Annotated in this window: 54 protein-coding genes and 2 tRNA genes (1 of these 56 only partly in view); 30 read left to right on the forward strand and 26 right to left on the reverse strand. The window is 68.9% G+C overall.

The window, feature by feature from the left end:
* Nucleotides 1-121 precede the first annotated feature (121 nt).
* The gene (locus tag DEU38_RS01030) at nt 122-1,687 is read left to right on the forward strand and encodes an HNH endonuclease signature motif containing protein (RefSeq protein ID WP_114718269.1); all 1,566 of its coding nucleotides are present in this window, start codon (nt 122-124) and stop codon (nt 1,685-1,687) included.
* Between the two features lie 21 nt (nt 1,688-1,708).
* On the opposite strand, the gene pth is transcribed toward DEU38_RS01030, so the two are convergent.
* From pth to DEU38_RS01055, 5 genes are all read right to left on the reverse strand, one after another.
* Nucleotides 1,709-2,287 carry an aminoacyl-tRNA hydrolase gene (gene pth, locus DEU38_RS01035; protein WP_114718270.1) on the reverse strand — a complete coding sequence of 193 codons (579 nt, stop codon included), beginning with the start codon at nt 2,285-2,287 and terminating at the stop codon, nt 1,709-1,711.
* 125 nt (nt 2,288-2,412) lie between these two features.
* Nucleotides 2,413-3,012, reverse strand: a complete 600-nt coding sequence (locus tag DEU38_RS01040; protein WP_114718271.1) for a 50S ribosomal protein L25/general stress protein Ctc — start codon at nt 3,010-3,012, stop codon at nt 2,413-2,415.
* Between the two features lie 272 nt (nt 3,013-3,284).
* Entirely contained in the window at nt 3,285-4,760 is a 1,476-nt protein-coding gene (locus tag DEU38_RS01045; protein WP_114718272.1) for an FAD-dependent oxidoreductase, read from the reverse strand.
* 160 nt (nt 4,761-4,920) lie between these two features.
* Nucleotides 4,921-5,478: a hypothetical protein gene (locus tag DEU38_RS29735; protein ID WP_114718273.1), complete on the reverse strand. Its 558-nt coding sequence runs from the start codon at nt 5,476-5,478 to the stop codon at nt 4,921-4,923.
* Nucleotides 5,479-5,640: 162 nt separating this feature from the next.
* Nucleotides 5,641-6,813, reverse strand: coding sequence for an aminotransferase class V-fold PLP-dependent enzyme (locus tag DEU38_RS01055; protein WP_114718274.1), 1,173 nt, complete (start codon nt 6,811-6,813; stop codon nt 5,641-5,643).
* A gap of 86 nt (nt 6,814-6,899) precedes the next feature.
* Between DEU38_RS01055 and egtA the strand changes: the two genes are divergently transcribed.
* Genes egtA through egtD form a run of 4 tightly spaced genes read left to right on the forward strand, consistent with a single transcriptional unit; the run spans nt 6,900 to nt 11,153 of the window.
* On the forward strand, nt 6,900-8,129 hold the full coding sequence (gene egtA, locus DEU38_RS01060; protein WP_114718275.1) for an ergothioneine biosynthesis glutamate--cysteine ligase EgtA: 1,230 nt from the start codon (nt 6,900-6,902) through the stop codon (nt 8,127-8,129).
* On the forward strand, nt 8,090-9,418 hold the full coding sequence (egtB, locus tag DEU38_RS01065; protein WP_114718276.1) for an ergothioneine biosynthesis protein EgtB: 1,329 nt from the start codon (nt 8,090-8,092) through the stop codon (nt 9,416-9,418). The genes egtA and egtB overlap by 40 nt, the downstream gene beginning before the upstream one ends.
* The gene (gene egtC, locus DEU38_RS01070; RefSeq protein ID WP_114718277.1) at nt 9,418-10,146 is read left to right on the forward strand and encodes an ergothioneine biosynthesis protein EgtC; all 729 of its coding nucleotides are present in this window, start codon (nt 9,418-9,420) and stop codon (nt 10,144-10,146) included. The genes egtB and egtC overlap by 1 nt, the downstream gene beginning before the upstream one ends.
* Nucleotides 10,147-10,181: 35 nt before the next feature.
* Nucleotides 10,182-11,153, forward strand: coding sequence for an L-histidine N(alpha)-methyltransferase (egtD, locus tag DEU38_RS01075; protein ID WP_114718278.1), 972 nt, complete (start codon nt 10,182-10,184; stop codon nt 11,151-11,153).
* Here egtD and DEU38_RS01080 read toward each other — a convergent pair whose 3' ends face one another.
* The 6 genes from DEU38_RS01080 to DEU38_RS01105 all read right to left on the reverse strand — a co-directional run bounded on the left by DEU38_RS01080 (nt 11,154) and on the right by DEU38_RS01105 (nt 16,030).
* Nucleotides 11,154-11,663 (reverse strand): GNAT family N-acetyltransferase, encoded by a 510-nt coding sequence (locus DEU38_RS01080; RefSeq protein WP_114718279.1) that lies wholly within the window; start codon nt 11,661-11,663, stop codon nt 11,154-11,156.
* Nucleotides 11,664-11,679: 16 nt separating this feature from the next.
* A complete protein-coding gene (locus DEU38_RS01085; protein ID WP_114718547.1) occupies nt 11,680-12,357 on the reverse strand; it encodes a hypothetical protein in 678 nt (225 codons plus the stop codon).
* 145 nt (nt 12,358-12,502) lie between these two features.
* Nucleotides 12,503-13,135: a DUF2461 domain-containing protein gene (locus tag DEU38_RS01090; RefSeq protein WP_114718280.1), complete on the reverse strand. Its 633-nt coding sequence runs from the start codon at nt 13,133-13,135 to the stop codon at nt 12,503-12,505.
* Between the two features lie 65 nt (nt 13,136-13,200).
* Nucleotides 13,201-14,181 carry a ribose-phosphate diphosphokinase gene (locus DEU38_RS01095; RefSeq protein ID WP_114718281.1) on the reverse strand — a complete coding sequence of 327 codons (981 nt, stop codon included), beginning with the start codon at nt 14,179-14,181 and terminating at the stop codon, nt 13,201-13,203.
* Entirely contained in the window at nt 14,178-15,656 is a 1,479-nt protein-coding gene (glmU, locus tag DEU38_RS01100; RefSeq protein ID WP_114718282.1) for a bifunctional UDP-N-acetylglucosamine diphosphorylase/glucosamine-1-phosphate N-acetyltransferase GlmU, read from the reverse strand. The genes DEU38_RS01095 and glmU overlap by 4 nt, the downstream gene beginning before the upstream one ends.
* A 303-nt stretch (nt 15,657-15,959) precedes the next feature.
* Nucleotides 15,960-16,030 (reverse strand) — tRNA-Gln (locus tag DEU38_RS01105).
* A 220-nt stretch (nt 16,031-16,250) separates the two neighbouring features.
* On the opposite strand from DEU38_RS01105, the gene DEU38_RS01110 reads away from it, so the two are divergent.
* The 3 genes from DEU38_RS01110 (at nt 16,251) to DEU38_RS01120 (ending at nt 21,344) form a co-directional block, all read left to right on the forward strand.
* Complete coding sequence (locus tag DEU38_RS01110) at nt 16,251-16,841, forward strand: TetR/AcrR family transcriptional regulator (RefSeq protein ID WP_114718283.1); 591 nt, start codon at nt 16,251-16,253, stop codon at nt 16,839-16,841.
* A gap of 166 nt (nt 16,842-17,007) precedes the next feature.
* The gene (mfd, locus tag DEU38_RS01115; RefSeq protein WP_114718284.1) at nt 17,008-20,655 is read left to right on the forward strand and encodes a transcription-repair coupling factor; all 3,648 of its coding nucleotides are present in this window, start codon (nt 17,008-17,010) and stop codon (nt 20,653-20,655) included.
* A 5-nt stretch (nt 20,656-20,660) separates the two neighbouring features.
* Nucleotides 20,661-21,344 (forward strand): MazG family protein, encoded by a 684-nt coding sequence (locus DEU38_RS01120; protein WP_114718285.1) that lies wholly within the window; start codon nt 20,661-20,663, stop codon nt 21,342-21,344.
* Between the two features lie 69 nt (nt 21,345-21,413).
* Here DEU38_RS01120 and DEU38_RS01125 read toward each other — a convergent pair whose 3' ends face one another.
* From DEU38_RS01125 to efeU, 4 genes are all read right to left on the reverse strand, one after another.
* Nucleotides 21,414-22,154 carry a class I SAM-dependent methyltransferase gene (locus DEU38_RS01125; RefSeq protein WP_114718286.1) on the reverse strand — a complete coding sequence of 247 codons (741 nt, stop codon included), beginning with the start codon at nt 22,152-22,154 and terminating at the stop codon, nt 21,414-21,416.
* A gap of 128 nt (nt 22,155-22,282) precedes the next feature.
* Nucleotides 22,283-23,605 carry an iron uptake transporter deferrochelatase/peroxidase subunit gene (efeB, locus tag DEU38_RS01130; RefSeq protein WP_114718287.1) on the reverse strand — a complete coding sequence of 441 codons (1,323 nt, stop codon included), beginning with the start codon at nt 23,603-23,605 and terminating at the stop codon, nt 22,283-22,285.
* Nucleotides 23,586-24,719 (reverse strand): iron uptake system protein EfeO, encoded by a 1,134-nt coding sequence (gene efeO / locus DEU38_RS01135; RefSeq protein ID WP_114718288.1) that lies wholly within the window; start codon nt 24,717-24,719, stop codon nt 23,586-23,588. The genes efeB and efeO overlap by 20 nt, the downstream gene beginning before the upstream one ends.
* A gap of 12 nt (nt 24,720-24,731) precedes the next feature.
* On the reverse strand, nt 24,732-25,628 hold the full coding sequence (gene efeU, locus DEU38_RS01140; RefSeq protein ID WP_114718289.1) for an iron uptake transporter permease EfeU: 897 nt from the start codon (nt 25,626-25,628) through the stop codon (nt 24,732-24,734).
* A gap of 195 nt (nt 25,629-25,823) precedes the next feature.
* On the opposite strand from efeU, the gene DEU38_RS01145 reads away from it, so the two are divergent.
* The 6 genes from DEU38_RS01145 to DEU38_RS01170 all read left to right on the forward strand — a co-directional run bounded on the left by DEU38_RS01145 (nt 25,824) and on the right by DEU38_RS01170 (nt 30,513).
* Entirely contained in the window at nt 25,824-26,654 is an 831-nt protein-coding gene (locus tag DEU38_RS01145; protein ID WP_114718548.1) for a lytic transglycosylase domain-containing protein, read from the forward strand.
* 207 nt (nt 26,655-26,861) lie between these two features.
* On the forward strand, nt 26,862-28,157 hold the full coding sequence (gene eno / locus DEU38_RS01150; RefSeq protein WP_114718290.1) for a phosphopyruvate hydratase: 1,296 nt from the start codon (nt 26,862-26,864) through the stop codon (nt 28,155-28,157).
* Nucleotides 28,157-28,876 (forward strand): septum formation initiator family protein, encoded by a 720-nt coding sequence (locus DEU38_RS28935; RefSeq protein ID WP_254622840.1) that lies wholly within the window; start codon nt 28,157-28,159, stop codon nt 28,874-28,876. Before eno ends, DEU38_RS28935 begins: the two co-directional genes overlap by 1 nt.
* On the forward strand, nt 28,873-29,409 hold the full coding sequence (locus tag DEU38_RS01160) for a DUF501 domain-containing protein (RefSeq protein WP_114718291.1): 537 nt from the start codon (nt 28,873-28,875) through the stop codon (nt 29,407-29,409). The genes DEU38_RS28935 and DEU38_RS01160 overlap by 4 nt, the downstream gene beginning before the upstream one ends.
* Nucleotides 29,406-30,362, forward strand: coding sequence for a Ppx/GppA phosphatase family protein (locus DEU38_RS01165; protein WP_114718292.1), 957 nt, complete (start codon nt 29,406-29,408; stop codon nt 30,360-30,362). The genes DEU38_RS01160 and DEU38_RS01165 overlap by 4 nt, the downstream gene beginning before the upstream one ends.
* 77 nt (nt 30,363-30,439) lie before the next feature.
* Nucleotides 30,440-30,513, forward strand: a tRNA-Leu gene (locus DEU38_RS01170).
* Between the two features lie 195 nt (nt 30,514-30,708).
* Here the strand turns inward: DEU38_RS01170 and DEU38_RS01175 are convergent.
* Nucleotides 30,709-30,954 carry a hypothetical protein gene (locus DEU38_RS01175; RefSeq protein ID WP_147283438.1) on the reverse strand — a complete coding sequence of 82 codons (246 nt, stop codon included), beginning with the start codon at nt 30,952-30,954 and terminating at the stop codon, nt 30,709-30,711.
* Nucleotides 30,955-31,357: 403 nt separating this feature from the next.
* On the opposite strand from DEU38_RS01175, the gene DEU38_RS01180 reads away from it, so the two are divergent.
* Nucleotides 31,358-31,810 carry a hypothetical protein gene (locus DEU38_RS01180; protein ID WP_114718294.1) on the forward strand — a complete coding sequence of 151 codons (453 nt, stop codon included), beginning with the start codon at nt 31,358-31,360 and terminating at the stop codon, nt 31,808-31,810.
* Between the two features lie 163 nt (nt 31,811-31,973).
* Nucleotides 31,974-32,177 (forward strand): cold-shock protein, encoded by a 204-nt coding sequence (locus tag DEU38_RS01185; RefSeq protein WP_114718550.1) that lies wholly within the window; start codon nt 31,974-31,976, stop codon nt 32,175-32,177.
* A gap of 81 nt (nt 32,178-32,258) precedes the next feature.
* Here the strand turns inward: DEU38_RS01185 and DEU38_RS01190 are convergent, their stop codons facing one another.
* From DEU38_RS01190 to DEU38_RS01200, 3 genes are all read right to left on the reverse strand, one after another.
* Nucleotides 32,259-32,516, reverse strand: coding sequence for a hypothetical protein (locus tag DEU38_RS01190; protein ID WP_114718295.1), 258 nt, complete (start codon nt 32,514-32,516; stop codon nt 32,259-32,261).
* A gap of 28 nt (nt 32,517-32,544) precedes the next feature.
* On the reverse strand, nt 32,545-32,886 hold the full coding sequence (locus tag DEU38_RS01195) for a GNAT family N-acetyltransferase (protein WP_114718296.1): 342 nt from the start codon (nt 32,884-32,886) through the stop codon (nt 32,545-32,547).
* A gap of 653 nt (nt 32,887-33,539) precedes the next feature.
* Nucleotides 33,540-35,177, reverse strand: a complete 1,638-nt coding sequence (locus DEU38_RS01200; RefSeq protein WP_114718297.1) for an acyl-CoA dehydrogenase family protein — start codon at nt 35,175-35,177, stop codon at nt 33,540-33,542.
* 145 nt (nt 35,178-35,322) lie between these two features.
* On the opposite strand from DEU38_RS01200, the gene DEU38_RS01205 reads away from it, so the two are divergent.
* The 3 genes from DEU38_RS01205 (at nt 35,323) to DEU38_RS01215 (ending at nt 38,152) form a co-directional block, all read left to right on the forward strand.
* Nucleotides 35,323-36,411 carry an LLM class flavin-dependent oxidoreductase gene (locus tag DEU38_RS01205; RefSeq protein WP_114718298.1) on the forward strand — a complete coding sequence of 363 codons (1,089 nt, stop codon included), beginning with the start codon at nt 35,323-35,325 and terminating at the stop codon, nt 36,409-36,411.
* Nucleotides 36,408-37,034, forward strand: a complete 627-nt coding sequence (locus tag DEU38_RS01210) for an FMN reductase (RefSeq protein ID WP_114718299.1) — start codon at nt 36,408-36,410, stop codon at nt 37,032-37,034. Before DEU38_RS01205 ends, DEU38_RS01210 begins: the two co-directional genes overlap by 4 nt.
* Nucleotides 37,035-37,096: 62 nt before the next feature.
* Nucleotides 37,097-38,152 carry an alpha/beta fold hydrolase gene (locus tag DEU38_RS01215; protein WP_114718300.1) on the forward strand — a complete coding sequence of 352 codons (1,056 nt, stop codon included), beginning with the start codon at nt 37,097-37,099 and terminating at the stop codon, nt 38,150-38,152.
* Nucleotides 38,153-38,155: 3 nt separating this feature from the next.
* On the opposite strand, the gene DEU38_RS27975 is transcribed toward DEU38_RS01215, so the two are convergent.
* Nucleotides 38,156-38,350, reverse strand: coding sequence for a hypothetical protein (locus tag DEU38_RS27975; RefSeq protein ID WP_147283439.1), 195 nt, complete (start codon nt 38,348-38,350; stop codon nt 38,156-38,158).
* 240 nt (nt 38,351-38,590) lie between these two features.
* On the opposite strand from DEU38_RS27975, the gene DEU38_RS01220 reads away from it, so the two are divergent.
* Entirely contained in the window at nt 38,591-39,727 is a 1,137-nt protein-coding gene (locus tag DEU38_RS01220) for a class I SAM-dependent methyltransferase (protein ID WP_114718301.1), read from the forward strand.
* An 8-nt stretch (nt 39,728-39,735) separates the two neighbouring features.
* Here the strand turns inward: DEU38_RS01220 and DEU38_RS01225 are convergent, their stop codons facing one another.
* Complete coding sequence (locus DEU38_RS01225) at nt 39,736-40,074, reverse strand: hypothetical protein (RefSeq protein WP_114718302.1); 339 nt, start codon at nt 40,072-40,074, stop codon at nt 39,736-39,738.
* Nucleotides 40,075-40,318: 244 nt separating this feature from the next.
* Here DEU38_RS01225 and DEU38_RS01230 point away from each other — a divergent pair, with 244 nt between their 5' ends.
* Nucleotides 40,319-41,158, forward strand: a complete 840-nt coding sequence (locus DEU38_RS01230) for a Bax inhibitor-1/YccA family protein (protein ID WP_181818642.1) — start codon at nt 40,319-40,321, stop codon at nt 41,156-41,158.
* A gap of 481 nt (nt 41,159-41,639) precedes the next feature.
* The gene (locus DEU38_RS29645; protein WP_309473060.1) at nt 41,640-42,161 is read left to right on the forward strand and encodes an endonuclease domain-containing protein; all 522 of its coding nucleotides are present in this window, start codon (nt 41,640-41,642) and stop codon (nt 42,159-42,161) included.
* 76 nt (nt 42,162-42,237) lie between these two features.
* Here DEU38_RS29645 and DEU38_RS01240 read toward each other — a convergent pair whose 3' ends face one another.
* Nucleotides 42,238-43,455 carry an acetyl-CoA C-acetyltransferase gene (locus tag DEU38_RS01240; protein ID WP_114718304.1) on the reverse strand — a complete coding sequence of 406 codons (1,218 nt, stop codon included), beginning with the start codon at nt 43,453-43,455 and terminating at the stop codon, nt 42,238-42,240.
* Between the two features lie 284 nt (nt 43,456-43,739).
* Between DEU38_RS01240 and DEU38_RS01245 the strand changes: the two genes are divergently transcribed.
* From DEU38_RS01245 to DEU38_RS01265, 5 genes are all read left to right on the forward strand, one after another.
* Complete coding sequence (locus DEU38_RS01245; RefSeq protein WP_114718305.1) at nt 43,740-45,125, forward strand: cystathionine beta-synthase; 1,386 nt, start codon at nt 43,740-43,742, stop codon at nt 45,123-45,125.
* Between the two features lie 78 nt (nt 45,126-45,203).
* Entirely contained in the window at nt 45,204-45,812 is a 609-nt protein-coding gene (locus DEU38_RS01250; RefSeq protein WP_147283440.1) for a hypothetical protein, read from the forward strand.
* A 60-nt stretch (nt 45,813-45,872) separates the two neighbouring features.
* A complete protein-coding gene (locus tag DEU38_RS01255; protein WP_114718307.1) occupies nt 45,873-47,027 on the forward strand; it encodes a cystathionine gamma-synthase in 1,155 nt (384 codons plus the stop codon).
* A 162-nt stretch (nt 47,028-47,189) separates the two neighbouring features.
* Nucleotides 47,190-48,551 (forward strand): bifunctional lytic transglycosylase/C40 family peptidase, encoded by a 1,362-nt coding sequence (locus DEU38_RS01260; protein ID WP_114718308.1) that lies wholly within the window; start codon nt 47,190-47,192, stop codon nt 48,549-48,551.
* A gap of 56 nt (nt 48,552-48,607) precedes the next feature.
* Nucleotides 48,608-50,515, forward strand: coding sequence for an SEC-C domain-containing protein (locus tag DEU38_RS01265; RefSeq protein ID WP_258557590.1), 1,908 nt, complete (start codon nt 48,608-48,610; stop codon nt 50,513-50,515).
* Nucleotides 50,516-50,573: 58 nt separating this feature from the next.
* Here DEU38_RS01265 and greA read toward each other — a convergent pair whose 3' ends face one another.
* Entirely contained in the window at nt 50,574-51,068 is a 495-nt protein-coding gene (gene greA, locus DEU38_RS01270) for a transcription elongation factor GreA (RefSeq protein ID WP_114718309.1), read from the reverse strand.
* A gap of 259 nt (nt 51,069-51,327) precedes the next feature.
* Complete coding sequence (locus DEU38_RS01275) at nt 51,328-51,753, reverse strand: DUF4307 domain-containing protein (RefSeq protein ID WP_114718552.1); 426 nt, start codon at nt 51,751-51,753, stop codon at nt 51,328-51,330.
* A gap of 200 nt (nt 51,754-51,953) precedes the next feature.
* Here DEU38_RS01275 and mca point away from each other — a divergent pair, with 200 nt between their 5' ends.
* The 3 genes from mca to DEU38_RS01290 are packed head-to-tail and all read left to right on the forward strand — an operon-like array spanning nt 51,954 to nt 55,187.
* Nucleotides 51,954-52,829: a mycothiol conjugate amidase Mca gene (gene mca / locus DEU38_RS01280; RefSeq protein WP_114718553.1), complete on the forward strand. Its 876-nt coding sequence runs from the start codon at nt 51,954-51,956 to the stop codon at nt 52,827-52,829.
* A gap of 2 nt (nt 52,830-52,831) precedes the next feature.
* On the forward strand, nt 52,832-53,152 hold the full coding sequence (locus DEU38_RS01285; RefSeq protein ID WP_114718554.1) for a hypothetical protein: 321 nt from the start codon (nt 52,832-52,834) through the stop codon (nt 53,150-53,152).
* 7 nt (nt 53,153-53,159) lie between these two features.
* Nucleotides 53,160-55,187 (forward strand): thioredoxin domain-containing protein, encoded by a 2,028-nt coding sequence (locus tag DEU38_RS01290; protein ID WP_114718310.1) that lies wholly within the window; start codon nt 53,160-53,162, stop codon nt 55,185-55,187.
* Between the two features lie 67 nt (nt 55,188-55,254).
* Here the strand turns inward: DEU38_RS01290 and DEU38_RS28235 are convergent, their stop codons facing one another.
* Together DEU38_RS28235 and DEU38_RS01295 are read right to left on the reverse strand one after the other, a co-directional pair.
* Complete coding sequence (locus DEU38_RS28235; RefSeq protein ID WP_174908946.1) at nt 55,255-55,407, reverse strand: hypothetical protein; 153 nt, start codon at nt 55,405-55,407, stop codon at nt 55,255-55,257.
* Between the two features lie 1,023 nt (nt 55,408-56,430).
* Nucleotides 56,431-56,829, reverse strand: the 3' portion of a protein-coding gene (locus DEU38_RS01295) for an alpha/beta hydrolase family protein (RefSeq protein ID WP_258557591.1). The gene runs 552 nt beyond the window's last position; 399 of the gene's 951 nt are visible here — the last part of the coding sequence; the start codon falls outside the window, past its right edge; it ends in the stop codon at nt 56,431-56,433.

Below are 56,829 nucleotides of genomic sequence, written 5' to 3' on the forward strand. Positions count from 1 at the left end.
TGCGGCGTCGTTCTTGTGTACCTCCAAGTGTCGTAGCCGCTCGACAACGACTGCAGGGGCACCCGGGTGAGATTTCTGCAAACACCTGAGGTTGTCGCGGGGGACGGCTATCATCGAACTTATGTTCGAAATGGGGGTGTTGAGTGAGGCGGACGCAGATGTCGCCGCCGTGCTCGTCGAGCGGCACGTTCGCATTGCGCGTGAGCAGTTTTGTGAGATCGATGCGTTCACAACGCTGTTCGTCACCCGCTGCGAAGAAGATGCACGTCTCGGCAGAAACGAGGCGCACCATGGCGAGTTCGCGCACGTCGAGGTGGCCGGCATCCTCGGGCTCACCGAGACGTCCGCACGCCGAATGATCGGGCTCGGCTGCGATCTGCGATGGCGCCTGCATCAGGTTCGTGCCCAGTTCCAGGCCGGCCGGATCGACCTCGCGAAAGCGCACGCCCTGTCGGAGGCGTTGGCGAACGTCTCCGACGACAAACTGGAGGAGATCGAGCGCTGTCTGCTCGACGGTGCGGCCCACGCGAGCACTACGCGACTCAAGGAACGCGCCCGACGTCTGATTGCGCGACTTGACCCCGACGGCGCACGTGAGCGGCGTCGACGCGCTGCCGAGGACCGCGACGTGCGCGTGATCGCCGGCGACCACGCGATGTCGCACCTCGACGGGCTGCTGCCCGCCGAGGGTGGTCGAATCGTCGCAACCCGGCTCCGGGCAATGACCTTCGACGTCTGCGGACTCGACCCTCGGACCCATGCGCAGCGCCGTGCAGATGCGCTCGTCGCACTCGCCGCCGGTCACACCCACCTCGAATGTCGTTGTGGTCGTGCGGACTGCGCCGCCCGCGCCGACATCACCGCCAACCATCGCGCCGGCGTCCAGGTGCAGGTGCTCGTGGGAGTCGACGCGTCGACCCTGCTGGGTTTCGACGATGCGCCGGGCTACCTGGCCGGCCACGGCGCGATAGACGCCGACCTTGCTCGCGAGCTCGCTGCGGACGCCACCTGGAAGCAGGTCCTCACGCTCTCCACCAGCGATCGCGACAGGCTCGCCGGCGACTGTCACACCGGGCCGGTCCTCGGAATCGGCCCCGCCCTTCCGTCCCCGGATCACTGCCCGCAGTCGGTCGCAGCTAGAACGCGAGAGCGATTGCGGGCGACAACCTATCGGCCGACTTCGCAATTGGCTGACATCATTCGGACGCGGGACGGCGTGTGCCGCTTCCCGAATTGCTCAGCGCCCGCTGGCGATTGCGACGTCGACCACACGATCCCGTTCGATCACGACAACCCCGATCGCGGCGGACTCACCGTCGAATCGAACCTCGCGTGCCTGTGTCGAACACACCATCGGCTCAAGACGCTCGGCTACTGGACCGTCCGGCAGGTCGGGCGAGGGCGCCTCGAGTGGACCGATCCCACCGGACGGGTCACCGTGACATATCCGCAAGGGCCGTTCTCGGGGTCGGCCACGCCGCCGAGTCTCCGAGACGGGCTCGACCACCGACTTGCCCATCGGCTCACCGACACTCGAACGATAGTGCGGCTCCGATACTCGAAGGCCGAACTCGACCTCGACTATCTCCTCGAAAGCTGGGTCCCCACGCGCCTCCGAGGGCGTAGAGCGTCGTTGCCGCCGGAACCGGCAGCGGCGGTCGATGATGAAGACACCCCGCCGTTCTGATTGTGGACCGGCTGCGCGCCCTCAGTGCAGCCGGTTCTGTGCGGCCTCCAGGCCGAGCTGGAGGACCAGTTCGGCAGCGTCGGCGGCTTCCTCGCAGACCAGGTCGAGTTCCTTGCGTTCGACGCTCGAGAACGGCTTGAGCACGTAGTCGGCGGGATCCTGACGTCCCGGGGGCCGGCCGATGCCGACGCGGGTGCGCAGGTAGTCCTTGGTGCCGAGGGAGTTCGAGATCGAGCGCAGCCCGTTGTGGCCGCCCTCGCCGCCGCCGAGCTTGAGGCGGATGGTGCCGAAGTCGAGGTCCAGTTCGTCGTGCACGACGACGATGTTCTCCGGCTCGACGGAGAAGAACCGGGCCAGACCGGATACCGCACCGCCCGACAGGTTCATGTACGACCGGGGCTTCGCGAGGATCACCTGCCGCCCAGCGATCCGGGTCTGGACGATCTCGGCGCCGCTGCGCTTGTGGGCGCTGAACTTTCCGCTCACTCGCCCGGCGAGCAGGTCGGCCACCATGAATCCGATGTTGTGGCGGGTCTTCTCGTACTGGGGCCCGGGGTTGCCCAGGCCGACCACCAACGCGGTGCCGTTCTCGTCGCTCACCGAGGTGTCCTTTCACGATCCGTGTCGTACGACGGCGGCGTCATACGACTGCAGCGCTACAAAGCAACGGCGCGCCGAACCCGAATCGGGTTCGGCGCGCCGCACGACGTTCAGCGTGGAGCTGCTCAGGCCTCTTCGGCCGGAGCCTCGGCAGCGGCCTCGGCCTCGGTGGGCTCGGCGGCCTGAGCGGCAACGATGTTGACGAGCAGCAGATCCGCATCGTCAGCCAGGGTTGCACCCTTCGGCAGCGTGACGCCACCGGCGAGGAACTGGGTGCCGATCTCGGCGCCCTCGATGGAGATCTCGACGTTCTCGGGGATGTGCAGCGCCTCGACCTCGAGCTTGATGGTGTTGGCCTCTTCGGTGACGAGCGCGCCGGGAGCAGCAACACCGGTGAGGACGACGGGAACCTCGACCGAGACCTTCTCGCCCTTCTGGACGATCAGCAGGTCGGTGTGCTCGATGTAGCGGCGGATCGGGTGGACGACGACCGACTTGGTCAGCGCCAGCTGCTCCTTGCCGTCGACCTCGAGCGTCATGACGACGTTGGTGCCGTGTGCGCGCAGGATGGCGGCGAACTCACGAGCCGGGAGGTTCAGGTGCTGCGGGTCGGTGCCGTGGCCGTACAGGACGGCGGGAACCTGGCCATCGCGACGAGCACGACGGGCGGCACCCTTACCGAACTCGGTACGCGCGGAGGCTACGAGGCGATTGGCGTCAGACATTTTGAACGGCTCCTACAACTCACGTGAGATTTCGCTGGCGGTCGGTCGTCGTCGCGGGAGAGGCGGACGGACACGGACGGCCGGGGAGCAGTGCAGACTGCTCGAGCGGAGCCGTAGCCGCGTCGATCACGGTGATTCAGCGTGAAAAAGTTCTTCGCGAATCGCCCTCGCCGAGACAACTTGAAACACTCTACCGGACGGCCTGCGGAAACGGGAATCGGCCCGGTCGACGGCGATGCGTCGACCGGGCCGATTCGGCGAGGGGTGGAGCGTCAGGCCTTCGCGGCGCTCTGTCCGGCGCGACGGCCGAAGAAGCTGCCGTCACCGAGGGACGCGCCGCTGGCGTAGCCGCCGGCCGAGACGCCGGAGGTGCAGCGACCCGCGGCGAACAGGCCCGGAATCGGCTCGCCGGAGACGTGCAGGACCTCGGAGTCGACGCTGGTGCGCAGGCCGCCGAGCGTGAAGCCGCCGGTCATGCCGCGCAGGTCGATGGCCGCGACGGGCGAACCGATCGGCTTGACCCACTCGGCCTTCTTGCCGAACAGCGGATCCTCGCCGTTCGCGGCGTGGCGGTTGTAGACGTCGACGGTGGCCTGCAGCGCGCCGGCGGGCAGACCCATCTCGGCCTCGAGTTCCTCGACGGTCTCGGCCACCCACTTGGGCTGGTGGCGCAGCTGCGGGCTCGACGTCGGACGGGTCATGCCCTCCTCGTACGCCTCCTCGTCGATGACCAGGAACGACTGGTTCTGGTTCTCGATCAGCGTGGCCTGGCCGACGCGGCCCGGGTAGGTGTCCTCGTTGATGTAGCGCTGACCGCGGCCGTTGACCAGGATGCCGCGGATGAACAGCTGCGGATCGCAGAAGAACGCGACCTCGGTGGCGTCCATGTGCGCCAGGTCGGCGCCGAGCGCCTGGGCCATGCGGATCGCGCGACCGTCGTGCTCCTCGATGGAGGCGGCCGGGCGGCCGATCAGACGCGGGGCGTACGCCGCCAGCATGTCGTCGTTGTACGCGAAGCTGCCGGTCGCGAGCACGACACCCTTGCGGGCGCGGACGGCGACGTCCTTGCCGTACTGCTTGGCCTGCAGGCCGACGACGCGGCCGTCGGCGTCGACGATCAGGGCCTGCACGCGCATGTCGTACTCGGCCTTGACGCCCAGTTCGGCGGCCTTGTCGGTGAGCGGCTTCATGAGCATGTAGCCGCCGCCCTTCTCGCTGCTCACGTGCTTGTCCTGCATCTGCGGGACGTGGCCGCGCGGCGCCGGCGGGATGGTCGCGTTGAACGGGGCGGAGTTCTCGCCGCCGGTGTACTGCAGGCCGTCGTCGCCCGGCGGCTCCCAGCCCGGCTCGCCCCAGAAGCTCATCTTGAACGGGACGCCACACTCGTCCGCCAGCCAGTGGTAGTGGTCGACGCTGCCCTCGCAGTAGGCGTCGATCTTGGCCTCGTCGACGCCCGGGCCGAGCGCGGCCGTCATGAACGCCTTCATGTTGTCGACGGTGTCCTCGAAACCGCACGCCTTCTGCAGGGGGGTTCCGCCGCCCATGTAGATGAACCCGCCGGCCATCGCCGCGGCGCCGCCCCAGCCGCCGGTGCGCTCGAGCACCAGGACCTCGGCGCCCTCCGTGGCGGCAGCGACCGCAGCGGAGGCACCGGCGACACCGAATCCGGCGACGACGACATCGGCCTCGTAGGCCCATTCGGTGACTTGATCAGCCTGGATCGGTCGGATCGGTGTGGCGTCAGCCATGTGGTCGTCCTCTCACGAATGAATGTGTGACACAGATCATTTACACGCGCAATAGGTTCGACGGCACACACATCCCGCCCAGCGGGAACCTAACTCCGGTACGCCGACGGGCCGGCCGCGACGCACCACCCTCGAGGGGGAGTGCGGCGCGGCCGTTCGGTCAGCCGTTCGGCTGATCGTTCTTCGGGGGATCCCCCTCGCCCTTGTCGCCGCCGTCCCCCTTGTCTCCTCCGGTATCGGTGTCGCCCGTGCCCGGATCCTTGGTGCCGTCCGGGTCCGTCCCCTCTCCGGTTGCGCCGCCGTCCCCGCCGGGGGCGGAACCGGGATCCGTCTTCTCCTCGTCCACGGGATTGCCGGAGTTCGGATCGGCCGGCGGTTGCTGCTGATCGCCGACCGGTGCGGGTGACGGCGGCGGGGGCGGGGTTCCCGGCCCGGCGTTCTGGCCGCCGCCGGAGCCGCCGGTACCGGTTCCGGCGGCCGGTTGGTTCGCGCCACCTCCGGCACTACCGGCGGACCCACCGGACCCACCGGCGCCCGCTTCGCCTGCCCCCGTAGGCGTTGCCTCCGCGCTCGTCGTCGGCGGCGCCGAGGTCGTGGTGCTGGGCGCGGTGGACGTGGTTTCGGGCACCGGCGTCCCGTCGTCGTCGTTGCACGCGGCGAGCAGGAGACCCGCCGCGAGGATGCCCGCCGACAGAACGGCGGCCTTGGTGCGCTGCATAACTCAATTCCTCCCCAGTGATCGGTTGATGCCAGTCATGTGACTACCGGCGCGTCGGGGGAGTTATATGAGCATTGCGAAACAGTTGTCCGAAATGTTACTCGAGGGTCAGATGTGGCCGAAGTGGCCGAAGTGGCCGAAGTGGCCGAAGTGGCCGATGCGCTATCGGAGCGTCGACAGCGTCCTGAGGACCCACTCGATGTCGCCGTCGGAGACGAAGTAGTGCGGCGACGCGCGGACGACGGCGTCGAGACCGCGTGCGCTCATGTCCAGCAGGGTCGACGAGCGACCGCTCACCGTGACGGTGATCCGGTTGTTCGCGAGGTGTTCCCGGACCAGCGCGGGATCGACGCCGTCGACGGTGAAGGTCACGATGCCGCTCCGGTCGACGCCCAGGTCCCGGACCTCGACGCCGGGCATCGCGCCCAGTCCCTCGCGGAGGGAATCGGCGCGATCGGTGATCGCCCTTGCGGCGTAGTCGATTCCGATGCCCAGGAGGTAGTCGACCGCGGCGCCGAGGCCGAGCCTCGCCGCGACGTCGCACTCCCACAGTTCGAAGCGGGTCGCATCCGGCGCGGGCCGGTAGTCGTCCACCGAAATCCATTCCGCACCATGAAGATCGAGGGCCGACGGCGTCAGTGATCCGGCAAGTTCGGCCCGCAGGTACAGGAATCCGGTTCCGCGTGGGCCCCGCAACCACTTTCGCCCTGTCGCCGACAGTGCATCCACCCCGAGGTCGTCGACGTCGATCGGAACCTGCCCGATCGACTGGCACGCGTCGAGCAGTACCAGCGCGCCGTGCCGGTGCGCGAGTTCGACGACCTCACGGACCGGGTTGATCAGCCCGCCGTTGGTGGGCACGTGGACGAGCGAGACCAGTCGTACCCGGTCGTCGAGCATCCGGTCGAGGGCGTCGAGATCGATCCGGCCACTGGGATCGCTCGGCACCACCTCCACCGTCGCCCCCGCCGCGCGGGCGCGGTGCAGCGCGGTGATCGCGTTGCTCGCGTACTCCACCCGTGAGACCAGGATTCGGTCGCCGGCGCGCAACGGGACGGCCCCGAAGAACTCGCACCACGCCCGCGTTGCGCTGTCGACCAGGGCGATGGCGGCCGGTGTCGCGCCGATCAATCGGGCGATCGAGCCGCGGACGGCGGCGAGGTCGTCGGCGCGCTCGTCGGCCGCGGCGTACCCGCCGACCTCGGCCTCGCGGCGCAGGTGCCCGATGACGGTCGAGAGGACCGGCTGCGGCGGTAGCGACGATCCGGCGCTGTCGAGGAACACCCGCTCGAGGCATCCCGGGGTGTCCTGCCTGAGCCGTTCGAGATCGAGCACGGCAATTCCTCCTCATCGGTAGCCACATCGGGGAGCGGGCTCTACCCTCGAGAAGGACGCTCGACCGCCCCCGAGGGGAGGATGGCATGGTTGTCGCTGTCGAGTCCACCAGTCTGACGTCGCGCCCCGCAGCGGAGTCGTACGTCGGCGGTGTCTGTTTCAAACTGGGTCCGCCGAGGCTGATCGGCGCGGAGCTCGAGTGGCTCACCGCGCACCACAGTCCTGCTCCCACGCGCCCCGGGCTGGCTGCCATCGCCGCAGCTCTCGGACCCCACGCACCCCGATCGCTCGTTCCCGATTCCCCCGCTCTACCACTGCCGGCAGGCAGTCTCGTCACCGTCGAACCCGGCGGTCAGATCGAACTCTCCAGCGCTCCCCGTGACAGCGCCCTCGCGCTCTGCGAAGCCCTCGCCTCCGACGAACGGGTTCTGCGCCATCTCCTCGCCCGCCGCTCCATCGCCGCCCATTCGGATGCCGCCGATGCGCGCCGCGCGGCTCACCGACTCCTCCAGCTGCCCCGATACCGGGCGATGGAGGAGCGCTTCGAGGACATCGGCCCGTTCGGCAAGCTCATGATGTGCAACACCGCCGCCGTGCAGGTCAGCGTCGACGCGGGTGCCGATGTCGACGAGGTGGCCCGTCGGTGGAACCTCCTGCACGCCGTCGGGCCCGCGCTGCTCGCCGCGTTCGCGTGCTCGCCGCGGCTGTGTGGCATTCCGCCGGGGGACTGGGCGTCGCAGCGGATGCGCACGTGGCTCGAGTTGGACCCGCCGCGCACCACCGGAACGGCCGACGTGACGCTCGATCCGGTCGGTGACTACGCGCGCTGGGTCCTCGACGTCCCGCTGCTGTGCGTGATCCGGGACGGGCCGTGCTGGACGGCGCCACCCGGCGCGACGTTCGCGGACTGGATCGACGGCGTGCTCGACGACGAACTGGACCGCCGGCCCACCCGCGCCGACCTGGACTACCACCTCACCACCGTGTTTCCGCCGGTGCGCGCGGTGGGTCACCTCGAGGTGCGGTATTTCGACGCCCAGCCGGGGGACCAGTGGCGGTTCCCGATCGCGGCGATCGAGGCGCTGTCGACCTCGCCTGACGCGGCGCTCGCGGCCGTGGGTGTGGGAACCACGACGCGCGGCCGGTGGTCCGACGCTGCCCGCTTCGGGCTCGGGGACGGTGAACTGCGCACCGCTGCGGGCGATCTGCTCGAGCTCGCGGCCGAGTACGCACCCGACCGGGGGTTGGCGTCGGGCCTCGGTGCCGCCGCCAGGCGATGTCGCCGCGGGCAGTGCCCGACGGGGGAGCGGTCGTGACGGGGGTGCGCGAGCAGTTGGAGGCGGCGCTGCTGCGGGCCCGGGAACGCAGCAACTCCCTGATCGAGTGCGTCGACGATGCCGATCTGGTGGCCCAGCACTCGCCGCTGATGAGCCCGCTGGTGTGGGACCTGGCGCACATCGGCAATCAGGAGGAGCTGTGGCTGGTCCGCGACGTGGGCGGCCGCGAGCCGGTGCGCCGCGACATCGACGAGCTGTACGACGCGTTCAAGCACGCGCGATCCGCGCGTCCGACGCTGCCGCTGCTCGGGCCCGCCGAGGCGCGGCACTACGTCGGTCAGGTTCGCCGCAAGGTATGGGATGTTCTGGACGCGAGCAGTTTTCGTGGCCGTCGGCTCGAGCAGGACGGTTTCGCGTTCGCGATGATCGCGCAACACGAGCAGCAGCACGACGAGACGATGCTCGCGACCCACCAGTTGCGGAAGGGACCCGCGGTGCTCACCGCGCCGCCGGTCCGGGCCGCCCGCCGGCCGGTGACCGAGCGCGAGGCGGTGATCCCCGCGGGGGAGTTCACGATGGGGACCTCGGACGATCCGTGGGCGCTGGACAACGAGCGTCCCGCGCACCGGGTGCATGTCGAGGAGTTCGCGATCGACACCGTCCCGGTCACCAACGCCGACTACGCGCACTTCATCGAGGACGGCGGCTACCGGCGGCGGGAACTCTGGAGCGAGCGTGGGTGGCGGCATCGACGCGAGTCCGGGCTCGAGGCGCCGATGTTCTGGACCGGTGATGGCGGCGGGAACTGGTGGCGGCACCGTTTCGGGATCCTCGAGCCCGTTCCCCCGGACGAGCCGGTCGTGCACGTCTGCTGGTTCGAGGCCCAGGCGTACGCGCGATGGGCGGGCAAGCGGCTGCCGACCGAGGCCGAATGGGAGAAGGCCGCACGGTGGCACCCGGTGAGCGGGCGCTCGCGCCGCTTCCCGTGGGGCGACGACGAACCCGACCGGACCCGGGCGAATCTCGGGCAGCGCCATCTGGGCCCTGCGCCGATCGGCTCCTACCCCGCGGGCGCGTCCGCGCTCGGGGTGCAGCAGTTGATGGGCGACGTGTGGGAGTGGACGTCGTCGTCGTTCACCGGCTACCCGGGGTTCGCGGCGTTTCCGTATCGCGAGTACTCGGAGGTGTTCCTCGACGGCGACTACCGGGTGCTGCGCGGCGGCTCGTTCGGCACCGACCCGATCGCGTGCCGGGGCACCTTCCGGAACTGGGATCATCCGATCCGGCGTCAGATCTTCGCCGGTTTCCGTTGTGCCCGGGACGTGTGATGTGCCGGCACCTGGGCTACATCGGACCGACACGATCCGTTCGTGAGGTGGTCTCGGCGGGGGAGTTCTCGCTGCTACGGCAGTCGTGGTCGCCGCGGGACATGCGCGGCGGCGGCACCATCAATGCGGACGGGTTCGGCGCGGCGTGGTGGGGGCCGACGCTGTCGCGGTACCGCAGCGCGATGCCGATCTGGTCGGATCCGGCGTTACCCGAGATGCTTTCGCGCGTCCGCTCGCATGCGGTGCTGGCCGCGATCCGCTCGGCGACCGTCGGGATGCCCGTCGAGCGCAGCGCGTGTGCCCCGTTCGTATCCGGGCATTGGGCGTTCAGCCTCAACGGCCGTATCTCGAACTGGCCCGAGTCGATGACCGGTCCCGCGGCCGGGCTTCCCACCGTGGATCTCCTGGGGCTCGAGGCGCCCACCGATTCGGCGCTGCTGTGGTTGCTCGTGCGCCACGCCCTGCGCGACAACAGCCCCGAGGTGGCGCTGATGCAGGTGACGACGGCGGTCACCGAGGCGGCGCCCGGGTCGCGGCTGAACATGCTCCTCGGTGACGGCCGGCAGCTGTGGGCGACCACGTGGGACCACTCGCTCTCGGCCCTCGTCGACGACGACCGCGCGGTCGTCAGCTCCGAGCCCTACGACCGCAACCACAACTGGAAGGAGATTCCGGACGCGCACATCGTCACCGCGCGTCCCGGCCACCTGATCACGACTCCGCTGTGAGCGTCATCCGAGAAGGTTCTGGAGATCGGAGAGGTATGAGAGCACCGACCCTGGAAGTCCACATCACACCCGACGAACTGGCGGCCGCGCTGCGCGGCGACGCGGCCCGGGGGCTGACGGCGACCCCCAAATGGTTGCCGCCCAAGTGGTTCTACGACGCGCGGGGCAGCGAGCTGTTCGAGCGGATAACGCGGCTGCCGGAGTACTACCCGACGCGGACCGAACGGGCGCTGCTCGAGGAGCATGCCCGCGAGATCGCGGCCCTCGCGGCTCCGCAGGTCCTGGTGGAACTGGGGTCGGGTTCGTCCGAGAAGACGCGGCTGTTGCTCGACGCACTGGGCGCCCGGGGCTCGCTGGAGAAGTACGTCCCGCAGGACGTGTCCGAGAGCGCCCTCCGCGATGCGACGCACCGGATCGCGGCGGAGTTCCCGGAGATCGACGTCCACGGGGTGGTGGGGGACTTCACCGACTCGCTGCACCACCTGCCGGGCGGCGGACACCGGATGATCGCGTTCCTCGGTGGAACGCTCGGGAACCTCGTGCCGGACGAGCGCCGCGTCTTCCTGGCCGGTATCGCCGACGTCCTCGACCCGGGCGAGCATCTGCTGCTCGGCGTCGCACTGGTGACGGATCCCGCGGTGCTGGTGCCGGCGTACGACGATGCCGCCGGGGTCACCGCCCAGTTCGACCTCAACGTGCTGTCGGTGTTGAACAAACAATTGGGGGCGGACTTCGACCTGGACCGGTTCCGGCACATCGCGCTGTGGGACCCGGTCGAGGAGTGGATCGAGATGCGACTCGAAGCCGACACCGCGATGAGCGTCCGCGTGGCCGACCTCGGTCTGACGGTGCCGTTCGCGGCGGGCGAGCAGATCCGTACCGAGATCTCGGCGAAGTTCCGCAAGAACGGCATCCGCGCGGAACTCACCGCGGTCGGCTTCGACGACGTCCAGACCTGGACCGACGCGGACGAGCGGTTCGCGCTGGTGTGTGCCCGCCGGGGCTGACTACTCAGCGGCGTACGGATCGGGCAGCGTCAGCTGCATGTAGGTCATGTCCAGCCAACGGTCGAACTTTCGCCCCACCTCGGGCATCTGCGCGACGATCCGGAACCCGAAGCGCTCGTGCAGGGCGATGGATGTGGTGTTCGACGACTCGATGCTCGCCACGATCACGTGGATGCGCGCGGCGCGGGCCCGGTCGATCAGCTCCGCCATCAGCGCAGTGGCGATACCCCGCCGGTGATAGTCGACGTGCACGTACACCGAGTTCTCGACGGTGTGGCGGTACCCGCTCTTGGGCCGCCACACCCCATACGACGCGTAGCCCGCGACCGTGCCGTCGATGTCCGCGACGAGGATCGGGAAGCCGAGTCGGCGGCGGTCGTCGAGCCACCGCCGCCGCTCGTCCAGATCGGCCGGCGCGTCGTCCCAGTTCGCCGTCGTGTTGGCGATCGCCTCGTTGTGGACCTCGAGGATCCCCGGCAGATCGCCCTCGACCGCGTCGCGAATCAGCATGCCGACCGATCCCTGTCTACTCGCCCGCGCTGCGGCGCGCCTTCTCGAGCGCCGCCAGCGTGCGGAGGATGGTGGCCTTCTGGCTGTTGAGGTCGTTGAGGCGGGCACGTGCCGCCAGACCCTGGGCGGCCTCGGCCAGTCCGATCTGTGTGTCCACCTTGGTGAGCTGGTCGAGCAGGCCCGTCACCCGCTCCTCGAGCGCGGCGACGTCGAGCTTCTTCGCCGGTGCAACGGCAGCGGTCGGGGCGGGGGCCGGCGCGGACGATGCGGTGCGGGGACGCGCGGGTGCCTTGCGGGCCGGAGCCGACTCGGCCTCGAACGCGGTCACGATGCGAGCGGCCTTGGGGCGCATCGACTTGCGGATGAGCGCCGGGTCCGGCGGCTCGGGCAGACGGATCTGGTTCAGGGCCGCGCGGGCGTCGCGGGCGTTGACTCGCCATTCGCGCTCTTCGTCGTCGTCGGACTGCAGCGTGCCGCCGATCGGGCGCAGGCCGTACATGCCCATGAACTTGCGGGCCTCGTCGATGACGGTCTCGTGCTCACGGCAAACCTCACAGCGCGGTTCGTTGCGGAACACTTCGATCGATTCGGCGCTTCCACACCACACACAAGACCCGGGAGTCCATCGGCGAACCGGTTGCGGATTCGGAACAGAGGCGGCGGCGGGGTTTTCCAGGGTCTGCGCGTCGATCACGACGAGCCACAATAAGGCACCGCTCCGACCCCGGCTACACCGAGGTCCACTTTTCTCGTCGCGCGTGACCAAACTCATGTTCGGGAGCACTGGATCTCGGCAAAGTCTTGTGGCACATCAACTCTCCGCGTCGGCCGAGTCCGGCTCACACCACCCCGAAAGCGTCGGCGAACCAGTCCACGAGGGGGCGCATCGCCCGCCAGGCATGCCGGACCTCGTCGGCCGTATCGGCGGTGCCGAGCCAGTCCGGGCACCCGTAGTTGCGACCGGCCGTGAGCGATCGATGACGCAGCAGGTCGAGGCGGGGATGGTCGGCCGCGACACCACGGGGCCGGGTCGCGAGACGGTCCCCGCCGATGTCGTAGCCGGCGGACTCGAGCTTGCGCACGATGCGTTGCAGGGAGCGGCCGCGGCGCTCGTCGTCGACCGTCTCTCGGTAGCGCGCGAGTTGCTCGGGGGTGTGGGCGTAGTGGCCGCCGGCGAGGAACAGTCCGGACGCGTCGATCTGCACGTAGAAACCCACGCCCGAGCAGACCTCGACGAAGCCGCCCTGGTGAGTCTTGTACGGCGACTTGTCCTTCGAGAACCGGACGTCCCGGTACGGCCGAAAGACCTTGCCGGAGCCGAACTCGGGCTCGAGGTCGGTGAGCAACTCGACCATCGGCGCGCGGACGTCGGTGTCGTAGACGGACTTGTGCGCCGTCCACCAACTCTTGCTGTTGTCGGCCTCGAGGTCCTCGTAGAAGTCCAGTGCGGCCGTCGGGAATCCGGAGAACACACTGGAAAGGCTACGCCCGTGCCCGGCTCGCGACGCGCGAATCGGGCACGGGCGCAGTAGACCGCCTAGGCGATGCCGTTGAAGAGGGAAGTCACCGAGCCGTTCTCGAAGACCTCCTGGATGGTGCGGGCCAGCAGCGGCGCGATGGACAGCACCGTCAGCGTCGGGAACCGCTTCTCCTCGGGGATCGGCAGCGTGTCGGTCGCGATGACCTCCTTGGCGCCGCAGTTCGCGAGGCGCTCCGCGGCCGGATCCGAGAACACACCGTGCGTGGTCGCGATGATCACGTCACCGGCACCGGCGTTCTTGAGGACCTCGACGGCGCCGGCGATGGTGCCGCCGGTGTCGATCATGTCGTCGATCAGCACGCACGTGCGGCCGCTGACGTCACCGACGACGCGGTTGGACTTGACCTGGTTGGGCACCAGTGGATCGCGGGTCTTGTGCACGAACGCCAGCGGCGCGCCGTCGAGGGCGTCGGCCCACTTCTCGGCGACCTTCACGCGGCCCGCGTCGGGGGAGACGACGCAGATGTTGTCGGTGCCGTAGTTCTCGCGCACGTACTGGGCGAGCTGGCCCTGCGCGTGCATGTGATCGACCGGACCGTCGAAGAAGCCCTGGATCTGGTCGGTGTGCAGATCGACCGTGATGATCCGGTCGGCGCCCGCGGTCTTGAGCAGATCCGCGATCAGGCGGGCCGAGATGGGCTCGCGTCCGCGGTGCTTCTTGTCCTGGCGGGCGTACGGGTAGAACGGCAGCACCGCCGTGATCCGCTTGGCGGATCCGCGCTTGAGAGCGTCGATCATGATCAACTGCTCCATGATCCACTGGTTCAGCGGTGCCGGGTGGCTCTGCAGCACGAACGCGTCGCTGCCTCGCACCGACTCTTCGAACCGGACGAAGATCTCGCCGTTGGCGAAGTCACGAGCCGTCTGCGGCGTGACCTTGATGTCCAATTCCTTGGCCACCTGCTCCGCCAGTTCGGGGTGTGCGCGGCCCGAGAAGAGCATCAAGTTCTTCTGCACGTCGCTGGATATCGCGCTCACTGGTCTTCGCCATCCTTTGGTTCTAGCTGATCGGTTTGTTGCTGGGCTGCTAGTGCCGCTGCCTCGGCAGCGGGAGTGCCGGGTCGATTCCGCTCGACCCAACCCTCGATGTTGCGTTGTTTGCCACCCGAGACGGCGAGCGCCCCCGGCGGCACGTCGTTGCGCAGGACCGTGCCTGCACCCGTGTAGGCGCCGTCACCGACACGGACGGGTGCGACGAACATGGTGTCGGATCCGGTGCGCACATGCGAACCGACGACGGTGCGGCTCTTGTTCACGCCGTCGTAGTTCACGAAAACACTGGATGCTCCGATGTTGCTGTGCTCGCCGACCGTCGCATCGCCGACGTAGGTCAGGTGCGGCACCTTCGAGTGTGCGCCGATATCGGCGTTCTTGGTCTCGACGAACGCCCCGAGCTTGCCGGACGCGCCCAGGGCGGTGCCGGGCCGCAGGTAGGTGTACGGGCCGACGGTCGCGGACGGGCCGATCTCGGCGCCCTCGCCGTGCGTGCGGATCACCGATGCGCCCTCCCCGACGGTGACGTCGGTGAGCGTGGTGTCGGGGCCGATGACGGCGTCCTCGCCGATCGTGGTGGCGCCGCGGAGCTGGACGCCGGGACGCAGCGTGACGTCGCGGTCCATCGTGACGTCCACGTCGATCCACGTGCTCGACGGATCCTCCACGGTCACCCCGGCCCGCATGTGCCGCTCGAGGATGCGGCGGTTGAGCTCGCCGGCGAGCTGGGCCAGCTGGACCCGGTCGTTCGCCCCGGCGACGAGGAGGTTGTCGGTGATGTGCTGGGCCCGAACGGTTTTCCCCGCCTGTCGGGCGATCGCGATGACGTCGGTGAGGTACAGCTCGCCCTGCGCGTTGTCCGCGCTCAGCGACGACAGCGCGGCGCGGAGCGTGGCGGCGTCGAAGGCGTAGACGCCCGAGTTGACCTCGGTGATCGCGCGCTGGGACTCGGTGGCGTCGGCCTGCTCGACGATCGCGGCGACCTCGCCGTCGGTGGTGCGCAGGATCCGCCCGTACCCGGTGGGGTCCGGCGCCGTCGAGGTCAGGACGGTCACCGCGGCCGCAGGCTCGGCGGTGTGGGTTCCGACCAGCGCGCGCAGCGTCCCGGCGTCGAGCAGTGGGACGTCGGCGGCGGTCACCAGCACGGTGCCGTCGAAGTCGTCCGGCAGTGCGGTCAACCCGCATCCGACGGCGTGCCCGGTGCCGTTCTGCTCGTGCTGGACGGCCGTCGCGACGGCGCGCCCCAGGTCCTTGGCGACCTCGTCGACCGCGGCACCGACCGCGTCACGATCGTGTCCGATCACCGTTACCAGTTCGGTGGGCTCGACGGCCGCCGCGGCGTGCAGGGAGTGCGCGAGCATCGAGCGCCCGGCCAGAGTGTGCAGCACCTTGGGGGTCTTCGACCGCATTCGCGTCCCGGCACCGGCGGCGAGGACGATGACGGCGGTCTTCGGTGGCATGAAGCTCCCTCGAGTTTCGATCTACGCTTGGCCGCTTGCGCGGGCGGACTCGTCGCGCACGTTCCGACAAAGAATATCGCGACGAGTTCTCGTGATGGCAACGCGCCCGACACTAGCCGCGGGGGAGCACGGTCGTCCGGAGAACCGGGCGGCCCGGGATCGGGCAACCGTGCAAACCCCCGCTCTCGCGCGGGAGCGAAAGTTAACGGGACGGTAGCAACATCGAACTTACCGGTCGGTAGGTGGTGTCGGGAATCACATTCGATCGGGTGAATGTGAGGGAGGGAAGAGAGCTCGGGAGAGCTCCGCCGCCAGGACTCGAACCTGAACTATCTGAACCAAAATCAGAGGTGCTGCCATTACACTACGGCGGATTACCGCGACCACGAGCTGTCGCTCGTAATGCGGGAACGATCCTCGCATGTCGACGCGCCGCGCGTCGAACCGTAGGCGAAATTCGTTCGCCGGGGAGCTATAAGCTGGCCTCTACCAGCGCCGTCGGTGTTCCGCGCGGCGTGTCGGAAAGGACGGTTACCTCGAGTGTCGCGACCATCACGAGAATCCCAGGGTGCCGAACGCGCGCCGCGCACACGGATGACGGGCACCCAGCGTCGGGAGCAGTTGATCGAGATCGGACGCGCGCTCTTCGCCGAACGCGGGTACGAGGCCGCCTCGATCGAGGAGATCGCCGCGCGGGCCCAGGTGTCCAAGCCGGTCGTCTACGAACACTTCGGCGGCAAGGAAGGCCTCTACGCCGTCGTCGTCGACCGTGAGATGTCCAAGCTGCTCGAGATGATCACGTCGTCGCTGACCCAGAACCGCTCGCGCATCCGCGTCGAGCGGGTGGCACTCGCGCTGCTCACGTACATCGACGAGCGGACGGACGGCTTCCGGATCCTGGTTCGGGACTCGCCGGTCGCCGCCGACGAGGGCACCTACTCGAGCCTGCTCAACGAAGCGGTCCGGCAGGTCGGGCACATCCTCGCCGGCGACTTCGCCAAACGCGGATTCGATCCGGAACTCGCGCCGCTTTACGCGCAGGCCCTCGTCGGCATGGTCGCCACCACCGCCACGTGGTGGCTCGACGAGCGCACCCCGTCGAAGGAGGTCGTCGCGGCGCACCTGGTGAACCTCTGCTGGAACGGGCTGACGAACCTCGAGGCCGACCCGCAGCTCGGGCAGTGATCCGGCGCCCGGGCGCGGGCGCGGATCGGGCGGTCGGCCCCCGTGTCGGCACACGCGCATAGAATCGAACGGTCTGCATTTCACGACATCAGGAGCGCCGTCGTTGTCTTCCGTGTCCTCTTCAGCTCCGTCCTCGGCTGCCTCGGCCCGCGCGGTCTCGGCCGGAGTGGCCACTCCGCTCGCCGGGCTTGCGAGGACCGCCCTCGCGGACAGCGCCATCGGTCGCGTGCGCGAGTACATCGGCCGGTCGGCCGTCGACATCGTCGCCCCCAACCCCGTGCGGCCGTTCGTCGCCGCGGCCCTGGCCGAGCAGACGCAGCTGTTGCTGGTGACCGCGACCGGTCGTGAGGCCGACGACCTCACCGTCGAGTTGCGCGAGATCATCGGTGACGCGGTGGCCCAGTTCCCGTCGTGGGAAACGCTGCCGCACGAGCGGCTGTCGCCGGGCGCCGACACGGTCGGTCGCCGGCTCCAGGTGCTCCGCCGGCTCGCGCGGCCCGAGGATCCCGACTACGGCCCGCCGCTGCAGGTGATCGTGACCACCGTCCGCTCGCTGGTGCAGCCCATGGCGCCGGGCCTGGGCGAGATCGAGCCCGTCATTCTGCGGGTCGGGGCCGAGCACGAGTTCGAGGGCCTGATCTCGAGGCTCGTCGAGCTGGCCTACACGCGTGTCGACATGGTCGGCAAGCGGGGCGAGTTCGCGGTGCGCGGAGGCATTCTCGACATCTTCCCGCCCACCGCGGACCACCCCGTGCGCGTCGAGTTCTGGGGCGACGAGGTCACCGAGCTGCGCGCCTTCTCGGTCGCCGATCAGCGGTCGCTGCCCGAGCTCGAGCTCGAGGTCGCCACCGTCATCGCGCCGCCGTGCCGCGAACTGCTGCTCACCGAGCAGGTGCGCGACCGGGCCGCACAGCTCGCGGCCGACAACCCGGCCGACGCGGCGCTGGTCGAGATGCTGGACAAGCTCTCCGCCGGCATCCCGGTCGAGGGCATGGAGGCGCTGCTGCCGCTGCTGCAGCCCGGCGAACTGCAACTGCTGTCGGACGTGCTTCCCCGCGACGCGCACGTGCTGCTGTGCGATCCGGAGAAGATTCGCACGCGCGCAACCGATCTCGTGCGCACCGGGCAGGAGTTCCTCGAGGCGTCGTGGACGGCGGCCTCGATCGGCGGTGCCGCACCGATCGACACGTCCGTACTCGGGGGCGGCATCGATCTGGGCGCCTCCGCGTACCGGTCGCTGCGCCAGGTGCGGGAGAGCGCCGAGGCGCAGGGCCGGCCGTGGTGGACCATCAGCCCGCTGGCTTCCGGCAGCGACGACGAGACGGTGCTGCCGGTGCAGCCGGCGCCCGAGGTGCGCGGTTCCGACGAGTTGCTCTCGATGCTGTTCGTGAACCTGCGTGCGCATGTCACCACCGGTGGACGCGCGGTGGTCGTGGTGGCGGGTTCCGGTACCGCACACCGGGTCCTGGAGCGGCTGCGTGACGCCGACGTCCCGGCGGGCGAGCTGGCGCCGGGCGCCGAGCCGGCCCGCGGGCTGGTCGGTGTCCTGTGCGGATCGCTGCACGAGGGGCTGGTGCTGCCCGGCGACGACGCCGACGGTGTCCCCGGACTGGTGATCGTCACCGAGGCCGACCTCACCGGCAATCGAGTCGCGGCGGCGGGCGACGGGAAGAAGATGCCCGCCAAGCGCCGGAACCAGGTCGATCCGCTCGCGCTGCACGCCGGCGACATGGTGGTGCACGACCAGCACGGCATCGGTCGCTTCGTGGAAATGGTCGAGCGCACCATCGGAGGCGCCCGCCGCGAGTACCTCGTCATCGAGTACGCCGCGAGCAAGCGAGGTCACCCCGGAGACCGGTTGTTCGTGCCGATGGAGGCGCTCGATCAGCTCTCGCGCTACGTCGGCGGCGAGTTGCCCGCCCTGAGCAAGCTTGGCGGCTCCGACTGGGCCAACACGAAGCGCAAGGCGCGCAAGGCTGTTCGTGAGATCGCGGGCGAGTTGGTCCAGCTGTACGCGGCCCGACAGGCGGCACCCGGTCACGCCTTCGGCGCGGACACGCCGTGGCAGAAGGAGATGGAAGACGCCTTCGCCTTCACCGAGACCCACGACCAGTTGACGGTGATCGACGAGGTCAAGGCCGACATGGAGAAGCCGGTCCCGATGGACCGGGTCGTGATCGGTGACGTCGGCTACGGCAAGACCGAGGTGGCGGTCCGAGCCGCGTTCAAGGCCGTCCAGGACGGCAAGCAGGTCGCGGTGCTCGTGCCGACGACGCTGCTGGCTCAGCAGCACCTGCAGACGTTCACCGAGCGGATGGCGGCGTTCCCGGTGAAGGTGCGCGGGCTGTCCCGGTTCACCGACGCCGGCGAATCCAAGGAGATCATCGCGCAGTTGGCGGAGGGGGAGATCGACATCGTCGTCGGAACCCACCGGCTGCTGCAGACCGGCGTCCGATGGAAGGATCTGGGCCTGGTGATCGTCGACGAGGAGCAGCGCTTCGGCGTCGAGCACAAGGAACACATCAAGGCGCTGCGCACGCACGTCGACGTGCTGACCATGTCGGCGACGCCGATCCCGCGAACCCTCGAGATGAGCATGGCCGGGATCCGGGAGATGTCGACCATTCTCACCCCGCCCGAGGAGCGCCACCCGGTGCTCACGTATGTCGGTGCGTACGCCGACAAGCAGGTTGCGGCCGCGATCCGCCGCGAACTGCTGCGCGACGGCCAGGTGTTCTACGTGCACAACCGGGTGAGCTCGATCGACAAGGCCGCCAAGCGGATTCGTGACCTGGTCCCCGAGGCTCGGGTGGTGGTGGCACACGGACAGATGAACGAGGACACGCTCGAGAAGACCGTGCAGGGCTTCTGGCAGCGTGAGTTCGACGTGCTGGTGTGCACCACGATCATCGAGACCGGCCTCGACATCTCCAACGCCAACACGCTCATCGTCGAGCGGGCCGACTCGCTCGGTCTGTCGCAGCTGCACCAGCTGCGTGGCCGCGTCGGCCGCAGCCGGGAACGCGGCTACGCGTACTTCCTGTACCCGCCGGAGAAGCCGCTCACCGAGACCGCGTACGACCGGCTCGCGACCATCTCGCAGAACTCCGACCTCGGCGCCGGTATGGCCGTCGCGATGAAGGACCTCGAGATCCGCGGCGCCGGAAACGTTCTCGGCGCCGAGCAGTCCGGGCACGTCGCGGGTGTCGGCTTCGACCTGTACGTGCGGCTCGTCGGCGAGGCCGTGGAGGCGTACCGCGCGGTCGCCGACGGACGCCCGGTCGTCACCGAGCAGGAGACCAAGGAGGTGCGGATCGACCTGCCGGTCGACGCGCACATTCCGCCCGACTACGTCACCAGCGACCGGCTCCGTCTCGAGGGATACCGCAAGCTCGCCGCGGCCACCGACGCCGAGGCGATCGCCGCCGTGGTCGAGGAGTTGGTCGACCGGTACGGACCGCTCCCCGAGGAGGTGGGGCGCCTGGTCTCGGTCGCGAAGCTGCGGCTGCTGTGCCGTGAGTACGAGATCGAGGAAGTGGCCGTCACCGGCACCCAGCTCAAGATCTCGCCGATGAGTCTGCCCGACTCGAAGCAGTTGCGCCTCAAGCGGATCTACCCCAGCGCGCAGTACCGTGCCACCACCGGACTGGTGCAGATGCCCCTGCCGCGTGCCGGCTCCGGTGGCATCGGATCGGATCGGGTGCGCGACGTCGAGCTGCTGCAGTACATCGCCGACTTCCTGCTCGCGATGGACGGCAAGGCGGCGGGTTCGGTCGACGTAAGCACCCCCAGCGGTGTGCAGGCGGGGGTCTGAGCCCGATGAGTGCCGGGGGCGAGCGCGGCGACCAGTGGCGCGCCGGCGACGCGCTGATCGAGGCCGTCGAGGTGATGGATCGGCTGTGGGGATTCGGCGGCTGGGAGGTGACCCAGACGCACGACTCGCTGCGGCCGTACCTGCTCGAGGAGGCGTACGAGCTGCTCGACGCCGTACAGGTCGGTGACCCTGTCGGTGTTCGCGAGGAACTGGGGGATCTGCTGTTGCAGGTGCTCTTCCACTCCCGGATCGCGGAGGCGGCAGGTCAGTTCACCGTCGACGACGTCGCCGCGACCCTGGTCGCCAAGCTCGCCCACCGCAGCCCACACCTGACCGACGGTGTCACCGGGCCCATCGACGTCGCGGAGCAGGAACGCGCGTGGGAAGTGCGCAAGGCCGCCGAGAAGGCCCGGCAGTCGTGCATCGACGGCATCGCGTTGATGCAGCCCGCGCTCGCGCTGGCCGAGAAGGTGATCTCCCGCGCCCGCAAGGCCGGGCTGCCCGACGAGTTGGTACCCGACGAACTGCGCGTGATCCGACTCGGCGGTCCGGGGAGCGCCGAGGACGAACTACGCAAGGCGACATTGCGATTCGTCGAACGGATCCGGGCCGCCGAGTCCGCCGCGCACGCGGCCGGCGTGCCGTGGGGCGGACTCGACGCCGAGGCGTGGCGAACCTACTGGGTGTAGAACGGCGGGCGGTGTGCATGGCACGGCCGCCACGTCGCTCTCGTTCGGCACGGGTGGTCCCGGTTGGCGTCAGCCCTTGCGGCAGTTCAGTATCGCCGCATGGGGCTTCTCCCAGTAGCCGCGCAGGAGAGACGCCGCAGCGTCCGCTTCCGGGGAACGTACCTGCGCATGATCGACCCACTGTGCCAGTTGGAACCCCGAGATGTGCATTGCGTCGTCGATGCTCTGCCTCGTCCAGACGTAGGCAGTGACGGTGTCCTCGTTTTCGGGGGCGGCAGGGTCGAAGAGATCGAGCTGCACCTGCCCGCCGTCCACATCGGGTCCGATCGGAGTGAGCCGGAAGCCGAACCGTTCGTAGTACGACGGATCGCGCTCGTAGTCCGGATGGATCGGAAGGGTGACCAGACGGCCACCGGGCCGAAGCGGTCGCGCCATCTGCGCGCACATGTCGTGGAGTTCTTCTCGTGTCGTGGCATAGGGCAGCACGTAGACGGCCAATACCAGGTCGAATTGGCCTTCGAGGTCGGGTGTCAGTTCGGAAGTGAACGTGATTCCGCGAGGGCTGTTCTGTTCCCACGTGCGCGCATAGTCGAGCATGCCGTCCGAGACGTCGTAGCCGACTACCCGGCGTGCGCCCTGTTCCTTGAGCCATCGCGAGTACATCCCGTTGCCGCAGCCGAAGTCGAGGACGTCGCGTCCCGTCAGATCTCCGAGTGTTGCGAGCACGTTCGGAATCTCCAGATGCCTTCTGAACGGCCAGGCGGCCATGTCCTCGTAGAGATCGGCAAGCTCGTCGAATTGGCTCTGCATACGCACCTCTCCTGTTCAGCGTGGTGTGATGCCTCGAGCCCTCCGGATATGAGGGGGAGACCACACGCTCGTCACGCTAGGCCGAACAGGAGCTACCCGCAGGTACGTTCTGCGCGTCGGGGCGTGCGTTACCGCTGCGCCTCGAACAGCGTCGACCCCCAGTAGCCGCCGTCGCCGACGCCCGGCGGTACCGCGAACACCGCGGAGCCGACGTGCTTGATGTACTCGTTGAGCGCGTCGTTGCGGGCGAGGTTCTGCTGCATCGGGACGAACTGCTTCTGCGGATCGCGGCAGTAGGCGATGAAGAACAGCCCCGCATCGAGGTGGCCGAAACCGTCTGTGCCGTCGGTGAAGTTGTAGCCGCGGCGCAGGATCTGGATGCCGCCCAGTTCCTCGGCCGACGCCAGGCGCACGTGGGCGTCCCGGTCGATCACCGGCTTGCCACCGGCACCCTTGGCCTCGAGGTTGAGGGGATCGAACTCGTCCTTCTCGCCGAGCGGTGCGCCGCTGCCCTTGGTGCGTCCGAACACCCGCTCCTGCTCGTGCAACGTGGTGCGGTCCCACGGCTCGATCAGCATCCGGATGCGCCTGGCCACGAGGTACGAGCCGCCCGCCATCCACGCCTGATCGTCCTGCGGGTCCACCCACACGAACTCCGAGACGGCCGACGGATCCTCGGCCTTGATGTTGCGGGTTCCGTCCTTGAATCCGAACAGGTTTCGTGGCGTCGTCTGGCTCGTGGACGTCGACGACGTGCGACCGAACCCCAGCTGAGACCAGCGCACCGCGACCACACCGAAGCCGACGCGGGCGAGGTTGCGCACCGCGTGGACCGCGACCTGCGGGTCGTCGGCGCACGCCTGGATGGCGATGTCGCCACCGGAGCGGGCCGGTTCGAGGGCGTCGCCGGTGAACTTCGGCAGGTCCACCAGCGCGGCCGGCTTGCGGCCGGCGATACCGAATCGGTCCTTGCCGTTCACCTCGAACAGCGACGGCCCGAACCCGATCGTCAGCGTGAGCTTGGACGCGTGCAGGTCGAGCGCCTCGCCGGTATCGCTGGGCGGGTTGTACTCGCCGGCACCGACGGCACCGTTCTCGGTGGCATCGTCGCCGGCGGTCATCCGCTCGGCCATCTCGGTCCACTTCTTCAGCATCGTCACCAGCTCGTCGCGCGAATCGGTGATGACGTCGAACGCGACGAAGTGCATGCGATCCTGTGTGGGCGTGACGATTCCGGACTGGTTCGCGCCCCGGAAGGCCACCGTCTGCGTGGTCGACTCGGCCGCCTCGGGTGCGGTCAGTCGGCCCACCGCGACACCGGCGCCGGCCAGCACCGCGCCCGCCCCGACGGCGCCGAAGAGGCGCCGCCGGGACAGGCCCGGACGAGGCTCGGGCCGGGAGTTCCCGTCCTGCGGGTTGCTGTCCTGCTGATTACTGTCCTGCGACGACACCCTGCACCTGGCTCACTTCTGCGGACAACGCATCGATCTTCTGCGACAGGGCCTGTCGCTGCGGTTCGGTCACCGTGTCGTACGAGACGAAGCCGTCGCCCCGGCGGTACTGCGCGAGTGCCTGGTCGAGCTCCGCGAACCGCTGGTCGATGCGTCCGGCCAGCTCGGGGTTGCGCGCGTCGAGGATGGGGCGCAGCGATGCGATCGCGGCCTGCGAACCGTCCGCGTTGGCCTGGAAGTCGTACAGGTCGGTGTGCGAGAAGATGTCCTCCTCGCCGGTGATCTTGGTGCGCGCGATCTCGTCGAGCAGGGTCTGCGCGCCGCCGGCGACCTGGATCGGGTCGATCTGGAAGTCGGGTGCGGCCACACCGTCCGCGAGTTCCTGGATGTCGGTGAGGAGCTGGTCGGCCATCGCGTTGGTGTCGGGCTGCAGGCCCTGCACCCACAGGTCCTTCTCGAGTCGGTGGAAGCCGGTCCAGTTCCAGCCCGGTTCGACGTCCACCTCGCGCAGGTCGATGCGCGGATCGAGATCGTCGGGGAAGCTCTCGGCGATCGGTTCGATGCGCTCGTAGTAGGTGCGGGTGAGCGGGTACTGGGCCTTCGCGCCGGCGACGTCGCCGGCCTTGATCGCGGCGACGAACGAGCCCGCGGTCTCCTGCAGCGCGGTGAGCTGGCTGTCGACGTAGCGCTTGTATCCGGCGGCGGCCTCCTCGAGGCGGCCGTCCTGGTCGGTTGCGGCCACCGAGTCGCCGGTGACGGTGAACTCGGTCCGGATGCCGTCGCCGACCATGCCCGGCTTGCACGCGGTGTGGTAGGTCCCGGCCTCGGCGAGGTTGACGATGAGCTGACGCGTGAGGCCGGGGCCGACGTTCTCGACCTCGCCCATCACCCGGTCCCCCTCACCGAAGACGTAGAACTCGGTGACCTTGGCGCCGTTGTTGGTGATCGAGAACGTGGTGTTCCCGGTCTCGGCGGTGTTGCCCGAGATCTCGCACGAGGTATCGGTGGCGGTCACCGTGATCGCCTCGTCGCCCGCAGCCGACTTGGATGTGCACGCCGCGAGGGCGAGGGGAGCGATCGCGAGCAGGGCGAGCGCGGAGGTGGAACGACGCACGGGCGGAACCTTTCAGGAAACGGTGATCGAGGGGTCTTGTTCGGCGGCAACCGACTTCGGTCGTGCGGCCACCGGGCGCAGGAACAGCGGCAGCACGATCACGAGGTACGCCACCCACGCGACGAGCTGGAACACTGTCGGGTCCGGCCGGAAGTTGAAGATGCCCGAGAGGACGGTGCCGTACCAGCTGGAGCTGTCGAACACCGACGAGATGTCGAACGCGACGGTGGAGCCGCCGGGAAGCCAACCGGCGATCTGCAGCGCGCGGACGCCGTAGGCGAGGATGCCCGCCGCGACGACCACGAGGAACGCGCCGGTGTAGCGGAAGAACCGGGCGAAGTCGATGTGCACGGCGCCGACGTACATCAGCACGGTGAGCACGGCCGCGACGGCGATTCCGAGCAGCAGGCCGATCAGCGGCCACGCACTGCCGGCGGTGTTCTCGGCGTAGCCGACGAGCAGCAGGGCGGTCTCGACGCCTTCGCGGCCGACGGCGAAGAACGCCATCGCGGCGACGGCCACCGGGCCAACGGTGAGGGCCCGGTCCATGCCGGCCTTCAGGTGCCCGGAGATCGATGCGGCTGCGGTGCGCATCCACAGCACCATCGCGGTCACGATGCCGACCGCGACGAGCGACGCGAGGCCACTGATCAGTTCGGCGGCGGTGCCGGTGACGGTGGAGGTGCCGAAGTGGATCGCGACGAAGATGCCGACCACCATCGCGACGGCCGCACCGACGCCGGCCCACACCCACTTGAGTGCGTCACGGCGCTCGGACTTGACCAGGAACGCGACCAGGATCATCACCACGATCCCGGTCTCGAGTCCCTCTCGGACGCCGATCAGACCGCTGCCGAACAGCTGTGTCGCGATGGACGGTGCATCGGCGCCGGCGGCGAGGACTGACACTTCATGTCTCCTGATCAGAGTCGGAACGGCCGCCGTGAGATAGGCAAGGCAAACCTGGAGTGGCCACGCCGAAAGTAGCATCCCCTAAGCCCGTCGGGAAACCGCCCCCTACCAGGTCTTTTTTGTCCGAAATGGGGCGTTGGTCCCGATTCCGGCAAGCGTCACAACCGTGCGGTCTGGATGATGGACGACGTGATGAGAGATGCCGCGACGCGCACCGGGGTGCCGCGAACGCCAGCGACGGGACTGCCGCCGGCCCCACCGCCGAAACGGCGGCGTCCGTTCCGCACGTTCCTGATCGTGACGTCCTCGCTCCTCGTCGGGACCGCGGTCGTGACGCTCGCGGTGGGACTCGACGAGCTGGACCAGAGGAAGCCGCGGATCGAGATCCCCGAGGGAATTCCCCCCGGGCCCGGTGCGCCGCTCCCGCCGATCGACGTCGACGCGCCCGGACGAACCGCGAACCTGCTGGGGGACTGGGCGGCGCCACTGGCGGACGCCCTGGCGATTTCCCCGACCGCACTCGAGGCGTACGGCTACGCCGCCGCGGTCATGGCCGCGACACGCCCCGAATGCGGCATCGGGTGGACCACCCTCGCGGGCATCGCCGCTGTCGAGAGCAAGCACGGCACGCACGGCGGCTCCCGCGTCGACGACGGCGGGAAGGTGACTCCACCCATCCGCGGCATCCCGCTCGACGGGTCGCCCGGAGTCGCGGAGATCCCCGACACCGACGGGGGAGCGATGGACGGCGACGCCACCCACGATCGCGCCATGGGGCCGCTGCAGTTCATCCCCGAGACGTGGAGCCGCTGGGGCGTCGACGCCAACGGGGACGGGGCGGCCGATCCGGACAACATCGACGACGCCGCGCTCACCGCGGCGCGCTACCTGTGCGCGCGTGGCGGCGACCTCACCACCGCAGACGGTTGGACCGCGGCGCTCATGGCCTACAACCTGTCCGGCGAGTACCTGCTGGATGTCCGGGATCGTGCCGCGGCCTACTCGGTGGGCGTGCGCCGGTGACCGCCGCCGGGACCGCGGTGACGAGGGCCACGCCGCGCGCGCCGCGGGACGGGAGTCGGTTACTCCGGTTAGGCTCAGACCTGGCACTATGCATCCGGCGGCTCACCGTGGTCGCCTGCCCGTAGACAACCCAGACGCTGCCTGTCCGGACCGGCATTTCACTGTCGTCCCCAGCAGCCGTACGAAGCCGCCGAAGGAGAACCATTCGTGGCCATCATTGAGCAGGTAGGAGCTCGCGAGATCCTCGATTCCCGTGGCAACCCCACGGTGGAGGTCGAGGTGCTGCTCGAGGACGGCAGCTTCGCCCGCGCCGCCGTTCCCTCCGGTGCCTCCACCGGTGAGCACGAGGCCGTCGAGCTGCGTGACGGTGGCGACCGCTACCTGGGCAAGGGTGTCGAGAAGGCCGTCGAGGCCGTCCTCGGTGAGATCGCGCCGGCCATCATCGGCCTGGACGCCACCGAGCAGCGCACCGTCGATCAGGCGCTGCTCGACGCCGACGGCACCCCGGACAAGTCCCGGCTCGGCGCGAACGCCCTGCTCGGTGCGTCGCTGGCCGTGGCCCGCGCCGGTGCCGAGTCGTCCGGTCTGGAGCTGTTCCGTTACGTCGGTGGCCCCAACGCCCACGTGCTGCCCGTCCCGATGATGAACATCCTCAACGGTGGCGCGCACGCCGACACCGGTGTCGACGTCCAGGAGTTCATGGTCGCCCCCATCGGCGCACCGACCTTCAAGGAGTCCCTGCGCTGGGGCGCCGAGGTGTACCACTCGCTCAAGTCGGTGCTCAAGGCCAAGGGCCTGTCCACCGGTCTCGGTGACGAGGGCGGCTTCGCCCCGGATGTCGCCGGCACCAAGGAAGCGCTGGACCTGATCATCGAGGCCATCGCCAAGACGGGCCTCAAGCTCGGCACCGATGTCGCGCTGGCGCTCGACGTCGCGGCCACCGAGTTCTACACCGAGGGCACCGGCTACAAGTTCGAGGGCAAGATCCGCACCGCCGAGGAGATGGGCGCGTTCTACGCGGAGCTGCTGGGCCAGTACCCGCTCGTCTCGATCGAGGATCCGCTCAGCGAGGACGACTGGGAGGGCTGGGTCGCGCTCACCGAGCAGATCGGCAACAAGATCCAGCTCGTCGGCGACGACCTGTTCGTCACCAACCCGGAGCGCCTCGAAGAGGGCATCGCCAAGGGTGCGGCCAACGCACTGCTGGTGAAGGTCAACCAGATCGGCACCCTGACCGAGACCCTGGACGCCGTCGACCTGGCCCACCGCAGCGGCTACAAGACGATGATGAGCCACCGTTCGGGTGAGACCGAGGACACCACGATCGCCGACCTGGCCGTCGCGGTCGGCAGCGGCCAGATCAAGACCGGCGCCCCCGCTCGCAGCGAGCGCGTCGCGAAGTACAACCAGCTGCTGCGCATCGAGGAGAGCCTCGGCGACGCCGCCCGCTACGCCGGCGAGGTGGCGTTCCCGCGCTTCGTCTTCGAGGGTTCCGCCAGCTGATGAATCAGCGCGGTAGGTCGCGGTCGGGTCGCCCCTCTCCGGGTGGGCGTCCCGGTCGCCGCGGTGCCGGGTCGGATCAGGGGCCACGTCGGCCCCGCCGGGTCCGCTCCGGCGCCACTGCCGCGCCCACCGGCCGCGTCGAGCCGGCGGCACCCGGTGAAGCCGGTGCCGCCGCCGCGGCCGATGTTCCCGCCCCGTCCCGGGCCCGCTCCAAGCGAGCCGGCCCGGGACGCAGGACGTCCCCGGAACGACCCGAGCGCACGTTCTTCGGGCTCTCGACGGGACGTGCCGTGATCCTCGGCGTCGTGATCTGCGCGTTGGCGCTCACCCTCGCGATGCCGCTGCGCACCTACCTGACGCAACGCTCCGAAGCGGACCGCCTCGCGTCCGAGCAGCGCGATCTCGAACAGCAACTCGACGATCTGCAGCGGCAGAAGGAGCAGATCGAGGATCCCGCGTGGGTCGCCACGCAGGGCAGGGAACGCCTCGGCCTGGTCCGGCCGGGGGAGACCCCGTACAAGGTGCAACTGCCCGGCGACTACAAGCCGCCGGAGAAGGATGCGCCGCCCCCACCGCCGTCCACCGGGGCGTGGCACAGCGACCTGTGGCAGCGGCTCACCGAACCGCCGCCGTCCGTCGAGCCCGAACCAGAGTCACCGCCGGCGGCCCCCGTGGTGCCGGCTCCCGCACCAGAAGAACCAGGAGTACCCACCGGGTGAGCGAATCGTCCGTCCCCCAGGAAGACCTCGATGCCGTAGAGGCCCAGCTGGGTCGTGCCCCGCGGGGCGTCCTCGAGATCGCCTACCGCTGCCCGGACGGGCAGCCCGGCGTCGTGAAGACGGCCCCCCGGCTGCCCGACGGCACGCCGTTCCCCACCCTCTACTACCTCACCGACCCCCGGCTCACCGCCGAGGCCAGCCGGCAGGAGTCCGCCGGAGTGATGCGGGAGATGACGGAGCGACTCGGAACCGATCCGGAGCTGGCCGCGGCGTACCGCCGTGCCCACGAGTCCTACCTCGCCGAGCGTAATGAGATCGATTCCCTGGGAACCGATTTCACGGGTGGCGGCATGCCCGATCGGGTCAAGTGCCTGCACGTGTTGATGGCGCACTCCCTCGCGAAGGGGCCGGGTGTCAACCCGTTCGGCGACGAGTCGGTCGCCCTCGCCGCGCGAGGCAAGTTGCGGGGCACCGCGATTCCCGCGGACTGGCCCGAGTACCGCGGACCCGGCGAGGCGGGAGACGGAGAGTGACCAGGGTCGCCGCGATCGACTGCGGCACCAACTCGATCCGACTGCTCGTCGCGGACGCCGACGAGCACGGCCGGCTCACCGACGTCGCCCGGCTGATGCGGATCGTGCGTCTCGGCCAGGGCGTCGACGCCACCGGGGCGTTCGCGCCCGAGGCGATCGAGCGGACCCGCGTCGCGCTCGTCGAGTACGCCGACATCATCCGCGAGACCGGGGCGACGGCCGTGCGGATGGTCGCCACGTCGGCTACCCGCGACGCCTCGAACCGCGAGGACTTCTTCGCGATGACCCGTGAGGTGCTCGGTGCCGTGATCCCCGGCGCCGAGGCCGAGGTCATCACCGGCGACGAGGAGGCGCGGCTGTCCTTCTCGGGTGCCGTCGGTGAACTCGATCCGGCCGCGGGGCCGTTCGTCGTGGTCGATCTGGGCGGCGGGTCCACCGAGGTCGTGCTCGGCGACGCCGCCGGCGTCCACGCCGCGTATTCCACCGACGTCGGCTGTGTGCGAGTGACGGAACGCTGCCTGCACGACGATCCGCCCACCGCGGAGCAGATCGAGTCCGCGCGCTCGTTCGCGTCGGACCGGCTCGAGCAGGCGTTCGCGAAGGTGCCGGTCGAGCAGGCCCGCACGTGGGTCGGTGTCGCCGGCACCATGACGACGCTGTCCGCCGTCGCGCAGGATCTGCCGGAGTACGACGCCGAGCGGGTGCACCTGTCGCGGCTCGGCATCGACCAACTGCACGAGGTCGCGCACCGCCTCGTGACCATGACGCACGACCAGCGGGCCGCCCTCGGCCCGATGCATCCCGGTCGGGTCGATGTGATCGGTGGCGGGGCGATTGTCACCGCCGTTCTGGCCGACGAGCTTTCCAGGCGTGCCGGAATCGATGAGCTCGTCGTCAGCGAACACGACATCCTGGACGGGATTGCAATGTCAGTCTCGCTGGGCGGGTCGTGAATTAGCTCACTGTTTCTTCCGCCTACACTGTTCCTTGGTTTCCACTGTCGTGGCCACCGGAGTCGGGCCGGTGGTGGGCCCCCATAGCCCAATTGGCAGAGGCAGCAGACTTAAAATCTGCAAAGTGTGGGTTCGAGTCCCACTGGGGGCACCTCCGTCCCGCCGCCCGCCGGCACATGGCATCGCAGGTCCCGCCCATCGCAATCCGGTGGGTGGGACCTCCGCCGTTGAGCACATCACGAACCGTCGGGCCATTCGCGGTATCCGCCGCTGACGTCACTGCGCTGCAACCCATTGCGATGACTCCTTATCGGAGTGGCTCGCCTGAGCGTGCTCGACGGTCGGGCTAGCGGCAGTGCCAGTGTCCGTACGCCTGTGGGTTCTGCCAGCGTCGGCACGGGGCGGTGTGGTCGACGCCTGCCTGTGTCGCCGCGACCGCAGTCGGTCGATCTGCGGTGTATGCCGTCTCGGCCGCTGCCGGAGCCGTGGAGATGCTCAGCGGAATTGCCGCGAGTGCGGCCGCCGCCAGGATGTTCGCGAGCATTCGCCCTCCGTGCGTGGCGCTGTGGTGTGGGTCGTTCTCCTGTGTCATCGGTCGATCCTTTCCACGCGGACCAGTGGGCGCCGTCACCGCGAGACGCGGGTTCGAAAGGCGCATCGCTCCTGTTCCACTACCCATGTTAGGGCGGGCCACCGCCGGGACGGGAGGTCTGGCGAGGATCGGGGGAGCGCCGGGCGCGGGGGTGACGGTCGCCTTTCCCTGCGCATGCCGTACAGTGGGTCTGTCAGGTGCGCCATCGAGGCTGCATGCCGGCTCGGACACTGGTCCTGAGCCGCCGGACGACGACACCGTCGAATCCCTGACCTCCTCACGAACTCACAGGTCGAGCGCTCGCGAGTCGGGCCCATCGTCGACCGAAAGATCACAGTCAGGCGCGAAGGCGCCGATACGTGTTGTCGCCGAGGCGAACTCGCGACGACCACGAAGGAAATTCATGCACTACAGCACTGTCCATTCGCCGGTCGGGATCCGTCCGGCCTCCTCGGGAGCGCGTCGAGAGCACGCACGCGGCCGGTCCGCGGCGCTCCGGGCGCGCGCCCTGGAGATCGTCGGCATCCTCTATCGGTGTGAACCCGACGCCGCCGCGCAACTGCTGATGCGGCACTCGCAGGAGAACAACCTCAAGGTTGCTGCTCTCTCGGAGGCGTTGGTCGCCGTCGTCGACGGCGCGTCGGATGAGCCGGACGCCTGTGCGCAGACGACGCTCGCGGCGCACTTCTGGCTCCGCGAGATCCGTCGGCTGGGCCGCACGCACCGCCGCAGCGATCGCTGGGTGCGCCACGTCGCGGCGTCCGGCGGCTGCGTTTCCGGGTCGCGGACCGAGGCCCGGAAATCTTCTGTCCGGCAAAGTGATCCGAATCGCGTCGACTTCTTGACTCAAGTGTGATTGACTGAAAGTGGTCATAGTGTTTTGTGGTTGCATGTTTGTGCGCTCGCAATTCCTTTAGTTGTGGGGGATAGATCTCCTCTTCGGGTATCGCTTTCGGCAGTACCGGCCCGGGTCGCTCGAACATCGGCGATTCGTGATCGGCAAGCATGAGGAGTACAAAATGGCAACCGGCACCGTGAAGTGGTTCAACGCTGAAAAGGGCTTCGGCTTCATCGCTCCCGAGGACGGCAGCGCTGACGTGTTCGCGCACTACTCGGAGATCCAGGGCGGCGGCTTCCGCAGCCTCGACGAGAACCAGCGCGTTTCCTACGATCTGGGCCAGGGCGCCAAGGGCCCCCAGGCCACGAACATCAACGCGATCTGATCGCGCGTCGCCCGAATCGGGTGACGACTGACGACAGGCCCCGCTCCGGAAACGGAGCGGGGCCTGTCGTGTTGTCTGGGGTCAGATAACCAGCGCGGCGACACCGACGGGTAGCGCGGCCAGCGATCCCACTGCGACTCCGGTGGCCGCGGTGCCGGTGACGGCCCAGTCGACCACGCCGGTCGGGACGCCGGCCGCGGCCACGAGCGAGGGGCGCCCCGGACGCCGTCGGACCTCGACGGGGTCCTCGGATGCGACGGTGCACAACTGGTGTCCGGGCCTGCTCGACGGCGGCAGGGACGAGGTCAGGAAATCGGGACCGGTACGGTCCGGACTCACTTCGGTGCGGACGCGGGGTGGTCACCGGTCAGAGTTGTGAGTCGATGACCGCCTGCTGGGCGGCGGGCGTGACGGCGTCGACGTAGCCCTTGAAGTCGTCGTGCTTCTCCAGGAATCCCGCCACGAACGGGCAGATCGGCACGATCCGCTTGTCGTGCGCCACGGTGTCCTCGAGTGCCGCGCGGATCAGCGTGCTCGCCAGACCCCGACCGGCGAAACGCTCGCCGATCTCGGTGTGGAAGAAGATGCGCTGGTCACCGCTGTCGACGAATTGGGTGAATCCGGCGGTGGCATCTCCGACGCGTACCTCGTAGCGGCGGAGGTCCGGTGCGGCATTCACTTCGGGCTGTGCGTCCAGTTCGTCGGCCATGACTCCACTATGACAACGCGGACGCCTCGGTGCGAGCGTTCCGGCGTCCTCATCGTCGGCGGACATGGGGTCGTGGGCGCCGATCTGCAGCCGACGCGGACGGCCACGACGGTCCGCAAGTCCGACGGCGGTGCGGCTTCGGTGACCGCCTCGGCATGCTTCGTGCCGAAAGCCACTCTTGCCCAGCGGATAACGCGGGCCGAACGGAAGATCCGTCTGGAGTGGTGCGCTACGCCCGGCGCTCGTGCGTGACGGCCGTCCCCGAGTCGGTCCAGCGTCGTCGCCATGCCCTGTCGCAGATGCTCGGCGCGATCGGTCACCCCGGTCCAGCGCTGGATCATCCGGACGGGCAGCGGCGACGGCACACCCTGTTGCATTGCCTCGGTTACCAGCGTGCCGCCCTCGGTGGCTTCGAAGGTGTACGTCCACAACGCGCCCGATCGCCCCGGCACCCGGAACGCGAAACGGTGTCCCGGCTCTGCGGTCACGACCTGCGGTTTCGTCGACCACCGTGCGCGGCCGACACGGTTTCCGGACTGTAGTCACCCATTCGAGTGATGTCGCTGATCAGGGCGTACAGCGTGCTCGGCCGTGCCTCGATCATCTTGCTGACGGATACACACACGGGTGAGGGACGGGACATGAGTCGCCTCTCAGGAACCTACTTTGGGGGTCGCACGGTCGATGATCGGGGCCAGATCCAGGCCGGTCGGCAGGGTGCCGAACACGGTGCCCCAGTCGCCGTCCAGGCGGGTCGCGCAGAAGGCGTCTGCCACCGCGGGGTGCCCTTGCCGCACAAGGAGGGCGCCCTGCAGCGCCAGCGCCATGTCGCCGACCACCCGCCGCGCACGGTGCTGCAGCGTGTCGAAATCCGTGAACGCGTCCTTCAGATTCGCGACAGCGGCGTCGAGGCGGGCGTCGGCACCGGCACTGTCGTCGAGTTCCTCGAAGAACGCCTCCACGGACTCGGGCTGGCGGCCCATCGCGCGCAGGACATCGAGGGCAGCGACGTTGCCGGAGCCCTCCCACACCGACAGCAGCGGCGCCTCCCGGTACAGCCGGGGCATCCGCGACTCCTCGACGTAGCCGTTGCCGCCCAGGCATTCCAGGGCCTCGGCTGCGTGCGCGGGGCCGCGCTTGCACACGTAGTACTTGCTCACCGCGAGGGCGACGCGGCGCAGGGTCGACGCCTGCGGATCGCCGTTGTCGGCGCGGTCGGTGAGCGCAGCGAGCCACAGCGCGACGGTGGTGGACGCCTCCGACTCGACGGCGAGATCGGCGAGCACGTTGCGCATGAGGGGCTGATCGATGAGGTGCGCGCCGAAGGCGCTGCGGTGCACGGCGTGGTGGGTGGCCTGCGCGACGCCGACGCGCATCCCGGTCGCGGTCCCGATCGTGCAGTCGAGCCGCGTCATGTTGACCATCTCGACGATGGTGCGGACGCCGCGGCCCTCGTCGCCGACCCGCCACGCGACGGCCTCGTCGTACTCCACCTCGCTGCTCGCGTTCGAGTGATTGCCGAGCTTGTCCTTGAGCCGCTGCAGGTGCATCGCGTTGCGGGTGCCGTCGGGCAGGATCCGGGGGAGCAGGAAGCACGTGAGTCCGCCGGGCGCCTGCGCGAGGACGAGAAAGACGTCCGACATCGGCGCCGACGTGAACCACTTGTGCCCGGTGAGCAGGTAGGACCCGTCCGATTGCGGGACGGCGCGGGTGGTGCCGGCGCGGACGTCGGAGCCGCCCTGCTTCTCGGTCATCGACATACCCGCGATCAGCCCGGGCTTGGTGAGCGGGGCGCGCAGCTCCGGGTCGTACACGCGGGCGGTGAGCAGCGGCTCGTACTGCAGCGCGAGTTCGGGATTGTGGCGCAGTGCCGGCACCGCGGCGTACGTCATCGAGATCGGGCATCCGTGGCCGGCGTCGACCTGCCCCCACACCGCCATCTTCGCGGCGCGCACGAGATGCGCGTGCGGTCGGGGATCCCCCCACGGGGCGCCGTGCAGCCCCAACTCGACGGCGGTGTCCATCAGCTGGTGGTAGGCCGGGTCGTAGGTGACCTCGTCGATGCGGTGGCCGTACCGGTCGTGGGTCCGCAGGACGGGCGGATGAGCCTCCGCGAGATCACCGAGCGCCTGCGCGTCGGCGCCGCCGGCGAGCCGTCCGACGTGGTGCACCTCGTCGAGCGCGTGGTGGGCGCCCTCGCGCTGCAGGGCTTCGAGGATCGGCGGGTAGTCGGCGGCGTCGTAGTCGATCAGCGGCGGAGCCTGGTTGGTGACGTCGTGCGTGACCCTCATACGACCCCCTGGTCGGTGGTGACGGCGATCCTTGTCAGCAGTCAATGACGGTTGGGGGCGATCGTCAAGCAGATCGGTGGAATATCGGGGAGGCGCCCGCGGTTGGTGGCATATAGTTGAAACTTGAAATACTTTGGAGGTAGGCATGCACTTCGGAATCTTCACCGTCGGTGACGTGACCACGGACCCCACGACCGGCCGGACACCGACCGAGGCCGAGCGCATCAAGGCGATGGTCGCGATCGCGGAGAAAGCCGAGGAGGTCGGGCTCGACGTATTCGCCACCGGCGAGCACCACAACCCGCCGTTCGTGCCGTCGTCGCCGACGACGATGCTCGGCTACATCGCCGCCCGCACCGAGCGGATCATGCTGTCGACGTCCACGACGCTGATCACCACCAACGACCCGGTGAAGATCGCCGAGGACTTCGCGATGCTCCAGCACCTCGCGGGCGGTCGCGTCGACCTCATGCTCGGCCGTGGCAATACCGGTCCCGTGTACCCGTGGTTCGGCAAGGACATCCGCGAGGGCATCCCTCTGGCGGTCGAGAACTACGCGCTGCTGCACAAGCTGTGGCGTGAGGACGTCGTGAACTGGCAGGGCCGCTTCCGCACGCCGCTGCAATCGTTCACCTCGACGCCGCGTCCGCTCGACGACGTCCCGCCGTTCGTGTGGCACGGGTCGATCCGCAGCCCGGAGATCGCCGAGCAGGCCGCGTACTACGGCGACGGCTTCTTCGCCAACAACATCTTCTGGCCCCGCGATCACTTCGTCCGACTGATCGACCTCTACCGTCGTCGCTTCGAACACTACGGTCACGGCTCGGCCGATCAGGCGATCGTCGGCCTCGGTGGCCAGGTGTTCATGCGCAAGAACTCCCAGGACGCGGTCCGCGAGTTCCGGCCGTACTTCGACAACGCCCCGGTCTACGGGCACGGGCCGTCGCTCGAGGAGTTCACCGATCAGACGCCTCTCACCGTCGGCAGCCCGCAGGAAGTCATCGACAAGACCCTCTCGTTCCGGGAGAGCTTCGGCGACTACCAGCGTCAGCTGTTCCTGATGGACCACGCCGGACTCCCGCTGAAGACCGTCCTCGAGCAACTCGACCTGCTGGGCGAGGAGGTCGTGCCGGTGCTGCGACGCGAGTTCGACGCGCTGCGCCCCGCACACGTCCCCGAGGCTCCCACGCATGCGAGTCTGCTGGCCGCGAAGAAGGCGGAGGTGCTGTCGTGACCGACGCGAAAACCCTTACGCTGACGGTGATCTCGGCCGGACTGACGCAGCCGTCGTCGAGCCGGTTGCTGGCCGACCGGCTCGCCGCGGCCACCGTCGACGCCCTCGCCGAACGCGGCATCACCGCGGATGTCGAGATCGTCGAACTGCGCGACCACGCGCACGCCCTCACCGACAACCTGCTCACCGGGTTCGCCGGTGGCGGGTTGCGGGCGGTCATCGACCGGGCGGCGAAGTCCGACGGACTGATCGCGGTCACGCCGATCTTCAACGCGTCGTACAGCGGGCTGTACAAGTCGTTCTTCGACGTCCTCGAGCAGGGGACGCTCGACGGCATGCCGACCCTGCTCGGCGCGACCGGCGGGACCGGTCGGCACTCGCTCGCACTCGAGCATGCCGCCCGGCCGATGTTCGCGTATCTGCGGGCCGCGACGGTCCCGACCGCGGTCTACGCGGCATCCGAGGACTGGGCGGGGTCCGGCGACCAGGGTCTGGCCCAGCGGATCGAGCGGGCGGCCGGCGAGTTGGCCGCGGCGATGGTCGCGCGTGAGAACGTCGGCCCGGCCGATCCGTTCGCGAACTCGGTGCCGTTCGAGGAGTTGCTGTCCCGGCAGGCGCACTAACTGACTCGCGAGTAAGATTCCCGCAACGAACGTCGTCGTCGATCGATACGGGGGAACGGGCTGTGCGGGAATCGGGCTGGGAAACGCGGTTGAACGTCTCGTTGCGCAACGCGTGGGGGCTGACGTTCGGTGACGGCGTCGGGTCGTCGGAGCGGACGCCGTCCGAGCTGATTCATCAAGAGCCGCATCGGGATCTGCACCGCTACGGCCCCGTCGACTCCGGTGCGCCGGTGCTGCTCGTGCCACCGCTCGCGGTCCCGATGCACTGCTACGACCTGCGGCCCGGGCAGAGCCTCGCGGCGCACCTGCTCGGGTCCGGTCGCACGCCCTACGTCGTGGACTACGGGACGATGGGCTACGCCGACCGGAACCTCGGATTCGAGGACTGGACCGACGACATCGTGCCCGGCGCGGTGCGACGGGTCAGCGAACTGCACGGCGGCGCACCGGTGGACGTCGTCGGCTGGAGCCTCGGCGGCACGCTCGCGCTGCTCACGGCCTCGGCGCATCCCGATCTGCCGATCGCGTCGGTCACCGCGCTCGGCACGCCGATCGACTACTCGAAGATTCCGACGATGGCCGTGGCGCGCGCCGTCGCCCGCGTCACCGGACACCGCCCGGTCACCGAACTGACCCGGCTGATGGGTGGACTGCCGGCGCCCCTGGTGCAGGTGGCCTACCGCGCGACGGCGCCGTCGCGGGAACTCCTCAAGCCGTGGTTCGTCGCGCGCAACCTGCACGAGACCGAGACCCTCGCCCGGATGGAAGCGATCGATCGGTTCATGGCCGAGATGCCCGGGTACCCGGCCCGGCTGTTCTATCAGATGGCGGAGGAGCTGGTGCTCGGCAACGGACTCCTCGAGGGCCGGGTCACGGTGGGCGGCACCACGATCAAGCTCGCCGAACTCGCCGTTCCGGTGCTGGCGGTCGGTGGTACCGGTGACGTCATCGCCACCGCCGACTCGGTCGGTGCGATCGTCGACGTCCTCACCGGGTCGCCGTCGGTGCGGTTCGAGACCGCGCCCGGCAGCCACCTCGGCCTGCTCGCCGGACCGGGAGCGCGCGACACCACGTGGCGGCACATCGACGCGTTCCTCGGTGAGCGACCGGCCGGCTGAGATTCAGCTTCCGAACAGTGGGCCGAGCGAGGCGAGCGATCCGGTGGCGGGTGGCGTCGACAGCCGGGCCGGTATGCGCTCGTGGACTCCGTCGACCAGGTAGGCGGCGCCGTTGTCGATGCTGAGGACGGCAGGATCGCGGAAGCCGTCGAACCGGAGCGTCACCGGCGCCGTGTCGCCTGAAGAAGTAGACGTCACCGTTGTCCACGGTCAGACCGCCGATCTGATTCTCCGCGGTGAAGGGCAGGACGATCGGCGTCGATGCGATTCCCGCTACGCACCTGCTCCTGAACGCCATCGAATCCCGTCACTGTTTGTCCGGTTATGTGCCTTCGGGCGGAGCCTAGCGGCAGTAGGAGACCCGAAATTGCGATTCGCCGGGATTCGGGACGGTCCCCGATCCGGCTGCCGTCACGGGGTACGCGCACACTTACAGCCATGCTCTCCGCCGAAAACCTGTTCACCCTCATGCGTCGATTCCCCGACGTCGAGGCCCCCAACCTGTTCGCCGTCGACGCGGCGGACCGTCTGATCCTCGACGAGGCGGCGGACGCCCTGGGCTCGGTCCCGGGCGATTCGATCGTCGTGATCGGCGACCATTACGGCGCGCTCACCCTCGGCACCGCCGTCCAGTACGAAGTGACCGGGATTCGTGTGCACCAGGATCCGCTCACCGGGGAACGCGCGCTCGCGAACAATGCGTCGACGTTCGAGTTGTCCGACTGCTACCGGTCGTGCGGCCTGGGGGAGGAACTGCTGGCCGGCGCCCGCGTCGTCCTGCTGCAGCTGCCGCGCAGCCTCGACGAGCTCGACGAGATCGCCGACGCGATCGCCCGCTACGCCGACCCCGGCGTCGTCGTGTTCGCGGGTGGACGCGACAAGCACATCACCCCGACGATGAACGAGGTGCTGGCCCGGTCCTTCGTCAACGTGCGTGCCAGCCGCGGGCGGCAGAAGTCACGCGTGCTGATCGCCGACACGCCGCGGGAGATCTCGACGGCAGCACGGTTCCCGATTTCCGAGCACCTCGACGAACTGGACCTCGACGTCTTCGCACACGGCGCGGTCTTCGCCGGCACCAAACTCGACATCGGCACCCGATACCTGCTCGAGTTCCTGCCGCGGGCGCTGCCCGACGCGCGAACCGCGGTCGACCTCGGCTGCGGCACCGGCATCCTGGCCGTCGCGCTCGCGTTGTGGCGCCCCGAGATCGAGGTCGTCGCGACCGACCAGTCGGCGGCGGCCGTTGCGTCGGCCGAGGCGACGGCCCGTGCGGCAGGCGTGGGCGATCGGGTCCGGGGACTGCGCGACGACGCCATGGCATCGCTTCCGGACGCGAGCGTCGACCTGATCGTCTGCAACCCGCCGTTCCACGTGGGCGCGGCGGTGCACACCGGCGCGGCTACCAAGATGTTCGCCGAGGCCGGACGCGTCCTTCGTCCCGGCGGCGAGATGTGGACCGTCTTCAACTCGCATCTCGAGTACAAGAGCGGCCTGGCCCGTGCGGTGGGGCGCACCGAGGTGGTCGGGCGCAACCCGAAGTTCAGCGTCACGCGGTCCGTCCGCGCGCAATAGCAGGGGGACTACTGGACCGGTCCGCCGCCGGCTGCGTCCCCGTCAACCTGGCCGCGGTGGAGTCCGATGTCCTCGACGATGACCCCGTCCACGATCTCGGCGCCCTGCAGTTCGTCGTCGTCCTCACGGTCGGGGCCCGACGGCGGCGTGTCCGGCTCCTCCTCGGCGAGGCGTTGGTCGAGGCTCTCGCCCTGCTCGGCCTCCCTGAGGGTGGTGCCGAAGCGGTCGGCCTCGCTCCACTCGTCGGGGGCGTCGACGACGTCGTCGCCGTCGGCGTTGCGGACCTCGTCAGAATCGAGGCTCTCGCTGACATCCAGTGTCTCGTCGAATCCGTCTTCGATTCCCATGCGCCCATTGTCGGCCGAATCGTGGTTTTCCGCTGGATTGCGGCCGAACGACGTTACCGTTGATCAGGTGCTCGTATAGCGGTGGCAGACGCGTCCCCGGTACAGTCCGAAATGTCCAACTCGGCTCGGCGGGCGGGAACTTTCCCCTCGGTGCCGGACGTTTCACGGACAACGACGCCGGTCCGACCCGGCCGAGACGGGCCCCGACGGGCACGACAGACGACCACGAGAAGGGATGTGCACGGTGCGCACCACCAGCAACCCGGTATTCAAGAACCTGCCCAAGCAAGAGGGCAGCGGATACGCCACCTTCGGATCCGCGCAGGCCGGCGCCGCGCAGGTCACGCAGGAATACGGGCAGCAGTACCAGGCGCCCGAGCAGTACCAGACCACCCAGCGGGCCATGACGATCGACGACGTGGTCACCAAGACCGCGATCACGCTCGGCGTGCTGACCGTGGCGGCGATCATCTCGTTCTTCCTGGTCAACAACAACGAGGCGCTGGCCGCACCGTTCGTCATCGTCGGCGGCCTCGTCGGCTTCGTCCTCGTGATGGTCGCGTCGTTCGGCCGCAAGATGGACAACCCGGCGATCGTGCTCGCCTACGCGGCGTGCGAGGGCGTGTTCCTGGGTGCGCTGTCGTTCCTGATGACTTTCCAGATCCAGGGCGTCGACGCATCCATCCTCATCGGCCAGGCTGTGCTCGGCACGTTCGGTGTGTTCTTCGGCATGCTGGTCGTCTACAAGACCGGCGCCATCCGCGTGACCCCGCGCCTGACCCGCATGATCATCGGCGGCCTCATCGGCGTCCTGGTCCTGATGGTCGGCAACCTGATCGCGAGCTTCTTCACCGACGGCGGCTTCGGCCTGCGTGACGGCGGCACCATCGCCATCGTCTTCAGCCTCGTCTGCATCGCGCTCGCCGCGTTCAGCTTCCTGCTCGACTTCGACGCCGCCGACCAGCTGATCCGCGCCCAGGCGCCGGAGAAGGCCGCCTGGGGCGTCGCCCTCGGCCTCACCGTCACCCTGGTGTGGCTGTACGTCGAGATCCTGCGCCTGCTGAGCTACTTCAACAACGACTAGCCTCACGCGCCCCACGAACGGGCGGTTTTCTGACAGGCCACGCGGCCGATTGTCAGAAAACCGCCCGTTCGTCGTCGTCGGCCTGGGGATAACTCGCTGGCGGTGGCGGTCCTGCCGGTCGGGGTGGGTGATGCTGCACGGATGGGGGAGTACGACGAGCCATTCCTGCGATCGACTGTGGCCGGCAGGCTGACAGATCACCAGCTCTATCACGACTTCGTCCGGATCTACCGTGGCGTGTACCTGAGCAGGCACGTCGAACTCACGCCGGACAAACGGGCCCGAGCCGCGGCGCTGTTCGCCGGCCCCGATGCGGTGCTGACCGGATTCTCGGCCGCTGCGCTCCACGGGGCGAAGTGGATCGGTGGCCATGAACCTGCCGAGGTGATCCGTTCGGGTCACTGGCGGCCGCCGTCCGGGATGATCACTCAACAACTGTCGGATCGAACCGGACGAGTTTCGCCTTCTTGGTGGGATCGGGGTGGCAACTCCGGCCCGTACCGCATTCGATCTGGGACGCAGGTTGCCGCGGCTCGAGGCGATCGCGGCAGTCGATGCGCTGTGCAATGCGACGGGCTTGAAGCCGATCGACGTGTCGCGGTTGGCCGACCGGTACGCCGGCATGCGCGGGATAGCTCGGCTCCGAGGGATCCTCGACGACGTGGACGGTGGTGCGGAGTCGCCGCCGGAGACCCATACGAGGCTGGTTCTCGTCGATGCGGGACTCCCCCGGCCGCAGACTCAGATACGTATCCGGAACCGGAGTGGACGTGTCTTCGCGCGGTCGGATCTGGGCTGGGTCCAGTGGTGGGTCCTCGTGGAGTACGACGGTGCCGATCACTGGAACCGAGGGCAGCGCGCGAGGGACATCGAGCGGCTTGCCCAACTCGAGGCGCTCGGATGGACGGTAGTTCGGGTAGGTGCAGAGCTGTTGTACGACCGGCCGGAGGCCATGGTCGCCCGCGTACGGGAAAAGCTCCGAGCCGCCGGTGCTCCTGTCTGACGACGAACGGGCGGTTTTCTGACGGGCCTCTCGGCCGACATTCAGAAAACCGCCCGTTCGCGGAATCAGGTGAGGACTAGCTCAGGCGCTCCAGCACCATTGCCATGCCCTGGCCGCCGCCGACGCACATGGTCTCGACACCGAACTGCTTGTCGTGGGTCTGCAGGTTGTTGATCAGCGTCGCGGTGATGCGGGCGCCGGTCATGCCGAACGGGTGGCCGACGGCGATGGCGCCACCGGAGACGTTCAGCTTGTCCTCGTCGATCTTCAGCTCGCGGGCGGAGCCGAGGACCTGCACGGCGAAGGCCTCGTTGATCTCGAACAGATCGATGTCGCTGACCGACTTGCCGGCGAGCGCGAGGGCCTTCTTGGTGGCCTCGATCGGGCCCAGGCCCATGATCTCGGGGGACAGGCCGGAGACACCGGTGGAGACGACGCGGGCCAGCGGGGTCAGGCCCAGCTCCTTGGCCTTGGTGTCGCTCATGATGACCAGCGCGGCAGCGCCGTCGTTGAGCGGGCAGCAGTTGCCGGCGTTGACGGTGCCGTCGGGGCGGAAGACCGGCTTGAGCTGGCTGACGGCGTCGTACGTGACGCCGGCGCGCGGGCCGTCGTCGGTGCTGACGACGGTGCCGTCGGCGAGGGTGACCGGGGTGATCTCGCGCTCGAAGAAGCCGGCCTTGATGGCCTCCTCCGCGCGGTTCTGCGAGCGGACGCCCCAGCGGTCCTGGTCCTCGCGGGAGATGCCGGTCAGCTGCGCGACGTTCTCGGCGGTCTGGCCCATCGCGATGTACGCGTCGGGGACGATGCCGTTCGACCGCGGGTCGCTCCACTGGACGCCACCCTGGGCGGCGGTCGCGGTGCGCTCCATGGCCTCGGCGAAGAACGGGTTCTTCGTGTCCGGCAGCGAGTCCGAGTTGCCGGCGGCGAAGCTCGACACCGACTCGACACCGGCGGAGATGAAGACGTCACCCTCGCCGGCCTTGATCGCGTGCAGGGCCATACGGGTGGTCTGCAACGACGACGAGCAGTAGCGGGTGATCGTGGTGCCGGGCAGGGTGTCGTAGCCGAGCTTGATGGCGACGATACGGCCCATGTTGAAGCCGGCCTTGCCGCCGGGCAGGCCACAGCCGAGCAGCAGGTCGTCGATCTCGGTGGGGTCGAGCTCAGGAACCTTGGCCAGCGCGGCGGCAACCATCTGCGCGGCGAGGTCGTCCGGACGCATGCTCGCCAGCGAGCCCTTCATGGCGCGGCCGATGGGCGAGCGGGCAACGGAGACAATGACTGCCTCGGGCATGGAAACTCCTTCGTACGTTGGTCTCTTCGACCATGAACTTACGTTGCCTGCGCCACATCACCACGCGGCAGTCAGTCGTCGGCGGCCCGGAACTCGTCCTACCGCGGGTTTTGCTCGGCCGCAGGGGCCGCGACCTGGTCGGATGCACGCGGTTCTGAAACACGTTCCCGGAAGTCGAGTGACGAACGCCCGTCCCACTCAGCGAGAGCCCGTGCCGGGGCGGTTTCGCGCAGGTAAGGACCCTTCGCGACACGTGTCCGAATCGGATCTGGAAGCATGGGGTCATGCGCATCGCGGATCATGTCGTCGATCTCATCGGCAACACCCCTCTGGTCAAGCTGTCCTCCGTCGTCGGCGAGAACTCCGGGCTGGTTGCTGCCAAGGTCGAATACCTCAATCCGGGCGGCAGCTCCAAGGACCGCATCGCGGTCAAGATGATCGACGCCGCCGAGGCGTCGGGCGAGCTGAAGCCGGGTGGCACCATCGTCGAGCCCACGTCCGGCAACACCGGCGTCGGCCTGGCCCTGGTCGCGCAGAAGCGCGGCTACAAGTGTGTGTTCGTCTGCCCCGACAAGGTCAGCGAGGACAAGCGCAACGTGCTGCGTGCGTACGGCGCCGAGGTCGTGGTGTGCCCCACCGCGGTCGCTCCCGAGCACCCGGACAGCTACTACAACGTCTCCGACCGTCTGGTGAAGGAGATCCCCGGCGCCTGGAAGCCCAACCAGTACGCCAACCCGGGCGGACCCGACAGCCACTACGAGACCACCGGGCCCGAGATCTGGCGGGACACCGAGGGCAAGGTGACGCACTTCGTCGCCGGCGTCGGCACCGGCGGCACCATCACCGGCACCGGTCGCTACCTCAAGGAGATCTCGGGCGGCAAGGTCAAGGTCATCGGCGCCGATCCCGAGGGCTCGGTGTACTCGGGCGGCACCGGACGGCCGTACCTGGTCGAGGGTGTCGGCGAGGACTTCTGGCCCACCGCCTACGACCCGTCGGTTCCGGACGAGATCATCGCCGTCTCCGACGCCGACTCCTTCGAGATGACCCGTCGTCTCGCCCGCGAGGAGGGCCTGCTGGTCGGCGGCTCGTGCGGCATGGCCGTCGTTGCGGCGCTCAAGGTCGCCGAGCGTGAGGGCCCCGACGCCGTCGTCGTCGTGCTCCTGCCCGACGGTGGCCGCGGCTACCTGTCGAAGATCTTCAACGACGAGTGGATGTCGTCGTACGGCTTCCTGCGCAGCCGCCTCGACGGCTCGACCGGCGAGCAGACCGTCGGCGACGTGCTGCGCGGCAAGTCCGGTGAGCTGCCGGACCTCGTGCACACGCACCCGTCCGAGACCCTGCGCGACGCGATCGAGATCCTGCGCGAGTACGGCGTCTCGCAGATGCCGGTCGTCGGCGCGGAACCGCCCGTCATGGCGGGCGAGGTCGCGGGCAGCGTATCCGAGCGCGACCTGCTCAGTGCGGTCTTCGAGGGCCGGGCCGCTCTCGCCGACCCGGTGGAGAAGCACATGAGCAAGCCGCTCCCGCTGATCGGTGCGGGCGAGCCGGTGTCGTCGGCGACGAAGGCCCTCGGCGACACGGATGCGCTCATGGTGGTCGACGACGGCAAGCCCGTCGGCGTGATCACCCGGCACGACCTGCTCGGTTTCCTCAGCGCCGGCGCGTAACGCCGCGAGTTTCACGGAGAATCCCCGACGGCCACCGTCGGGGATTCTCCCGTTTCGGGGCTCGGTTACGCTCTCGGCATGCAATGGGGGAGAGCAGTGGGGGCTGCCGCATGTCTTGCGGCGGTGGTGATGTCGGGTTCGGCGTGCGGGAGCACGATCGAGGGGACGCCGCAGGCACAGGGCGACAGCATGGTCGTGGCGGGACCGCCCGACAGCGATTCGGGGTCGCCGGCGACCGAGCCGCGGGCGCCGGGCGGCGCTGCCGTCCAGGTGTCGAAGCCGCCGACGTGCGCCGAGATCGAGAAGCCGGTGCTGGGCGTGCTGAAGGGCTACCGGTTGGACCGGACTCCCTCGGTCGACGGCGGATCGACCATGTGCTGGTTCAACCAGTCCGGTGCCGGGGGCTTGACGAAGGCGGTCACCGTCTCCGTCAACTCCGTGGACCAGACCGCCGAACAGCTGGCCCGGACCCGGGACTACATGGCGAAGGAGCGGCCCGACAGGTTCGTGTCGTCTCCTGCCGCGGAACGGCTGGGTGGCTACGTCTCGACCCCACTGGGTGGTCGCGATGTGGCGTTGTCGTTGCCCGGCGCGCAGATTCTCCTCATCGTTCCCGACGGGGCGGACGTGTCGAAGGAGCAGGCCGTGGAGGTCGTCCTCGCGGTCGGCGCGGCCATGTCGAACTGAGGCGGGTGGGCCGACGGCCGGAGGACGGGTGCGGCGGCCCGGGTCGCTAGGCTGGTCGCCATGAGCGAGCAGGGATTCTCCAGCGGTTTCTCCACCAAGGCCATCCACGCGGGGTACGAGCCCGACCCGCAGACCGGTGCGGTCAACGTGCCGATCTACGCCAGTTCCACCTTCGCCCAGGACGGCGTCGGCGGGATGCGCGGCGGCTTCGAGTACGCGCGCACCGGCAACCCGACCCGTCGCCCCCTCGAGGCGAACCTCGCGGCGCTCGAGTCGGGCACGTTCGGGCGGGCGTTCGGTTCGGGGATGGCGGCCACCGACTGCGTGCTGCGGTCGATGCTGCGCCCGGGCGATCACCTGGTGATCCCGAACGACGCCTACGGCGGCACGTTCCGGCTCATCGACAAGGTCTTCACCCAGTGGGGCATCGAGTACACCCCCGCCGCGGTGTCCGACGTCGACGCCGTCCGCGCCGCGATCCGGCCGAATACGAAGCTGGTGTGGGTCGAGACCCCCACCAACCCGCTGCTCAACATCGGCGATATCGCCGCCATCTCCGAGGTGGCACACGCCGCCGGGGCAAAGCTGTTGGTGGACAACACCTTTGCGTCGCCGTACCTGCAGCAGCCGTTGCAGTTGGGTGCGGACATCGCGTTGCACTCCACGACGAAGTACATCGGCGGACACTCCGACGTCGTGGGCGGCGCGCTCGTGACGAACGACGAGGAACTGGATACGAAGTTCGCGTTCCTGCAGAACGGCGCGGGTGCGGTCCCGGGACCGTTCGACGCCTTCCTGACGATGCGCGGCATCAAGACCCTCGCGCTGCGCATGGAACGGCACAGCGACAACGCCGAGAAGATCGTCGATCTGCTCACCGGCCACGCCGCGATCTCCCAGGTCATCTACCCGGGCCTCGAGTCGCACCCCGGCCACGTGGTGGCGGCCAAGCAGATGCGGCGCTTCGGCGGCATGATCTCGGTGCGACTGAAGGGTGGCAAGCAGGCCGCGCTCGACTTCTGCTCGCGCACCCAGATCTTCACGCTCGCCGAGTCCCTGGGCGGCGTCGAGTCGCTCATCGAGCATCCGGGCGCGATGACGCACGCGTCCACCGCGGGCTCCGCGCTGGAGGTGCCGGAGGATCTGGTGCGCCTGTCCGTGGGTATCGAGGATGCGGCCGATCTGCTCGCCGATGTGGAGCAGGCGCTCGGCTGATCCCGCGCTGATCTCGCGTTTCGCGCACTTGTCGTCGTGTTCGGTGAACACCGGTCGACGACAAGTGCGCGAAACACTGAGGGTTTCCTGAATCCCGCCCGCGGCAGTCTGTTTGCCCGTTACCGTGAGTCCTCGGACAAGCACGACCCCCAGGAGCGGTGTATGACATGGGAGCCCGCAGCCGCGATCGTGGCTGTCGCAGCAGTAACAGGTGTCGCGTTCCCCGCGGTTGCGAACGCAACACCCGACCCGGCTCCCGAAGCCCCACGAGCGCCCGCCGCCGTGCAGTCCGCGCCGCAGCTCGTGGAACCGGTGAACAGCATCGTCGCACTGCTCCCACCCGAAATGCGGGAGCAGGCGGCGACCGATCTCGTCAGGGTGATACCCGCCCTCGAAGCTCCGAAGGCCCCCGACTCGCTGCCGTCCACCGATGTGGTCCCGACGCCGGAGGCTCCCGCGCCCGAACCTGCCCCGCCGGTCGCCACACCCCCCGCGGCGGTGCCGACCGTGATCCCTCCCGCTGTCGGCGCGAACACCGCTCCCACGATCACGCTGCCCGGTGTCGGCGGTCTGACATTGCCGCCGCTGTCGGCGGTACTCCCGCCCGGCAATCTCCTCGGGCAGGTCGGTTCGATCGCGGTGTTCGCGCCGTGGCTGCGTCAGGCCGGCGAGATCTGTGGGGGCGTCAAGGCGCCCACCCTCGCGGCGCTGTTCTCGGTGGAGAACGACTTCCGCTACGGTCCGACGGCTCCGGTCTCGCTCGCCGGTGGGCGTGGTCCCGCGAAGTTCATGCCGAGCGAGTGGGCCAAGTACGGCAAGGACGCCGACGGTGACGGCACGGCCGACATCCTCGGTGTCGCCGACTCGGTGATGGCCGCGGGACACATGCTGTGCGACAACTATGCGCAGGTCGACGCGTGGAAGCAGGAGGGCCTGGTCCAGGGCGACACCCTCGATCTCGCGCTCGCCGCGTTCAACGCCGGCACCCGCGCGGTGCGCAAGGCGGGTGGTGTGCCGTCGGGTGTCGACGACGCGGCCGACCAGAGCGGGCCGTACGTGCAGAAGATCCGCGCGTCGGAGGGCCAGTTCGAGCAGTTGCTGTCGCCGTTCGCGAACCTCGACCTCGGCAACATCACTCTCCCGACGTCGGGCATCGGGGGCGCGGTCGTGCAGCTCGCGATGCGCTACCTCGGTCTGCCGTACGTGTGGGGCGGCGGCAATATCAGCGGACCGTCGATGGGTGGCTTCGACTGCTCGGGTCTGACGTCGTTCGCGGTGTTCGCCGCCAGCGGCGGCAAGGTCGCACTGCCGCGCACGTCGGAGACGCAGTGGGGGGTCGGCACCGAGATCCCGATGGCCGCGGCGCAACCCGGCGATCTGGTGTTCGGTAATTGGCAGGCCGGGGGCCCCGGACACGTCGGCATCTACATGGGCAACGGGATGATGGTCCACGCCCCGACCTTCGGCGATGTCGTCAAGGTCGGGCCGGTCTTCGGCGACATGAAGGCACGCCGGGTCATGTGACGGTCGCGCCTCGGCGTGGCATTCGCGGTCACGGGAATCGAATACGATCGATCCCCGTGACCGAGCCCGATCCCCGTGACCGCATCGCCGACGCCGCGATGACCATTCTTCGTGAGCACGGAGCGCTGACCACCGAGGAGTGGGGGCGGCGTCTGGCCGACGCGGGGTACGGCTCCGCCCGCGAGATGGAGGACGTCGTCGAGGCACTCGACGACTACGATCTCGGTTTCCTCCCCGATGGGCGGAACCTTGCGCTCGGTCCGCTCCTCGAGGGCCGGACGCTGACCCATCGGCTCACGGATGCGGAGATCGCCGCCGGCATCCTCGACGCCAACCCCGACCTGACGCCGCTGACTGCCTTTGCATTCGACTCCGAGCAGGGGTTCCGTGTGGTCTTCGAAGGGCTGGACGACGACGTCTTCGCGGAGCGGGGTGTCACCGATCCCGATTTCCTGTACGACGAGGGGCTGCTGCTCGAGCCGGGGGCTCTGGCCGGTTACGCGGCGGGGGACCTCGTCGCGATCACCGCCGTCGACGGTGGGCTGGAGTTGCGAAGGGTGACCGGCGAACCGGCTTCCGCGCCCGACCTCACCGCGGCCCTGCGCCGGATCGTGCCCGAGGATGCCGCCGAGCACCTGGACGCCCTGGTCTGGCAGCTGATGATCGACGACCCGGCGTTGTTCGTCGCCCCCACCGTCCCCCTCGCCGAGCTGATCGACGCCGCCGGCTACGTGCGTGACGGTGACTACCTCGCGGTGTACGGTTTCGATTTCGCCACACACCGCCTGGCCGCGCAGATCGGGATGGTCGCACGCGAGCACGAACTGCATCCGGACGAGGCCCGCGCGGTGGTCGAGTTCCTGGACCTGGTGCGGCAGACGCAGGAGCAGGCGGCGCTCGGTGCCGATCCGAGAACCTATGCGCACGAACAGATCTCCGCCGACGTCGACGCTTTCGTCCTGCTGTCGGATCCGGTGGTGGCCGCCGCCGCTCTGGAGCTGGTGAGCGAGTTCGACGACCGGACCGAGGCGCTGCACGCGGTGGCCGTCGGACTCGTGGACCTGGCGCCGCGTCGTGCGAAGGCCGCGGCCTGTTGGCTGGCGGGTAAGGCCGCCGACCGGCTCGGTGACGTCCTGGCCGCGCGGTCGTACTACGACGAGGCTCTCTCCCACGATCCCGACTGGATCCCCGCGATCTTCGACCTCGCACTGCTCGCCGCCGACGGCGGCGACGTCACCCGCGCACAGTCACTGCTCGGCCGGATCGAGGGCGGCGAATCGGAGGCACTGCACGACGTGCTGCAACGCTTCGCGCCGCGCGAGCACCCCGAGCTGGGACGCAACGACCGCTGCTGGTGCGGATCGGGCCGCAAGTACAAGGCGTGCCACCTCGGTCGGTCCGAGCTGACCTCCGACGACCGGGCGGCATGGCTGTACAGCAAGGCACAGCTGTTCATGCGGTCCCCGGAACTGTTCGACATCCTCTTCGATCTCGCCGAGATCCATGCGGCGCCCGGGGCGGACGACGGTGAACTGCTGCGTGCGATCGAGGGCGGACCGGCCGTCGATGTCGCGCTGTTCGAGGGCGGCCTGTTCGAGTTGTTCGTCGGTCGGCGCGGCGCGTTGCTGCCGGCGGAGGAACTCGAGCTCGCCGGGCAGTGGGTGCGCACGCGGCGGTCGGTGTACACCGTGGTCGCCGCGGCCGACGACGTGGTGACGCTGCAGGACCTGCGCGGAGACGACACCGTCGAGGTCACGCACGAGGGTGCCGGTCGCGATCTGAACGTCGGGGCAGTGGTCTGCGCCCGACTGTTGCCGACCGGATCGGCGACGCTGCTCGCGCTCGGTGGGATGGAGCCGGTCGAGGCGTCCGCCGCGGACGACCTGGTCGCGCTGCTCGCCGGGGATCCCGAACCCGAGGCGCTGGTCGAGTTCCTCGGCGCGCACTCCCTGCTCCGGAGCTGAAACGAGAGAACCCCGGCCGAGGAATCCTCGGCCGGGGTTCTGCGTCGGTGCGCCTGTATCAGGCGTGGTACGGCTCTGCGCTGACGAGGGTGACCTTCATCAGGCTGCCGTTGGGCAGGGTGTACTCGCGGGTCTCGCCGACCTTGGCCTGGAGCAGCGCGGCGCCCAGCGGGGAGTTCGGCGAGTAGACCTCGAGTGCGTTGTCGCGGGCGCCCTCTTCGCGGGTCGCGATCAGGAAGGTCTCGGTGTCGGACTCGTCGCCGTCGTAGTAGACCTTGACGACCGAGCCGGGCAGTGCGACGCCGGACTGGGTGGGGGCCTCGCCGACCTTCGCACTGTTCAGCAGCTCCTGCAGCTGGCGGATGCGCGCCTCCTGCTGGCCCTGTTCCTCGCGAGCGGCGTGGTAGCCGCCGTTCTCCTTGAGGTCACCCTCTTCGCGACGCTCGTTGATCTCGGCGGCAATGACCGGACGATTGGCGATGAGCTGGTCGAGCTCATTCTTGAGCCTGTCGTGAGACTCCTGAGTAAGCCAGGTCACCTGGGTCTCGGTCATTCTCGATCACTCCCTTGTAGTTGAAGTCCGGGTGGACTCCCTCGGCAGATCACTGCGAACAGCAGCGATCAACGGGCAGGGCCGCTCTCGTCCGTAGCGAATGTCCGGTGGCGAAGACCCCCGGCTCGCCCATCTCGTGAGCAGACTCGTCCTGCCGTCAATGCAGCAATACACGGCTCCGAGTGGAACCGTGTATTGACTCATTTTAGCACGATGAGGGGTATCGACCGATCCGAACGAAGACCGATCGGTCCACTTGTCAGCCTGCGTGAAGGTAGTCCGGAACGTCCAGACTGCAGCCGTACAGATCGCCCATAGCGGGCGGCTGAGATGCGCGAACGGGGGCCGTGATCTCGACGGTCCCCGAGCCCGACGGCCCGACGTACACCTCGCGGCGGCCCGTCTCGGAGCCGTCCTTGGAGCGGGTACGGATGATGCAGACGGCGGGCTCGGACGGGTCGTCGCGCGTGACGGTGAATCGGATGTTCATCGTCGTCTGGTCGACGACGTCGAACGCGACCTGCTCGCCCTCGATCTCCTTGACGGCGAACTTGGTGTAGGCGATGTACGCGAGGCCGACGCCGGCGAGGACGACGAGACCGGTGAGAATCCACTTGGCCCAGGGGATGGGGCCGGACGTGCGGCGGGTGGACCCGTAGCGGTCCGGGGAAGGCGTACTGCTCATCACTCTGCTCTCGCCGGTGGTGGTGCTCTGCACGGCCGTCGGAGTCGCCGTTTGCCGCGCGTAGCGGGGGTACGACAGACGGTCGTATGTGTCAGGTGGAACTATAGGGGAAGGACGACGACGACCGACGAGTGGTAGTGGTCGACGACTGCAGGCGACACGCCACGCCGGTGACACGCGAAGCTGAGGTGAAGACACACGTGAGCGGATACCGACTCATGGCCGTTCATGCCCATCCCGACGACGAGTCGAGCAAGGGTGCGGCGACGATGGCCTGTTACGCCGCCGAGGGCAACGAGGTACTCGTCGTGACCCTCACGGGTGGCGAGCGCGGTGACATCCTCAACCCGGCGATGGACGTCCCGGGCATCCGGGAACGGATGCACGAGGTTCGGCAGGAGGAGATGGCCGAGGCTGCGCGCATCCTGGGTGTGCAGCAGACGTGGCTCGGGTTCGTCGACTCCGGCCTGCCGGAGGGTGACCCCAAGCCGCCGCTGCCCGAGGGTTGCTTTGCGCTCGAACCGCTCGAGATCCCCACCGAGGCGCTGGTCCGGGTGATCCGCGAGTTCCGGCCGCACGTCATGACCACGTACGACGAGAACGGCGGCTACCCACACCCCGACCACATCAAGTGCCACGAGGTGTCGATGGCCGCCTACGACGCGGCCGGCGACCCCGAGCAGTTCCCCGACGCGGGCGAGCCGTGGGAAGTGCAGAAGGTCTACTACTCGCACGGCTTCATCCGGAAGCGCCTGGTGCAGTTCCAGGAGGAGTACGAGCGCCGCGGGGAGGAGTTCCCGATGGCCGAGTGGCTCAAGAAGTGGAAGACCGAGCAGGGCGACTTGATGGCGCGCGTCACGACGCAGATCGCGTGTGGCGACTACTTTCCGCAGCGTGACGACGCCCTGCGGGCCCACGCGACGCAGATCGATCCCAACGGGTCGTTCTTCGCGGTCCCGCTCGACATTCAGCAGAAGATCTGGCCCACCGAGGAGTTCGAGTTGGCCAAGACCCGGGTGCACACCGCCATCCCGGAGAACGACCTGTTCGCGGGCATTGTGGAGGATGAGCAGTAGTGATGACGACGTTGGCCTGGGACTTGCTGGCGCAGGGGACCAGCACCCCGAGTAGCCCGCAGGGTCCCGAGTTCGGCAAGGCATCCCCGCTGGGGCTCGTCCTGATCGTGGCGCTGCTGGTCGGCACCGTTCTGCTCATCCGCTCGATGAACAAGCAGCTGCGGAAGCTGCCGGACGACTTCGAGCCGGAGCATCCCGAGGCCGATCAGGCGGCGGACGAGGGCACGGACCGCGGCGCTGCGATCGCCGAGGTCGTCGAGCCGAGTCGGCCGGACGAGGACCCGCAGGCCAAGCACGATCCGCCCGCGAAACCGGCGAGCTAGGACTTCCGTGACCGGGCCGGGGCCGCGCGAGCGCAACACGCTCGGCGATGCGACCAGTCCGTATCTGCGTCAGCACGCAGACAATCCGGTGCACTGGCACCAGTGGGGGCCGGAGGCCCTGGAGTGGGCGCGGGAACGCAACGTGCCGATCCTGCTCTCCATCGGGTACGCGGCGTGCCACTGGTGCCACGTGATGGCGCACGAATCGTTCGAGGACCCCGAGACGGCGGCCGTGATGAACGAGAGCTTCGTGTGCATCAAGGTCGATCGGGAGGAACGCCCGGACCTCGACGCGGTCTACATGAACGCGACGGTCGCGATGACGGGTCAGGGCGGCTGGCCCATGACGTGCTTCCTCACCCCGGACGGCAGCCCGTTCTACTGCGGCACCTACTACCCGGCGCAGCCGCGCGGCGGGATGCCGTCGTTCACCCAACTGCTGCACGCGATCACCGACACCTGGCTGACGCGGCGCGGTGACGTCGACGACGCAGCGGCGTCGGTGGTGGCCGAACTGCGCCGCAGCGCCGGTGCGTTGCCGCTCGGCGGGGTGCCGGTCGACGTCCCGCTGCTGTCGGGCGCGGTCGCGAGCATCCTGCGCGACGAGGACCGCGAACGCGGCGGATTCGGTGGTGCGCCGAAGTTCCCGCCGTCCATGTTGCTCGAGGGTCTGCTCCGCTCGTACGAGCGCAGCGGGGCCGAGCCGACGCTGCGTGCCGTCGAGCGCACGGCCGACGCGATGGCGCGCGGCGGAATATACGACCAGCTCGGCGGGGGTTTCGCGCGCTACGCGGTGGATGCGGAGTGGGTGGTTCCGCACTTCGAGAAGATGCTCTACGACAACGCGCTGCTGCTGCGGTTCTACGGGCACCTCGCTCGCCGCACCGGATCCGAGCTTGCGTACCGCGTCGCCGAGGAGACCGTCGAGTTCCTGTTGCGCGACCTGCGCACCGCCGCGGGGGCGTTCGCGTCGGCGCTCGACGCCGACACCGACGGCGAGGAGGGGCTCACCTATTCGTGGACGCCGGGCCAGTTGGTCGAGGTCCTCGGTGCCGAGGACGGCGCATGGGCGGCCGAGGTGTTCGCGGTGACCGACGTCGGGACGTTCGAGCGGGGTGCATCGGTCCTGCAGTTGCCGGTGGACCCGTCCGACGGCCGGCGCCTCGCGGCGGTCCGGGCCCGACTGCTCGCCGCGCGTGCCCGACGTCCGCAGCCCGGCCGTGACGACAAGGTGGTCACGGCGTGGAACGGGCTGGCCGTCACGGCGCTGGCCGAGGCGGGTGCGGCGCTCGGACGGTGGGAGTGGGTCCGCGCGGCCGAGGAGTGCGCCCGCGTCCTGCTCACGACGCATCTGGTGGACGGACGTCTGCGGCGCGCGTCGCTCGCCGGCGCGGTGGGGGAGCCCGCCGGGATCCTCGAGGACTATGCGGCCCTGGCGACGGGGCTGCTCACGCTGCACCAGGTGACCGCGGCGGCCGAGTGGCTGGACGCGGCGACGTCCCTGCTGGACACCGCGATCGAGCGCTTCGCCGATCGCGACGAGGCCGGCAGCTGGTTCGACACCGCGGACGACGCCGAAACGCTGGTGGCCCGACCGCGTGATCCCCTCGACGGGGCGACGCCGTCGGGCGCGTCGGCGATCGCGGAGGCGCTGCTGACCGCGGCGGCGTTGGTGGAGGCGGACCGGTCGTCGAAGTATGCAGCGGCCGCCGAGGATTCGCTGGTCCGTGCGGCGGTGGTCCTGCAGCGCGCGCCCCGTTCGGCGGGGCACTGGCTCGCGGTCGCGGAGGCGTCGGTGCGGGGGCCCATCCAGATCGCGGTGGCGGAGATGGCGCCGTCGGACCTGGCCGAAGCGGCCCGACGACTGGCGCCCGGCGGTGCCGTGGTGATCGCGGGCCCACCGGATTCGGCTCCGCTGCTGGCCGATCGGCCTCAGATCGACGGTGCACCGACGGCCTACGTGTGCAGGGGATTCGTGTGCGCCCGGCCGGTGACCGGGGTCGATGATCTGCGGGAGCGGGTGGACTCGGACTGACGCGAAAAGGGCCGTGCGGTCCTACCGCACGGCCCTGCTGCGATTCCCGTCCGGGAATCCCTCGGTGTTACAGGCTGCCGCCGAGGCTGCCAGTGACGCCACTGAACCAGGCGGAGATGCCGGCGAGGGCATCGTTGGCGGCCGTGATGTAGCCGGTGAGAACGGTGTCGACACTCCCGACGGGGATTGCGATGAGACCGGTGATCGAACCGAAGTCCATGGTGTACCTCCAAAAGAATTGTGGGGCGGCCAGGCCGCCCCACACGGTGGGGAAGCTCCTCGGTGGGAGCGGGTGTTCGTGTCGACAGCGTCAGCTGTTGAAGATGCCCGCGACCGAACCGGTGATCGTGGTGAACAGGCCCTGGAGCGCGTCCAGCGAGCCGAGTCCCTTGAAGATGTCCTCGATCGAAGCCATGTAACTCTCCTAACGTGAATGCGGGTGGCGCAATTGTCCGCAGCTGTGTGCGGGCATGCGTCTATGTTCAATCGCAAGCATGTGCTTGTGACCGGAGTGAAGGTAGCAACCCATTGATGCCAGTGTGGTGAATTTGGTGAATCTGATCGACGCGGTTTCGGGGTCGAAATGCCGGGGGAGCGCCGAATTCTGCCACTTCAAACAAATATTTGATCACTTGCCCGTTCGTCGGGTCGGGGAATGCCCGCGCGACCGAAGGGGCGACGTCGCTCTTGGGTCGACGAGGTGAATGCGCCAGGGGCCCGCGCATGGACGCACGGGCCCCTGGAATCGCACTCACGGAGTCTTGAAAGTTGCGACGTGCCTCAGCTCAGTGCGAGACCGGCGTAATCGATCAAGTTACGGAACGACTGAAGCACTCCCACGCCGAGAGCGTCGAGGCTCATGACGGGAATCTTGATCAGGTCTGCGAGCGAACTCATGTCTTACCTCCAGGTAGATGCAGGCCTCGTGGAGGCTCTGCCAGTCGAATGATTCGAATCAGGGCAGGACCGCGGGCCAGGTCAGGCCTCGCTGCTCGTGACGATGTCGCCGAGCCAATCGAGAATGGTCTTGACCGTGTTTCCCGCCAGTTCGATCGACTGGATGGAATCGAAGATGTCCGCTAAGGAACCCATATCTACTCCCGACAGGTTGCGGCAACACACTGCTGTCGAGCTCCCGACAGTAATGCGAGTGCCGAGTTCTGCACGAGCAATTGCGCGTGCCAGTCGACTGTAACAACGACTGGTCGGTTCGTCCGGGTAACACCAAATGGTCGATCGGTGGCTATCGAAGAGCCGCCTCGATGGTGGGCCACGAGCGACCGAGTTCGTCGCGCCAGTACGGCCACGCGTGCACACCCACCGGTTGGGCACTGCGGGTCACGTCGGCGCCCGCGTCTCGAAGAGCCTGCGCCAGTTGGTCGGTACACAGATTGGAGCCGGCCTCGAGCAGTCCGCCGACGACGACCCGGTCCTGAATGCCCTGTTGGTCGAGGGATTCGTGAGGGCCGGGTAGTCCGTTGCCGGACGAGAGATACACCTTCTTCCCGGCGAGGGCGGACGCGTTGCGGAACAGATCGTGTTCACGCCAGACGTCGTTGCCCTCCGGGCCCCACATCATCTCGGAGTTGGCCATGCCGTTGAGCACGACCAGATCGGTCAGCGCGCGCCCGACGGGACCGTC

Origin of the sequence: Rhodococcus sp. AG1013 (assembly GCF_003350365.1) — a bacterium.
In the GTDB taxonomy this organism is placed as follows: Bacteria; Actinomycetota; Actinomycetes; order Mycobacteriales; family Mycobacteriaceae; genus Prescottella.

Coding starts and splice junctions, on each gene's coding strand:
- DEU38_RS01250 (WP_147283440.1), top strand. CDS start 45,204: ATGCAATGGGGGAGAGCAGTGGGGGCTGCCGCATGTCTTGCGGCGGTG.
- DEU38_RS01275 (WP_114718552.1), bottom strand. CDS start 51,753: ATGAGCAGTACGCCTTCCCCGGACCGCTACGGGTCCACCCGCCGCACG.
- egtC (WP_114718277.1), top strand. CDS start 9,418: ATGTGCCGGCACCTGGGCTACATCGGACCGACACGATCCGTTCGTGAG.
- DEU38_RS01260 (WP_114718308.1), top strand. CDS start 47,190: ATGACATGGGAGCCCGCAGCCGCGATCGTGGCTGTCGCAGCAGTAACA.
- DEU38_RS01110 (WP_114718283.1), top strand. CDS start 16,251: ATGACGGGCACCCAGCGTCGGGAGCAGTTGATCGAGATCGGACGCGCG.
- DEU38_RS01185 (WP_114718550.1), top strand. CDS start 31,974: ATGGCAACCGGCACCGTGAAGTGGTTCAACGCTGAAAAGGGCTTCGGC.
- DEU38_RS01080 (WP_114718279.1), bottom strand. CDS start 11,663: ATGCTGATTCGCGACGCGGTCGAGGGCGATCTGCCGGGGATCCTCGAG.
- DEU38_RS01195 (WP_114718296.1), bottom strand. CDS start 32,886: ATGGCCGACGAACTGGACGCACAGCCCGAAGTGAATGCCGCACCGGAC.
- DEU38_RS01045 (WP_114718272.1), bottom strand. CDS start 4,760: ATGGCTGACGCCACACCGATCCGACCGATCCAGGCTGATCAAGTCACC.
- DEU38_RS29735 (WP_114718273.1), bottom strand. CDS start 5,478: ATGCAGCGCACCAAGGCCGCCGTTCTGTCGGCGGGCATCCTCGCGGCG.
- DEU38_RS01145 (WP_114718548.1), top strand. CDS start 25,824: ATGAGAGATGCCGCGACGCGCACCGGGGTGCCGCGAACGCCAGCGACG.
- DEU38_RS01285 (WP_114718554.1), top strand. CDS start 52,832: ATGACGACGTTGGCCTGGGACTTGCTGGCGCAGGGGACCAGCACCCCG.
- glmU (WP_114718282.1), bottom strand. CDS start 15,656: ATGCCACCGAAGACCGCCGTCATCGTCCTCGCCGCCGGTGCCGGGACG.
- DEU38_RS28235 (WP_174908946.1), bottom strand. CDS start 55,407: ATGGACTTCGGTTCGATCACCGGTCTCATCGCAATCCCCGTCGGGAGT.
- DEU38_RS01175 (WP_147283438.1), bottom strand. CDS start 30,954: ATGACACAGGAGAACGACCCACACCACAGCGCCACGCACGGAGGGCGA.
- DEU38_RS01120 (WP_114718285.1), top strand. CDS start 20,661: ATGAGTGCCGGGGGCGAGCGCGGCGACCAGTGGCGCGCCGGCGACGCG.
- DEU38_RS01240 (WP_114718304.1), bottom strand. CDS start 43,455: ATGCCCGAGGCAGTCATTGTCTCCGTTGCCCGCTCGCCCATCGGCCGC.
- greA (WP_114718309.1), bottom strand. CDS start 51,068: ATGACCGAGACCCAGGTGACCTGGCTTACTCAGGAGTCTCACGACAGG.
- DEU38_RS01040 (WP_114718271.1), bottom strand. CDS start 3,012: ATGTCTGACGCCAATCGCCTCGTAGCCTCCGCGCGTACCGAGTTCGGT.
- DEU38_RS01225 (WP_114718302.1), bottom strand. CDS start 40,074: ATGGGAATCGAAGACGGATTCGACGAGACACTGGATGTCAGCGAGAGC.
- DEU38_RS01205 (WP_114718298.1), top strand. CDS start 35,323: ATGCACTTCGGAATCTTCACCGTCGGTGACGTGACCACGGACCCCACG.
- DEU38_RS01245 (WP_114718305.1), top strand. CDS start 43,740: ATGCGCATCGCGGATCATGTCGTCGATCTCATCGGCAACACCCCTCTG.
- DEU38_RS01200 (WP_114718297.1), bottom strand. CDS start 35,177: ATGAGGGTCACGCACGACGTCACCAACCAGGCTCCGCCGCTGATCGAC.
- DEU38_RS01255 (WP_114718307.1), top strand. CDS start 45,873: ATGAGCGAGCAGGGATTCTCCAGCGGTTTCTCCACCAAGGCCATCCAC.
- DEU38_RS01030 (WP_114718269.1), top strand. CDS start 122: ATGTTCGAAATGGGGGTGTTGAGTGAGGCGGACGCAGATGTCGCCGCC.
- egtA (WP_114718275.1), top strand. CDS start 6,900: ATGGTTGTCGCTGTCGAGTCCACCAGTCTGACGTCGCGCCCCGCAGCG.
- DEU38_RS01220 (WP_114718301.1), top strand. CDS start 38,591: ATGCTCTCCGCCGAAAACCTGTTCACCCTCATGCGTCGATTCCCCGAC.
- egtD (WP_114718278.1), top strand. CDS start 10,182: ATGAGAGCACCGACCCTGGAAGTCCACATCACACCCGACGAACTGGCG.
- egtB (WP_114718276.1), top strand. CDS start 8,090: ATGTCGCCGCGGGCAGTGCCCGACGGGGGAGCGGTCGTGACGGGGGTG.
- DEU38_RS01125 (WP_114718286.1), bottom strand. CDS start 22,154: ATGCAGAGCCAATTCGACGAGCTTGCCGATCTCTACGAGGACATGGCC.
- DEU38_RS28935 (WP_254622840.1), top strand. CDS start 28,157: ATGAATCAGCGCGGTAGGTCGCGGTCGGGTCGCCCCTCTCCGGGTGGG.
- DEU38_RS01180 (WP_114718294.1), top strand. CDS start 31,358: ATGCACTACAGCACTGTCCATTCGCCGGTCGGGATCCGTCCGGCCTCC.